This is a genomic window from Arthrobacter sp. K4-10C (genome assembly GCF_059090085.1).
Genome location: NZ_JBNHFI010000006.1, coordinates 1 through 56411, shown reverse-complemented (window position 1 = coordinate 56411; position 56411 = coordinate 1). Strand labels below are relative to the sequence as shown.

The window sequence follows — 56411 nt, the reverse complement described above, 5'->3', positions numbered from 1 at the left end:
AGGGCTTCCCTGGGGATGGCCACGCCGTTGACTGTGGCCGCAACATCGTCCACGGCGGACAACCAAAGGCTGCGGTACCAGGGCAGTTGCACGGACACCGAAATGCCCTCGGGGTGCCTGCGGACGTCGGCGTCCTGGAACAGGGAGTTGTGGGTTGCCATGATTAGTCCTTACTCAAAGGTCTCAACGAATGTCTGGTGGGGTACCGGCGGCTGGGGCTCCAGCGTCTGCCTGGCCGACGGATTGTAGGGGTGGTACTCACTGGGGACGGGCTCGTCCGCGGGTGGCATGAACACCGGCTTGCCGTCGTCGCCGAAGTACATCAGGTCCAGGGCGAAGGCATGCTGGTTCTTTTCGGCGAAGCTGATCCAGTTTTCCTCAAACGGCGCCCGCAGGAGCTCGTAGCAGCGGAACTTCCAGATCTTCCATTCCCCGTCCTGGCGCAGGAAATCCACGGCGTACTTGCACCACACCCAGTGGGCCCAGACCTTCTTGCCCTGCACCTCCCCCGGCGAGTACATGTAGTCCGGGCTGTCCTTCGCCACTTCCGGGTCGGTCAGGCCGGACTCGTTGCCGGTCATGATCCACACGCCCTTGGCTGTGGTGCCGTCGGCTGCCACCTCGATAACCGGCGTGGTGGTGTAGTGCAGGATCAGCTTGCCCTCGGGCCGCGGACGGCCCTGGTGGTAACGGATGACGCTGTCGTAATCCGTGTACTGGCCGGCGTTGGTGTACCTGGCCCGGATGCCGGGAGTACCCGGTTTCACCCACAGCGGGATAATCTGTTCGTCCTCGAATGCGTTGTGCAGGTACATGTAGCGGCTGAACAGGTTCTCGATGTCACCGCGGTCGTTGGCCCGGCGGGCCAGTTTCAGGGCCTCGGCGAGTTCGCCCCGGAGGCGTTCCACCTCGGCCATGAGTTCGGTATCGATGGCAGACACTGGACCTCCCCTAAGCCGGTATGACGGCTTCTTCGATGGCCCGCCGCATAAGAGAGTGCTGCTTCTTGACCAGGTGGATGGGATCGGATTCGCCCAAATCGGCGAAGGCGTGTCCTTCCCACTCGCTGGAGAGGAAGCCCTGGTAGCCCCCCTTGACGAACTGGCGCACAATGCGCGGGATATCCATGGCGGGCTCGTTGCCATTCTCGTCGATGTCGTAGAACTTGGCGTGCACGTGGAACATCTGGGGCATGATGTCCAGCCACTCCTCCGGCGGAACCAGCCCATGCATGTTGAATGCGAGCCGCGTGAATGGACCCAGCCGGGCTGGATCGAAGTTGTTCTCCCTCAGGTAGTCCTCGAACTCCTGGTTACGCTCCTGCATGGGCAGCGGCTTGCGCCAGATGTCCTGCATGACCGCGAAGTGCTCCTCGGGCAGACCCATCTGGGTCAGTGTGCGGAAGAGGGTGGGGGAAAGGCTGTGCATGGTGGAGCTGAAGTCGGCAGTGAAGCCGAGCCGGTCGCTGCCGAGCTCCTCATACATCTCGCGGATCTGCAGGATCTTGGGATCGTTCGGTCCCTGCGGGGCGTGGATTTCGTAGCCGAGCTTCTGGTCGTACTTCTCGGCCAGGGGCAGCAGCCGGCGGAGCAGTTCCTTGCCGGCGGACCGAATGACGATTTTGTTGAAGCCCAGCGTGTTGGCGGTCTTCAGCTGCCGTGCGAAGAAGTCGTACTCCTCATCCGGAGTCATATCCCGGTCCTTGCGGCGGCCCATGTCCAGGTTGGTGCCCACGGCACTGGGGGTCAGGCCGTAGCGGTCCATGCTGTCACGCCACAGGCGGACGAAGTCCTCGTCCACATCGGGGTAGGTGCGCAGCATCTGGGCGATGTTGAACTCGACGCCGGGGCCGAGGCCTTCATCCGCGACGGCCTTGATGAGGGTCTCCGGGGTGTAGAGCCCGGCGGCGAACTCGGAGGTGAGCGAATAGAGGGTGATGCCAAGCTCGATGCCCGAGCCTGCGATGCCTTCTGACATGTCTTTGATTCCTTTTGTTTCAGCCGCGGACGGGCTGGGCGAGGTGGCTGCTGAGGATGCGGCGGGCTTCCGAAGCGTCGGTGATCATGGCGGAACCGGCGTTTGCAGCGGCTGCACGCTGGACGGCCTGCTCCCCGCGGATGATGTCGAACGGGTCCTGCCAGTTGTTCCAGTGCCAGCCTTCGTATTCGCTGGAGATGGCACCGTTGTAGCCGTTCTCCACGAGTTGCCGGACCAGGTCACGCACCGGCACTGAGGGCTCTTCGCCATTCTCATCGATGCCGAAGAACTTGCCGTGCACGTGACGGACCCACGGCATGATTTCCTGCCAGGTGTCCAGAGGTGCAGGACCGAACAGGCCCGTTCCGTTGATGGCGAAGTCGATGCCGAGGTCCGGCCGGCCGTTGCGGGCTGCCAGGCCGATGAAGGCGCCGAAGCGCTCACCGTGGATCTTCTGGGTGTTCGGAGGTCCTTCCGCGTAGAAACCGTTCCACAGGTCAACCACCTGGCGGAGAAGTTCCTCGGAAGCACCGCGGCGCCGGTAGGCCTCAAGCAGCGAGGGGGCAAAGCCTGTGACGGTGGCGCCCCAGTCGGCGGTAAAGCCCAGCAGCGGGGAGTCCAGCTTCTCGTAACGGTCGCGCAGGGCCAGGACGCGTTCGTGGGCGCCGTGCTGGTCCGCATGGACTTCGAGGGCCAGGGTGACGCCGTACTTCTCGGCCACGGGCAGCAGGCTTTCCATGGCGTCGGGTGTCAGCGAGATCTGCACGCGTGCAATCGGGAAGCCGAGCCGGGCTGCCACCTCGATCTGCTTGCGCATGTACTCGACCAGCTCGTCATGGTTCATGAGCCGGTCGCGGCGGATGCCGGTGTCCACGTTGACTGCGAGGGACGTGGGGACCAGATCCACCTCGGCCACCAGGTCGCGGAAGTGCCCCACGAAGGTATCGTCAATACGGTCCGGGAAGCCGCGGAAGCTGGAGAATCCAATGACCTCAAGCCCCGGGCCGAAACCCTCGGCCGCTACCTTGCGGATCAGGCCATCGAGGTCGTACTGGCGGGCGTGGAAGGCACGGGTGAAGCTGTAAAGGGTGACGCCCTGGATCGGCGTGCCGAGGCTGGTCATCGCTGTGCCACCTTCATGGTCTTGGTGTCGTGCTCTTCGATGTGCAACACGCCGTGGTCGGTGATGATGTAGGGGATGTAGAGCTTCAGGTCCACCCGGACCTCGTGCTCTGCCCGGCCGTCCCAGACGGGAAGATCGCCTGAAAGGACGGCCGAGTCCAGCGGGTACCACCACTCGCCGGTCTCGTCCACGAGTTCTTCAAAGGTGAACGTCCGGTTGTTCATAGTCCAACGCAGTGAGTCCTCGGGTGCGGCCACACCGTCCACTGTCAGTGCCGCGCCGGCAATGCACGAACCCGGAAGGGCGCGGTACCAGGGGATGCGGACTTCGACGGCGGTGCGGCCGTCCTGGGTGGTGAGTGTTCCTTGCTCGATAATGCGGTCGGCGATCATCGAGACCTCCTTGTCTGCGGCGTGCCTTGCCTGGGATTGAACGAAAGGGCGGCCTTGCACCACTTCTTCATTATTTACTCATTCTATTGTCTGATTCAGACATAAGTAAAGAGCTAGTGAGTTGGTCGACGATTTTGCGGGCACCGCGCACGGCGAGCGCTACCGCGGTCAGGGTGGGATTGCATGCCGTGGCGGTGGGAATGACGCCATTGCCGGCCACGAAGAGACCTGGAACCTGCCACACCTGGCTGTCGGGGGAACAGACGCTGCCGCCATCGTCCGCCGCACCCATCCGAGTTGTGCCCTGGTAGTGCAGCGATGCTCCGGGGGGCATCACAAAAGGGCGTTCGTCGAGCGGTTCGCCCACGGCCCTCCCCAAGCGAACGATTTCCTTTTTCGCCCGCTCCAGGACCTCGTGATCCCGCTCCGTGAAGCGGTAATGAATGCGCATGGCGGGCATCCCGTACGAGTCACGGGCGTCGTCGTCGAACGCCACCCGGTCTTCCCGCTGAAGGTCCTTGGCGCAGAACAGGCCCAGCCCGACGATGGATCCCGGCACAACCGGGTCATCCTCGGCCAGCGGAACCGGGGAAGCATCCAGCTGCATGATCTGGCCATGGAAGGGCGCTTCGTCCGTGTAGGGAACCCACGCCACCCCGCTTTGCTCACTGAGCGCACCGTCAGCGGCATGTGGCACATGTTCCGCCGAGACGCCGCGCAGCCTGCTCGCGAAGACCACCTGCGCCTGGTCGTTGAGGTAGCGGCCAAGGGCGTCCGGCCGGATGCCGGAGGCCCAGAGCAGCTGCGGGGTGCGCAGCGCGTCTCCACCCACCACAACATAACGGGCGGCCACCAGGTGGGTCGCGCCGCTGCGGCGGTCCTGGACTTCGACGCCGGCGGCAACGCCGTCCTCCACCAGGACACGCGTCACCAGCGACTCATCAAACAATTCGAACTGGGGGTTGCCCCGGGTGACGTCCCCCATCACGACGTCGGAGCCTGACCAGACCAGGCCGCCGTCCTCCCGCCGGTGCACGGCAAGCGGCATGGGCTGGACGCGGAACGCAGGGTCGCGGCCATCGTCCACGGCCGCCGACAGGCGCTTGATGACCAGGTCCGAGAAGGGTGCGGCGTCGAAGGCATGCGTGGTGACCCCCAGCAGGCGGTCGGCCTCGCCAAGAAGCTGCTCCAGGTCCGGCAGGAACGGAATGCGCTCCTTGCCGCCCGGGCGGGGGCACGCCGCAGTCCAGTGCGCGGCCATGCCGCCCACGTTGCTGGACATGGCGGCGACGGGCATCCCGTCTTCCCCCGGAAAGGCATAGCCTTCCGGCAGCAGGTACGTGCCGGCCCGGGCCCTGCGCTCTCCGCTCTTGACGGCTCCGGGAGAGTTCACGGTTGCGGCGCCGGCCCCCGGGCCTTCGGAGGCACGCTGCGCCAGGCCGCGGAGTTCAGGATCCTCGATGTTCCTGACGTGCGCGCCGGGCGGATTGCTCACGGTGGGGCCGACTTCGAACATGGCGATCGTGGCGCCGGGGGCCTCCTCGCTCAGGATCCGAGCGTAGGCCGATGCCGTGGGCCCGCTGCCAACGATGGCAACGTCCACGGAGGCCGGATACCGCTGACCGCTCACCGCCCCGCCACCAGTTCCTGAATGCGCCGGAGGGACTTTGCCGAGTCAATGGTCGGGTAGTACTCCAGCCCGATGGGGCCCGTGTAGCCGCTGCTCCGCAGGTCGGAGAGCCGGGCAGGCCAGTCGATGGAGCCTGAGCCGGGCTCCCCGCGCCCCGGAGCATCGGCAATCTGTACGTACTTGATGAGGTCACCGGCGTTGGCCAGTTCAACCACCACGTCCTCGCCTTCCACAGTGGAGTGGTAAAGGTCGTAGAGGACGCCGAAGTCCGGCGAGTTGACCCCCTTGGCCACGTATACGGCTTCGGCGGTCCGGTCCAGCAGGGCGCCCGGGTGGTCCACCCGGATGTTCACCGGTTCCAGGACGAGCGTGATTCCCGAGCCCGCGATGTGGGCGACCCCCTTGGTGAAGATCTCGATCAGTTCGTCCAGCTGGTCCTGCCGCTTGCGGCCGCCGAAACCGGTGCCGCTGCCCACCACGATCCGCGGGCAGCCCAGCTGCCGGGCCACCTCGACGCCGGCGTCCAGTCCTGTGTAGAACGGCGCGTGGTCCTTGGGCGGGATCATGAACTGCATCCGCGGCTCTGCCAACTGGGCGGTGAGCTGGACTCCGGTTTCCTCAAGGGCTTCCTTGAGGGCAGGAATGTCCTTGCCCGTGGGGCCCCACATTTCGACGGCGTCGAAGCCGGCGGCTGCGGCGGCACGGACCCGGTCGGCGGCGCTGTCGCCGGCTTCGGCGAACAAAAGGTCGATGTTGGGCGCAAGCTGGTACATGCGGGGTCTCCTGAATGTTGAGGGTGGTGAGCTGGAATGGGGGCAGCGGCGGGGCTGACTGCACCGGTTTTTGGGTGTGGGGCATCGCCGCGAGGCGTTTGGTCGCTTTGCGGTTGTTAGGTGCCGTGCAGGTCAGCCTTTCAGGCCGCCGGAGAAGCCCTGGATGAAGCGCTTCTGCGCGAACAGGAACAGGGCCAGGATGGGAACCATGGACACGATCACGATGGCGAAGATCGAGTTCCACTGCGAGACCAGGGAGCCGATGTAGTAGTACATGGCGACCGGCAGCGTCTGGTTGGCGGAGCCGCCCAGGAAGATCAGCGAGGTGAAGAAGTCATTCCACACGATGAGCCCGGCGAAGATGGTGACCGTTCCCGTGGCGGGGGCCATCATGGGCAGCACCACCTTGGAGAAGATCTGGGTCCTGCTGGCACCGTCGATGGTGGCTGCTTCCTCATAATCGGTTCCCAGTCCGCGGAAGAAGTTGGAGTAGAGGAAGATCGACAACGGCAGGAGCATGCCGGTGTACAGGACGATCAGGCCCCAGGCGGATCCTGTCAGCCCGATGGCGCGTGCACCCATGTAGAGCGGCACGGCGCCCAGCTGGCCGGGGAGGATGATGGCGACCAGGAAAAGGTAGTACGCGCCTTTGCTCCAGCGGCGGGTGCTCCGTGAGATGACGTATCCGGTGATGGAGCCGAGCGCGATCAGCCCGATGATGCTGCCCGTGGTGATGATGGCGCTGTTCACGAGCCCCATAACGACGTTGGAGTTGCCGGTAGCCGTCAGGACATCCACGAAGTTGCTGAAATCCGGACTCTTCGGCAGGGCCAGGGGTGACGTTGTGTACATCTCACTGTCCGGCTTCAGGGCCGTGGTCACCAGAAAGTAGAAGGGGGCGAGGAACATCAATGCCAGTGCCCAGAGGCCGACTTCGCGGAGCAGTGTGAGTTTCGTGTATCGGAACATTGTTAGTCCTCGGGGTTCGATCGCGTCAGCCGCTGCTGGATTACGGCGAAGAACAGGATGATGACGGCGAGCACCAGGGCAAGGGCGGCGCCGCCGCCGAAGTTGCCGAGCGCAAAGGCCTGCTTGTAGACCTGGGTGGCAAGCGTTTCGGTTGCCCCCGATGGTCCTCCTCCGGTCAAGGCCATGATGGGGTCGAAGACCCGGAGGCCCTGGACGATCCCGAGGGTGGTGGCAATGGCGACGGCGGGGCGGATGGCCGGGAGCGTGACGTTCCGGAAGCGCTGCCACAGGTTGGCGCCGTCAATCGCGGCGGCCTCTTCGACTTCCACGGGGACGCCGGCCAGACCCGCCATAAAGATGACCATGGCAAAACCGGTGGTACCCCAGACAAGTACCACGAGCACGGTCCAGATGGCCCATTGCGGATCAGCCAGCCAGGGCTTTGCGAGGTCGCCTGCTCCTATCGAGGCGAGGAAGACATTGATGGGGCCCTCGAAGTCGAAAATGTACTTCCAGATGTAGGCCGTGGCCAGGGGGCTGAGCACCACGGGCATGAAGAAGAGTGTGCGGAGGATGTACCGCGTTTTTAGGACCCGGTTCAGGCCAAGGGCGATGACGAGCCCTGCAACGTTGCCGAGGAAAACGGAGCCGAAAGCCAGGAAGAGGGTGTTGGAGAGGGCCCCGAGCTTCGTGGGGTCCTTGAAGATGGCCTCAAAGTTTGCCCAGCCCGTGATCTGGAACGAGCCGATGCCCGTCCAGTTGGTAAAGGCGAAGAACCCGCCGATTCCGGTTGCCACGTAGTGGATCGCGAAGACAAGGGCAATCCCGGGCAGGGCCCACCACCAGTGTCCGAACTCCAGGCCCCGGCCCCGGGGGCGGGCGTTCTGGCCCGCCCCCGGAGTGCGCCTGCCTCGCCGGGGTGCTTCAGCTGCTTCACTTTTGGGTTGCATCGTGGCAGTCATGGTAATCCTTGCTTGTCCCTTTGAGTCGTCGGAACCCGGGTGGTGTGAAACTGTCACTGTCCCCAGGCTGCGTCCATGGCCTGCAGGACCTGGTCAGGTGTCTTCTGGCCGGTGATGAGGCCCTGGACGCCTGTAGCGAGTGCGTCGTACACCGAGGAGTTGGGCCACTGGCTGTTCGGCAGGGGACCGTACTTTCCGTCCTTGATCAGGTTGCCGACGTTCTTGTAGGCACCGGCGTCGAAGTCGTAGCTGTCCAGGCCGGTAACCGGCAGGGCGCCATCGATTTCCGCGAAGGCCTTGGTCTGCTCTGGCTCGGCGGCCCAGTCGAGGAATGCCTTGGCTGCTTCCTTGTTCTTGGATGCGGCGTTGATGGAGAAGGCGTAGTTCGCGCTGGCGTAGACGAAGGCGTCGCCCGAGTTCTCGGCCGGGAGTGCGCGCACATTGAATTCAGCGTCGGCAGCGGCGGACTTCAGCTGCTTCCAGCTGGGGCCGGGAATAAACCCGGCAACCGATGTTCCGCTGGCGAGACCCTTGGTGATGGCATCAAAGCCGGCACCTGCGGCGCCTTTCTGGAAACAGCCTGCCTCGTTCAGCGTGACCACTGCCTCGAGGGATGACTTCCAGCCCTCGGAGTCAGCGAACGTGGTTTCCTTGGCAGCGCGCTTTTCGTTCCACTTCGGGTCCTCGGCATAGACACGCGACGCTGCGAGCGACATCGCCATCAGGCCGGTGTTGGGAGCGGCAGAGCCGGCGAGCGCGATAAGCGACTTGCCTGATGATTCCAGCGTTTTGCACTGTTCCTCAAGCGCGGAGAAGTCTGCGGGGAAGTCGGAAATGCCGGCCGCTTTAGCAGCGGTTTCATTGGCAACCAGGCCAACTACCGTGATTTCGGGAGCCTGTCCGTAGACCTTGCCGTCGGTTCCGAACAGTGCTTCGCTGCCCTCGGGAACCAGTTCCTTGGCGGCGTCATCGAGCGGATCCAGGAAACCTGCCTGGACTAGCGGCAGGATACTGCGCCCGGTGCCCGATCCGGGCGAGGTCACCACGACGTCGGAGGCGTTGCCGGCCTGGAGCTGCGTCCGCAGGGTCTGGTCGTAGGAATCGTTGGGCTGGGGGTTGAACGTGATCTTTACGTTCGGGTTCGCTTCCATGTACTTCTCACCCAAGACCTGGAAGGGGCTTTCGATGGTGTTGGACGTAGCGAACGACAGGGAAAACTCCTGCGAGCCTCCTGAGGAGGAGTTGCTGCCGGTGGGTGCCGAGCAGCCCGTAAGGATGAGGGCGGCGATCGTGGGGACGGCGAGGGCGCCGACCTTCAGGCCCGAATAGCGACTGTGCTGTGACATGTCCAGCCTTTCTGACTTCGTTGTCGAAAAATCCGGGAGCCGTGACCCCGGTCACTCATCAGTATGCAGGAGATGTGTAGAAAAAGCACATAAGTCTTGCCGATGCCAGACATAAGTTTCACGGGGGTCTGCTTAAGCACGCATCAAGGCTTGTGATAGGCACCGTGAAAAGTATCGACGCCGCTGATACACTTGGACAACGAAGTTCACTGTTGAAAGAACGCGGCGCCGTGACGAATCATGTCCTGCTTTCCCGGCTCGACCTCAACCTGCTGATATCGCTCGATGCCCTCATAACCGAGCGGAGCGTGACCAGGGCGGCCGAGCGCCTGCATCTGAGTCAGCCTGCGCTGAGCGCTTCGCTTGCGCGGCTCCGGTCCCACTTCGGGGACCCTATCCTGGCCCGCCGCGGCAACGCCTACGAGCTCACACCTTTCGCCCTCCGGCTGGCAGAACACACCACCACAGCGCTGGAGGCGGCCCGTCGGGTCTTCGAGAGCCAGGCATCGTGGGAGCCCAGCGAGTCCGAGCGGGAGTTCTCCATCTACGGCTCGGACTACGGGTTCACCACCGTTGGGCGTGTGGTTTCCGAGCTTGCGGCTGAACGCGCCCCGGGTGTCCGGTTCCGGTTCATGCTCCACAATCCGATGGTGGTGGAAGATGCCGCCAACCGCCTTCGTTCCGTGGACGGTATGGTGATCCCCCACGGCTTCCTGTCCGGGCTGCCCTACCTGGACCTCTGGCGGGACGGCTGGGTCGCCGTCGTCTCCTCCTCAAACGAGGCGGTGGGCGAAAAAATCACTATGGAGAACATTGCAGAACTGCCGTGGGTGATGACCTATCAGACGCGGTCGGCGTCTACCTCAGCGGAACGCCAGATCATGCAGCTGGGCGTGGAGCCGCGGGTGGACGTTGTGGTGGAAAGCTTCCAGTCGCTGCCGCACTTTGTGGTGGGCACCAACCGGATCGCGCTCATCCAGGCTGCGCTGGTGCCGTTCGCGCTGCGTGTCGGCGGGGTGCGGATCCTGCCGCTCCCCTTCGATGCCACGCCGCTGGTAAATGCCCTGTGGTGGCACCCGGTGCACAACCGCGATTCAGAGCATGAGTGGATGCGGGCACTATTCCAGGAGGCTGCCACCATCATCGCAGCGGCTGCGGACAAGGAGGCCCCGTAACGCCTGGGGCGCTTGAATGCCGGGGTGCCCGGCCGGATGGACCGGCGGGCACCCAAGCATTGGGATGACAGGGTCAGGCTGATGCCAGCGCAGACCTCATGCTCTTGCGGATGAGATCATGCTGCTGGCGCACCAGCAGCAGCGGGTCCACCTCGCCGAGCTCGGCGAAGGCATGGCCCTCCCACTCGCTGGACCAGTAGCCGCGGTACCCGCCCTCCACGAAGACCCGGACCAGTTCCGGATAGTCGATGGCCGGCTCGTTTCCTTGCTCATCGATGTCATAGAACTTTGCGTGGACGTGCATGATCTGGGGCATAATGTCAGCCCACTCTTTCGGGCTGACATGGCCGTGCATGTTGAATGCCAGGTGCGCGAAGGAACCAAGGCGGGCGGGATCGAAGTCCCGCCCCCGGAGGTAGCCGATAAACTCCTCCTGACGAGCCCGCATCGGGGCGTCGGTGGCCCAGACGGCCTGCAGCTTTTGAATTGCTTCGTCGTCGAGCCCGGCGCGGCGGACGGCCCTCAGGAGGGTCGGAGACATGCTGTGCATCGTGGAGGAGAAGTCCGCCACGAAGCCCAGCAGCGGCGAATCAAGCTCCGCGTACACGTCACGGACCTTCATGATCTCGGGCGAGTTGGGGCCCAGCGGTGCGTGGATCTCGTACGCAAGCTTGAGCTCGAGGTTCTCGGCGAGCGGCAGTAGCCGGCGCAGCAGTTCCGGCTTGGCGCTCTGGATGCGGACCAGCGGGAAACCGAGTTTTTTGGCGCCGTGGAATAGCGTCTCGGTGAACTCGTATTCCTCATCCGGGGTCATGTCCCGGTCGCGGCGCCGGCCCATGTCCAGGTTTGCACCAAATGAGCTTGCGGTGAATCCGTGTTGGTCGAAGGCCTCCTGCCAGGACCGGGCGAAGGCATCCGTCACGTTCGGATAGGTGGGAAGAACCTGGGAGGCGACGATCTCAATGCCCGGGCCGATGCCCAGTTCCGCAACGCGGTTCAGCAGGCCGTCGAAGTCGTACCACCCTGCGCGGAATTCGGCGCTGGCGGAGTACAGGGTGAGCCCCAGCGAGAACGGATCGTCCTCCGCCTTTGGCGGAGGCGGCGCTACCCCCGTCACCAGTGCCGGGGCAGCGGCGGCTTCGTCCGTGACGGTCAGTTCCAGCGTTTGGTTGACGAAGTTGGGGACATACATCCCGGGGCCACCGTCCTGGCCCGGGGATATCTGCATGTAGGGCAGGCGCAGTTCACCAATGAGCTGGATGGTGTACTGCTCGCCCAGGGCAACAGGGGTTTCCCGCTTGGCGATAAGCAGGGGGTGCTCCTGGAGGTACCAGAGGGTCTCGCTTTGCGCCGGCAGGTCGGGAAGGGGATAGCGGACGCCGCCCAGCTCAAGGCGGAGTTCCTCTGTGGGAACCTCCGCGCCGTCAATCATGAGCTTCAGACTGGAGACGGAGGAGAGCCACAGGCTCCGGTACCAGGGAAGGGTCAGGGCCAGCGCGAGGCCCTCAGGGTGGGCGCGGAGGCTTGAGTGGTCAAGGAGTCCGTTTGGCATGATCATTCTCTCTGCTGGGAGGATGGGATGGTTCAGGGAAGTTCGGAGCTGATGCGGCGGATCAGGGCGTGCTGGCGCCGCACCTGTTCGATGGCCCGCCAGGGCGTGCGTTCGCCTTCGTACTCGCTGGAGAGGTAGCCGGTGTAGCCGGCGTTTTTGAGGGCCCTGAGCACCGGCAGCCAGGGAATCTGCTGGTCCTCGAGTTGCTCGTTGATGTCGTGGAACTTGGCCTGGATGAACACCACGTACTGGGCAACATCCGCGAAGTCGGCGGGGTCGACGCCGATGCCGTCAAGGAAAGAAGGCCGGGTTTCGCGGGTCTCGCCTTCGCGCAGCGGGATGGGCCGGTCCTGGAAGATTCCGGTATCGATGAGCAGGCCGAAGTTCTTGGTTCCGGTCCGTTCGATGAGGCTGATGTAGTCCTCGACGACGGGGTGCTTGATGGGCGTGGGTGAATGGATCTCGGGGCAGATGATGATCCCCAGCTCGTGGGCCAGGTCAAGGGAGCGCTCCACCGATTCAGTCCAGATGGGGTCCGGCACCAGGTCGCTGGACACCACTCCGATCTTGGGGCGCACAAAGCCGAAGCCCAGCCGGTGGGCCAGCCGCAGGTCGCGCTGCAGTGCCTCTGCACCCTCGGCAGCCGTCATGCTCCGGCCCGGGTGGAGCCGGGTATCGATCCAGGATCCGTAGTTCGTTGGCTCCAGGGAGTACTTCTCGAGCAGGCCGTACCAGTTGTCGATCCAGGCCGCAGAGGGCTCCGGATAACCTGGAACGTGGCCCTCACCGAGGATCTCGACGCCGGTAGCGCCCACATCGGCAATGGACGCCAGCGCGGTTTCCAGGTCCATTACGGTGCCGTAGTCACCCATGTAGCTGTAAAGGGAAACGCCATAGCGGAAGGTGCGGTCCCCGCCCTCCGGCGCAAGGGTTACCGACCGGCTGACACGGTGAATTGTGGGCTGGTGCTCGACGGGGATGTAGGACATGCGCAGCCGTAACTCGATAGTGAGCTCGTGCACACCCTGCGGAAGGCCGCCGTCGTAAGGAACCGTGACCACGGCAGCCTCCTCGAGGGGCCAACGGACGCCATCGCTCTCCCAAAGCTGCTGCAGCGTGAAGGTCCTCCCGCCGAAGGCCCACAGCGGAACGTCCGGCCCGACGTCGACAAGGTTGCCTACCCGGACGGCAATGCCGTCAATGAGGGACGCGGCCATGCCGCGGTAGGACGGCATCCGGACCCGGAACTGGAAGCCGGTCACGTGCCCGCCCTCCGTGACATTACGGAAGCCGGCGGACTGAATGAGGTCTCTTTCGAGAAGCATCATTGCTCACTCTCTTTAGGTACAAAACGATCGTAGCATTGCTTATGTCTATTTAGTACTAAAGTCGGTAGACTTTCGCCCTAACTTCGAACTAGAGAAGAGGCATTGCATGGCCGACGTGTTGAACGCACTCATCCTCTCCGGGCATATGACCCGCGAGCACGACAACGAGTCCCGCAGCTTCCGGGCCCACAACCAGTGGCTTACCACCCTGCTGGAGGACACCGGACGGTTCCGCGTCCGCGTCGTTGAGGACCCGCGCGGGCTCGGGGCGACCGTTATCGACAAATACGACGTCGTCATCATCGTGTTCGAGGGCCGCGACGGGTACCACGAAAAGGCGGTGGGTTTCGGCGCTGAAACCGACGCCGCCCTGCTGAAATTTGTTCACGACGGCGGAAAAGGCATCGTCTGGTTCCACGGCTCGGCCGTGCAAGAGGACGACTGGGGCTACCCCGAGGAATACAACATCATGCGGGGCGCGAAGCTCAGCGTGGCCACCGGGCTGCGTCCCCGCCCGTGGGGCGAGGCCGTGCTGCAGACCGCGGAGCCCCGGCACCCCATCACCGCGGGCATCAGCGAAACTTGGACGGTAACCGGTGACGACATCCTGACCGGCGTGGAACTCTACGACGGAGCGGAGGTACTTCTTTCCGTGTATGACGATCTCGAATCGTACGAAAATGCCCCCGTGTGGCCGATGTCCCATTATCCGGTGGCCATCCCCGCCGAGGGCCTAAGCGGCCTCCCCGGCATCAACACGCCGCAGCCCCTGGCGTGGATCAACAACTACGGCAGCGGCCGCAGCTTCACCATCACCATCGGGCATGACATCGACACCTTCCGGCGAATCGAGTTCATCCGGATGTTCCCCCGCGGGGTCGAGTGGGCGGCCACGGGGAAGGTCACGCTCGAAGGGCCTGACCGCCGTGGTGAACGCCGCTTTCTTCCGTGGCCGTACTACAACCAGGAGGGGTAGCGGCGGATCGGGCCCTAGCTCACGGCATCAGTCCCGAAAGCTCCGTTCATCTCAGCCCGCGTGGGCGGATTCGCTCCAGGGCGGGAGACGGTCACGGCGGCTGCCCGGGCAGCATGTTCGAGGAGCTCCCCCAACCCCTCGGCGGGCAGTTCGCGGAGTTCTTTGCGGTTCTGGGCACCGTCCAGGCCGCGGTCCACGATGCCGGACAGCAGCGCTGCCATAAAGGAATCCCCCGCGCCTACGGTGTCCGCCACGTCCACCTTGGGGGCCGGGCACTCCGCCTCGCCGGCCGCGGTGATGCCCCACGGCCCGGCCGCGCCGCGGGTGACCACCACCATCGCCGGCCTTTCGGTCCTGCCGAGGGTCATCCATCGCCGGGCCGATTCCAGCACGTCCTCGCCCGGGTACAGCCAGGCCAGGTCCTCATCCGAGGCCTTGACCACGTCCGCCAGGGAGACGAACTTCTCCGCGTGCCGGCGGGCGTAGTCCACGTCCGTGATGATGCTGGGCCGGCAGTTGGGGTCGAAGCTGATGGTGGCGGATGGGTGTGCGTATTCGACGGCGGCAAGGACGTCAGTGGCCCCGGGCGCCAGCATCGTGGCGATGGAACCGGTGTGCAGCAGGGTGGTGCCCTGCAGCATGAAGCCCAGCCGGTCCGCGATGCCGGGAAGTTCCCAGGCGAGGTCGAACGTGTGGGTGGCGGCGCCGTCGTCGTCGATCAGGGCGGTGGCCACGCTCGTGGGCAGGTCGTCCGGGCCCATCGGAAGCATCACTGAGCTGGCCCGGAGGTGGGCGGCGACGGAATCGCCGTATGCGTCCCGCCCATAGCGGCCAATGAACTGCACCGGGTGGTCCAGACGGGCCAGGCCCACCGCGACGTTGAGGGGGCTGCCGCCTACGTGGGCTTCCACTCCGGAGGCGCGCTGGACTACGTCGACGAGGCCTTCGCCTATAACAGTGAGCATGGTCATACTCTGCCAGAGAAGCGGCTGTGCCAGCAGTCTGCGTCAGCGCAGCAGCTTCGCAACCAAGTCCCGGCATGTGCGGTAAGCCCCCGCCGCTGGGTCGATCAGCGCGAAGTGGCTGCCGGTGACATTGATTAGCAGTGGAGGCACCGGCCCGGAGCTGCCCGCCTCCACGTACGCGGCCGACATGGCCCGCGGGACATCGTCGTCATCCTCCGCGTGGACAGCGTAGACGGGAACGTCCAGCGGCAGCGCCGCCAGCGGGTCTGCGTACCGGTGCCGGCCGGGAAATTTCGACGACGGCCCGTCCAGCAGGTTGGCCACCGCGCCGTTGCTGAGGTGGAGCCTTTCCGCCCCGGCAAGGTCCAGGACGCCCGACTGGCTCACCACGCCGGTGAGGCGGACGCCGTCGTCGTCGTTTGCCCGGACCTCCCGGTCCTCTTCGGGAAGACCCAGGGAACCCAGCCGGTTCCGTCCCGCCGCCCACACCGCCAGGTGCCCGCCGGCTGAGTGGCCCAGTGCCACCACCTTCCCGAGGTCCAGCGCGTGAGTTGCGGCGAGGCCCCGGAGCCTGTCGATCCCGGACAGGACGTCCTGGAACGTGCCCGGCCAGCCGCCGCCATTGCCGGCCCGCCGGTACTCCAGGTTCCATGCGGCCACACCGTACTCCGCCAGGTCCTGGGCAAGCGGTTCGCCCAATTCCGCGCCGTAGTGCGAGCGCCAGTAGCCGCCGTGGATGACGACCACCACACCCCGATCCCCGGTTCCTGCGGGCAGCTCGGGCAGGAACAGCTCGCCCCACTGGCTGGGGTCCGGGCCGTATCCGTAGCGGTGGCGCGAAATCATGTGCTGAGACTACAGCGAGCGCCCCCCCGCCGAGCCCTTGCCCGGTCATGCCGCGCGTGGTTAGCTGGGGGTCCAGCCGGCACATCCTTGGGGGGAACCATGAGCCAGTTCCGGGCGTCGTCCTTATACGCGCGGACGCTTCTCGCGGGAATCATTTCGGGGGCGGTGGCTGTAATTACCCTGTTGTCCTCGAACTGGTTTATGCAGGCTGTTGGAGTGGGGGCGCTCAACAGCGGAAACCTTGCGGCGATGTTCTCCGCCCAGCTTTACGGATTTGTCACCATGGCATCGCTGCCGTTCTCCGCCGCCCTCATCTCTGCCGCGCTCGTGATGCGGTACCTGGATCAGAGGCTGGCCGGCCTTGGCACCCAGGCCGGGCCCGCCCAGCCCCTTGGACACGAAGGCGCGGCGGAGGCCCGCGGCGAGTGACGACGTCGTGCCCGTTTGGCCGGGCACCTTTGTGGGCACGTTGCTGTCATGAATGCCCCTGAAACGGTCACCACCCACGGCTCAACAGTTGACGAATGGACGCTCGCCCTTGCCGAGTCCACAGGTTCCCCGGGCGGCGGGGCCGGGACCGGAGTCATGCTGGCCATCGCGGCGTCCCTGACATCGATGGTGGCGGGCTACTCCGGAAAGCAGGACGACGACGGCAAGGTCGCCTTGATCAGGGAACGGGCCCTGTCGCTCCGCCAGGAGGCTTTGAAGTTGGCCGACGACGATTCCACTGCGTCCCAGGCCTTCGGTGCCGCGTTCCGGCTTGACCCTGGACCGGACCGGGACGAAGCCATCCGGAGCGCCTCGGTGGACGCCGCAAAAGCATCTGCCGTCCTCGGCGAACGCGCCATTGAAGCCATCGACGACCTCGCCTGGCTGGCGGACAACGGGAACCCGGCGCTGGTTGCCGACGTCGTCGTCGCATTCGGCGCGCTGCGGGCGGCCGTGGCCGGAGCCCGCACCAACGTCAGCTTTGACCTGGGGTCGCTGCGGTCAGCCGGGACCTCGCTGGAGGATGTCCGCAATCAGCACCCTGGCTTGTGGTCCAATGTGGAACGGCTGAGCGCCGCCCTTGACCGGATCGATGGCCTGGCCGCCCGGATTGATGACCGGGCCGCCCCCACCGATAGCGCCTGATGCACGGGTTCCGTTCCCGAACTGCCTGTGCCTGGCCTGCGCATTCCTGCTCCCTGTCCCACCCCAGCCCTAAGCTGGGACCATGCCGAGTAACTGGGAAAGCCTGGACGCGCCGCTGCGTGAGTCCGTGCAGCACAATGTGGAAATCTACGAGCGCGTCCGCCCCGCCTTGAAGCTGGTCACCAAGGATGTCCTGCTGATCATGCGGGACATGCTGAAGGACACCGAGGTAACTCCGCTCTTCGTTACCGGCCGCACCAAAACGGTGGAGTCCTTCAAGGAGAAGATTTCCCGGACGGAGGAACCGCTGGAGCCGGGCGGGCCCCGCGTGCTGAAGTTCCCGGACCCGTTCCGCACACTCAATGACATGGTGGGCATTCGCGTCATCACCAGGCTGCCGGCCGAAAACGCCACTGTGGCCAACCTGATCAAGCGGCAGCGCCAGCTTTTCGACTGCCGGGGCGACCGCGAGAAGGACATCGGCTCCATCGAATCGGGCACGTATGGGTACTCCAGCCGGCACCTGATCCTGCGCACCATCCAGAACGAGGCGGTCAAGGAGTACCAGCAGGTCTTTAACCCGGACCTTGCGCCAAACGGCAGCTACTTCTTCGAGTGCCAGATCCGCACTATCTTTGCGCACGCCTGGAGCGAGATCGAGCACGATATCCGTTTCAAGGCCGAGGACCCCCGGGCCTGGACGCCGCACTTCGACCGCCAGTTCACCGCCACCGCTGCAATGCTGGAGACAGTCGAGACGGCCTTCGCTGACCTGCACGAACGCTATGAGGAGGTCCGCAGCTTCTGGGACATGGAGGGCGAGGGCGCGGCGCCGCTGACCCCCAACCGGATCCGTGATGTCTGGCGCACCCTGCTCCCCCACGTCGACCGCAAGGTTGACGATGACTGGGGATGGGCCGCCGAGCTCCTGGCCGCGCATGGCCTCAACCAGACCATGCAGCTGGCAGGACTGCTCAGCGCCAACCGCATCACAGAGGTCCGCAAGGCCCTGGACCACCGCTACTCCCCCGGCCCCGACCGCCTCCTCGACGACCTCCTGCTCTGGCAGTACGGGACCAAGCACATCGACCTCACGGCGGAAGCGCCCGACGTCGTCCCCCACCCCCGGCGCGACAGCCTCCTGCGGCGGCTAAAACAGATCGAGCGGTACCGGCTGACGAAGAAGTAGCAGTCACTGTGTGCTCCCGTCGTTCAGTAGCCAAGCATCGGGCGCAGCCTTGACCCCGGGCGGGTCATCCTTTTAGTTTAGAAGGTGATCTAAATCGGCCTTGGCATGCTTCGAAAGGGGACCTTTGTGCCTCCCCATTATTTGCGGAGAAGCAATATCAGATGGAGAAGTCATGAAGCAGCCCAAGCCTTGGTGGTCCGCGGCGGCTGGGACGGCCACCAGCCCTATGAGGCAACGGAGCTTTTCATCCCCTATCTCAAGGACAACGGCTACGACGTCCGCGTTGAGGAATCACCAAAGGTTTACGCGGACCCCGGGTACATGGCGGGGGTGGACCTGGTCCTGCAGTGCATGACCATGAGCACCATCGAAAAGGACGAGTTCACCGGGCTGCGCGCAGCCGTTGAGAACGGGACCGGGCTCGCCGGCTGGCACGGCGGCATCGCCGATTCATACCGGAACACGTCCGACTACCTGCACCTGATCGGCGGCCAGTTCGCCTGCCACCCGGGCAAGCACCCTGACGAGTGCATCGGTGAACAGTCCGACAACTACGTGCCCTACACAGTCAACATGCTGCCCGCAGCCGCAGAGCACCCCATCACCCAGGGCATCACGGACTTCGACCTGGTCACCGAACAGTACTGGGTCCTCTCGGACGACTACATTGACGTCCTCGCCACCACCACCCAGAAAGTCCGGGAATGGGATCCGTGGAACCGTGAAGTCACGTCCCCGGCCATCTGGACCCGCCAATGGGGGAAGGGCCGGATCTTCGTCGCCACCCCGGGCCACCGGGTCGAAATCCTCCAGGACACCAACGTCCGCACCATCATCGAAAGGGGCCTGCTGTGGGCAAGCCGTTGAAAGTAGGAATCGTCGGCTGCGGAGCCATCATCGCGCAGTACCTCGCCAGTTTCCGCAGGCTCGAGGACATCGAACTGGTGGCGGTCGCGGACCTCGATCCGGCACGTTCCCAGGCCGTTGCGGAGCAGTACGAAGGCGTCCGTGCCGTGTCCGTTGATGAGCTCCTGGCGGCGGACGACGTCGAACTGGTCCTGAACCTGACCATCCCGGCTGCGCACGCCGAGGTGGCGCTCAAGGCCATCGCCGCAGGCAAAAGCGTCTACGGCGAGAAACCGCTCGCAGCAACAACTGCGGAGGCGCGGGAGGTGCTCGACGCAGCGCGCCAGGCAGGCGTCGTCGTCGGCTGTGCCCCTGACACCGTCCTTGGCACCGGCATCCAAACCGCCCGCAGAGCAATCGATGACGGGCTGATCGGCGCCCCGATTTCCGCCTCCGCCACCATGGTCACGCCCGGCCATGAGCGCTGGCACCCGAATCCGGACTTCTACTACCAGCCCGGAGGCGGCCCGCTCCTCGACATGGGCCCCTACTACGTGACGGCACTGGTAACCCTGCTGGGTCCCGTCGTCTCGGTGGTGGGAGCCGCGAGCCACACCCGCAGCGAGAGGACCATTGGTTCCGGGCCCCGCCAAGGCGAAAAGGTCCCCGTCGACGTCGACTCGCACGTGACCGGTGTCCTGGTCCACGCTTCCGGCGCACTTTCAACCCTCTTCATGAGCTTCGACGCCGTGAAGTCCAAGTCCCCCAACATCGAGATCCATGGTGAACGCGGATCGCTGATTGTGCCTGACCCCAACCACTTCGACGGCGACGTCCAGCTGTTTTCCCTCGGCGCCGGGGACTGGCAGACCCTTCCCGTGTCCGCCGGATACGTTGACTCCGGACGGGGCTTCGGCATCGCCGACCTGGCTTCCACCCCGCCGGACAGCGAACCCCGGGCGGGCGGCACACTGGCCTACCACGTCCTTGAGGTCATGGAATCCGTCCTCGAATCAGCCCACAGCGGCTCCTGGGTCCGCATCAACAGCACCGTCGGGCGCCCGGAAAGCGTCGAACTGACCATCGTGGCCGAGGGTGCGGAGGCGCGCCAGCCCCACGAAGCCGCATCCTAGGGCAGCAGACCTTGGTGGACGCCTTGAGGACCTCCGCCCGGCACCGGCAGGCTGAGCGCCCCTAGGACCCTGTGTGCCGGCCGGTGAGCTTGTCCAGCAGCCGGTCCACCATGCCGACGCCCGGGCCCACAGTCTTATGGAACAGCTCGGAATGTGGTGCGCTGGGGTGCGGCCTGGTGGGCGCCAGCTTCTTCGCTTTCTCCACTTTGTCGCCCATCTCGACGAGTTTCTCCCGGGGGATGTGCTGGCGCAGCTTCGGGAACTGCTCGGACTCCTCGTCCCCTGCGTGGTGCGTCAGCTGTCCCTCGAGCTGACCTACCAGATCCATAAAGACTGGCTCGGAAGGCTCGGCTTTCTCCAGCTGCTTCATCAGCTTGACGATCTCGTCGTGCTCCTTCTTGTCGTGTTCGACTTCCTCTTTACCGTTGGGGATATGGTCCACCATGGCGGGGTAGACATACATTTCCTCTGCCACGGCATGGCGCATTACTTCCGCGATCAGGGTGTCGGCCAGGTCCCGGCGCCGGTTTGCATCGGACGTGCCGTGGATCTGCCCGATCAATGCAACCATCTCCTGGTGATCAGCAGTCAGGATGTCCACGACGTCCACGTCCGTTCCGGCGGAATTGGTATCACTCACGGGCTTGCCCTCCTCCTGGATCGCTTCCTTGCAAGCGACGTAGGGGGTCAAAGTACCATGGCAAAACAGCGTGATCCATAGGTGCAACCTGCCCCTCAGGGACTCCGTATCTCTGGACATCTCCCCCGCCAGGTAGCACGATCTGAGGTGTGACCACCACTCCCCCCAAAGACCCCTACCTTCGGGAACTCACCGAACTTCGACGCGTCAAGGACCGGATGGACAGGGAGTACGCGCAGCCGCTGGACGTCGAATCGCTCGCCAAGGACGTGCACATGTCCGCCGGGCACTTCAGCCGCAGGTTCAAGCTGGCCTACGGGGAATCGCCCTACAGCTACCTCATGACGCGGCGGATCGAACGCGCCATGGCGCTGCTCCGAAAAGGTGACCTCAGCGTCACGGAGGTGTGTTTCGCCGTCGGCTGTTCCTCCCTGGGCACCTTCAGCACCCGCTTCAGCGAGCTGGTGGGGATGGCTCCCAGCGTCTACAAACAGGAGGCGGAACGCTCGACGGCGGGAATCCCGGCGTGCGTGGCAAAACAGGTCACCAGACCGGTCAGGAATCGAGAAGCGCCGCTTCCGGAGCCGCAACTAGCATGACTGCCATGAACATCACCATCTCCTCCAGCTTCCTTCCGCACACCGATCCGGACGCCTCCATGGCGTTCTACCGCGACGCCCTGGGCTTCGAAGTCCGCAACGACGTTGGCCGCGGCACCATGCGCTGGATCACGGTCGGCCCCGCGGGCCAGCCGGACGTCTCCATCGTCCTCTACCCGCCGGCCGCAGACCCTGGCATCACCGACGACGAGCGCCGCACCATCGCCGAAATGATGGCCAAGGGCACCTACGCCACCGTGGTCCTGTCCTCACCGGACGTGGATAAGGCCTTCGCCAAGGTGGAGGCGAGCGGAGCCGACGTCGTCCAGGAACCCATCGACCAGCCCTACGGAATCCGGGACTGCGCCTTCCGCGATCCCGCCGGCAACACCGTCCGGATCAACCAGCAGCCCTAAGCTTGAAACCAGCGACCCCGGGGGAGGCTGCGAGCGCGGCCTCCCTCCGTATCCCCGCCCAACAGATGGAGACCCGATGAGCACGGACACGAGCACAGACGCACAGCCGGCAGGCCTGCACGTTGCTGACAGCCACGACACCATCCGTGTCCAGGGGGCGCGGGAGAACAACCTCAAGGACGTCAGCCTGGAACTGCCGAAGCGCCGGCTGACGGTGTTCACCGGCGTCTCGGGCTCAGGGAAGAGCTCCCTGGTATTCGCCACCATCGCCGCCGAGTCGCAGCGGATGATCAACGAAACGTACAGCGCGTTCGTGCAGGGGTTCATGCCCAGCCTGGCCCGTCCCGAGGTGGACCGGCTGGAGGGACTGACGACGGCGATCATCGTGGACCAGGAGCGGATGGGCGCCAACCCGCGGTCCACCGTGGGCACCGCCACGGACGCCAACGCCATGTTGCGGATCCTGTTCAGCCGGCTGGGCAAACCATACGTCGGCCCGCCCACCGCATTCTCCTTCAACGTCCCCACCCGCAAGGCCAGCGGCGTGATGAGCACGGAGAAGGGCGGCCGGGTCGAGAAAAGCATCGTCCAGCAGGTGACCTACCTGGGCGGCATGTGCCCGCGCTGCGAGGGCATGGGCAACATCAGCGACATCGACCGGACCGCCCTGTACGACGACTCCAAGTCCCTGGGCGAGGGCGCCCTGACCGTGCCGGGCTACTCGATGGACGGCTGGTACGGCCGGCTGTTCGAGGGGATGGGCCTGCCGATGGACAAACCCATCGCGTCCTTCACCAAGAAGCAACTGGACACGATGCTTTACGCGGAGCCCACCAAGATAAAGGTGGAGGGCGTCAACCTCACGTTCGAGGGCATCATTCCCAAAATCCAGAAATCCATGCTGTCCAAGGACGTGGAGGCCATGCAGCCGCACGTCCGCCGCTTCGTGGAACGGGCCGTCACGTTCGACACCTGCCCCGACTGCGAGGGCACCCGGCTGACGCCGGAGGCGCTGTCCTCGAAGATCAAGGGCAAGAACATCGCTGACCTCTGCAGCATGCAGATCAGCGACCTTGCCGAATGGATCCGCGAACTGGACGAGCCCTCGGTCCGGCCGCTGCTGGCCGGGCTCCGGGACCTGCTGGACTCCTTCGCCGGGATCGGCCTGGGCTACCTCTCGCTGGAGCGGCCTGCGGGCACCCTTTCCGGCGGCGAGGCGCAGCGCACCAAGATGATCCGCCATCTGGGTTCCTCCCTGACCGATGTCACCTACGTCTTCGACGAGCCCACCATCGGCCTGCACCCCCACGATATCGAGCGGATGAACAACCTCCTGGTGCAACTGCGCGACAAAGGCAACACGGTCCTGGTGGTGGAGCACAAACCGGAGACCATTGCCATCGCCGATCACGTCGTCGACCTCGGTCCCCTGGCCGGCTCCGGCGGCGGCGAGGTTGTCTACGAGGGCGACGTCGAAGGGCTGCGTTCCAGCGACACCGTCACCGGGCGGCACATCGGCTACCGTGCCCGCATCAAGGAGACGGTCCGCTCCGCGACCGGGGCGCTGGAAGTGCGCGGCGCCTCAACCCACAACCTGCGCAACGTGGACGTCGACGTGCCGCTGGGCGTACTCTGCGTGGTGACCGGCGTGGCCGGCTCCGGCAAGAGCTCCCTCATCCATGGCTCGCTGGCCGAACGCGAGGGGGTCATCACCATCGACCAGGGGGCCATCAAGGGCTCCCGCCGCAGCAACCCCGCCACCTACACCGGGCTCCTCGAACCCGTCCGCAAGGCCTTCGCCAAGGCCAACGGCGTCAAACCCGCCCTTTTCAGCTCCAACTCGGAAGGCGCCTGCCCCACCTGCAACGGTGCCGGCGTGATCTTCACCGAGCTGGGCGTCATGGCCACGGTGGAGTCCACCTGCGAGGACTGCGAGGGCCGCCGGTTCCAGGCCGCGGTGCTGGAGTACACGCTGGGCGGCAGCAACATCGCGGAAGTGCTGGCGATGTCCGTAGAAGAGGCGCGGGCCTATTTCGGCGAAGGCGAGGCCAAGACTCCGGCCGCGCACAAGATCCTGGACCGGCTGGCGGACGTCGGCCTGGGCTACATCACCCTCGGCCAGCCCCTTACCACCCTGTCCGGCGGCGAGCGCCAGCGTCTGAAGCTGGCCACCCAGATGGCCGAGAAGGGGGACGTCTACATCCTGGACGAGCCCACCACGGGCCTGCACCTGGCCGACGTGGAAAACCTGCTGGGCCTGCTGGACCGGCTGGTGGAGTCGGGCAAGTCGGTGATTGTCATCGAGCACCACCAGGCGGTGATGGCGCACGCGGACTGGATTATCGACATCGGTCCGGGGGCAGGGCACGACGGCGGCACAATCGTTTTCGAGGGCACGCCGGCTGACCTGGTGGCGGGGCGCACAACGCTCACCGGGCAGCACCTGGCCACCTACGTGGGGGCGTAGCCCCGTCAGGACGGCCGGGGATCGAACGCGGCAACAGCATACGGTGGAGGCATGGCCGAAAACTACCGGTACGACGTCGAGATCCTGCACCTGCTCGTGTCCCCCGCCCATGCGTACTTTGGCCGGGCCCGCGACGGCGCCGCCGAGGTGCCTGCCTTCGACGCCGAACGGGCTCAGGTGGTGGCGGGCAAAGGCATAGTTGGAGACCGCTTCTATGGCAAGGCCGCACACATGGATGCCGCGGTGACTTTGTTCGCCGTGGAATCGCTGGAGGCAATCGCCGCTGAGCTGGGCGCCGGGCCCTTCGATCCGCTGCTGACACGGCGGAACGTGGTGCTCCGCGGGGCACAGCTGCCTCCCCTGCTGGGTATGGATTTCACCCTGGAGTCGGGCGGATCCGCCGTGACGCTGCACGCCGGCCGGCATGCCCAACCGTGCGCGTGGATGAACGAGGTGCTCGCCCCCGGCGCCCATGCCGCCATGCGCGGGCGCGGAGGCATCCGCTGCCGGGCCCTGTCGGACGGGTTCCTGCACCGCGGCCGGGCGGTTCTGGTCAGCCCGGTACAGCTGGACCCCGATCAGGCCGCGGTGCCGAGCCTGCTCCGGCCGTCCCGGCTGCCGTAGCGCATGTCCAGGGGCTTGCTGCCAGGGGGCCCAACCCCTAATAGAAAATGGGGTAGGTGGCTCCCTCGACCTGTAATTCGCCGCGGAATACGATGGGCCCACCTCGCCGAATACCGGCTGGAGATGAGGCGGCCAATATCGGCTGCAGAAAGGGACTCGTCCCGAAAGCCCGGAAAACGGCAAAGCCCGATCCGCGCATTTGATGCAACCCTGGCAGAGCCAGTGCAGCAGCCCGCTCCTTTGCCTTACCAGGAACCCAATCATGAAAACTTCCAAACTGTTCTGCCTCCCCCTGGCCGCTGCTTTTGCACTGCTAGGGGGTTCCACTGCGCCCGCTTCCGCCCAGCCTGACGATGCTGCGCCTGCAGAACCCTGGCAGCCCCAGGACACCCACGGGGAGTACGTCCCCCTGCCGGAAAGCTACTACAGCGCCATCGAACTTCCACTCTGTGGTTCCACCGTTCGACTGAGCCCCGGTGATGTCCGGGATGTCGAGTACAAGGGCAGGACCACCCGCAGCGGCGGCCTGTATGTGAAGTACCGTGGCGATGCCACCGTCGACGTTCAGCGCCTTTCAGACGGTGCCTTCATAGATGAGCTGGACATTTCGGGGCCCGGTTCCGAGCGGTGGTCAGCAGACAAAAGCATCGTCGACACCATCTTCGAAGGGCCCTCGATAGTCGCCGTAACAACGGATGTGGAAATAGCGTCCATGGCTGCGGCCGGATTGCCTGCCTTCTTCTACTTTGAGAACGGAAAGTTTGCAGACCACCTGCATTTCTCTGATAACCCGGACGCTCCCATTGAATATGCAAAAGTCACGCATAATTCGGTGGAGGATGCCCGGGACGTTTGCAGGATGCTGGATGAAGCCAAAAGATAACCGGCACGACTCGCGCGGAGACAAGGGCCAGCACTGACACACCCGCTTAGTCGGTTGCCGTAGCGGCCGCATTCATAGCTGTTCCCCGAATTTCCCGGGACAGGCGCGTAGCCATTGAATATCCTTGTCACGTGGAGTCCAGTCAAGGGAGGCCGCATGACGGCCGATGTCGGTAAGCCGGGAGCATACCGGAAACGTCGTGGACGGCGGACAGCGGGCAGCGGCCTGGTGGTGCGGCTGATTCTGCCGGTCCTGGTTGTGGGGCTGGCCGGCTGCGTGTCCGCTGACATTACCGACCTCACACCCGACCGGCGCAAGCTGTTGCCGGGAAGCACCATCGGCACCCCGTCACTGCCTGCGGGTACCTCAGACTGGAAGGTCTACGACAGCGAAGTACTGGCTATCAATGATTCAGCCGCAGTGGCTGCCATGCCGGTGATATCCGCTAAAGGTGGAATGCGGGGAACTGCGTACTTCGATCTGGTGACGGTCATCGAGTACCGGCCGGACGGATCGGAAGTGCGACCGGTGGTGCACGATGGCCTGGGCAGCGGCAGCGTCCAGAGCTGGCATTCATGGAGCAGTGCTGGCAGCGGCGAGCCGGCGAACCTTGTGCGGGAGCCCGAGGGGTACCAGGACGATGCAAGCCTGTCTGTCGCGAACGCCGACGATGCCGCCGCCGTGGTGGGCTGGAGCAACGACGAGCACCTGTTCAAGGTGACGCCGGGCAACCAGTACCGGATCCGCGGATTCATGCGGGGACAAGACGTCGTACTTACGGGGGAGGGAACGCAGATCCGCTTCCACCTCGACGTCTACGCGAGGAAATAGGATTTCGGGTCACCACATGGCCTTGTTCAGGGGCGTTACCGTGAGATTTACGAGCCTTGCAGTTCCGCCTTCCGAAAAGACGGACAGGTCGTCTGCTCCTGCCGCAGGAAACACCTGGTCGGTCAGAGTTGCGAGGCCGTTTTGGGCGAAAACTTCGACTGACGCCCTGTCCACATAAAGCCGGAGGCGCAGTTTGCCGTTGATGAGCTGCACGGGGACATCGTCCACCGAAGCAAAAGCCGGATGGAAACCCTCATTTCCGGAGTTGGTCCTGTCGATGAAGAGACGTCCGCTTGCCGTCCTGTAGCCGATACGTGTTGCTTCAGTTCCGTTGCCCAGTACCTTCAGGCCGAAGGAGGACGCGGTTCCGGGGGAGAATTCGGCATCAATTTGAACTACTTCCCCAGAGATCGGCAGATCGCTTGTGCCCGGCTGGATGTCCTGGGCCTGGGTTGTGGCGTAGGCCGCGGCCGTGTTCTTCAGTGTGTCGGCCTGGGCCACCACTTTCTGTATCAGCCGTGGCCCCTGCGGGGTTTGGGTGAGGAGCACTTCCCGGGGGAGGGCCATGGTGCCGCGCCAGGTGGTGGTGGGCGTGGCCTGTCCGTAATCCCAGTTGTTCATCCAGCCCAGCATGATGCGTTTGCCGTCCGGGGCGTTATTAAAGGAGACAGTGGCGTAGTAGTCCCGCCCCCAGTCGAGCCAGTCGTGCTGTTCCTGCCGCGTAATGTCGGATGCGACGAACTCGTCAGCCAGGATGTGCCCCCAGCCGCCGCGGTTGTTGTCCACGATCCTGACGGTGGCCTGGCTGCCCTTGAACTCGCTTACATCCCAGGTCTTCCAGTCCAGGTGTTCGGAATTGGAGCCAGTCTCCGTGCGGACCGTCTGTCCGTTGACCACGAGGTTCACGGTTGTTTCATTGCTCCTGGGTTTAGCCGGCTCTGAGCCCAGCACCATGTTGTCCAAGGTGAGGTGGCCCCACGGCCCCGTGGCGTTGTCTACGATTCGGATCCGGGCAATCTGGCCGAAGTACTGGGACACATCCCAGTTTTTCCAGTTCAGGTCGCCCGAATTCGTCCCGGTGGTGCTGCGCACTGGCACGCCACCTACCAGCAGTTCAACTTGGAGCTGCCCGCCGGCCCGGCCGCCGCCGCCTAATAGGAAGGCGATGTTGGTATTGGTGAGATAAAACTCCGGCGAGATGATGGTTCCGACGTTTTCGTCCGCCTTTGAACCACCTTCGAAGGTGTTGATCCGCTTGCCCATGGCGAACTCGCCGCCTGCAGTCGACGGGTTGCGCGCTGCCTCGAAGTCACCGCTTAGCTGCCATCCGGCGTCGGTAAGCGTTCCGGGATAGTCGAACCCGTCGAACAACAGGTATCCCGGAGGGGCTTGATTGCCCGATTGTTCACCCGGCAATTGTCGGTGGTTTCCACCCCCGGCCAGGAAGTTGATGTAGTCCTTGCCCACCGTGAACGGCGCGGATTCCATCGTGCCTACGGGGGCGTCCCCGCCACGAAACCCGTTCACCAGGCCGGCCCCGATGAACCCGGTGACTTCCTGCTGTCCCGCCAGGGTGCCGGTTGCAGGGGAACTGCCCCAGGGCCCGGATGGGTTGGACGGATCGTTCTGCACGTTCCAGCCGCTGTAGCTGCCGCCGTTGAAGCCGGCGACCAGAGTGCCGGGTGGTGGCACGTCGGCAGGGTCGGTGGTTTCCGAAGTGAATGTTGTGCCGTTGAAGGAACCGACAAAGTACTGTCCGCCGCTTCCCCCAGCCACCGCTCCCGGGTTGATGTTAACCACGAGCACCCATTTGATGTTGGTAGGGTCCCCGTCCACGGCGAGGGGAAACAGGTCCGGGCATTCCCATTGCCCGCCCGTTGCATTGGCCGGCTTGAAGTCATCAAGATAATCCCAGTTCTTCAGGTCATTGCTCTTGTAGAAGAGAACCCGGTGCTCGTTGGCTTCCACGGCGGACATCACCCAATAGGAGCCGGCGGGCCCTTGGTACCAGAACACTTTGGGGTCACGAAAATCACTGGTGTTCCTGTTCAGTACAGGGTTCCCTGTGTATTTGGCCCACGTCTGACCGTCGTCCGTGCTGTAAGCGAGGGACTGGGCCTGCTTACCGGGAAACGTCGGGTGGGCGCCAGTGAAGTTGCTTGTGTAAACGGCAACCAGGGGCGGATTCTGAAGAGTCCCGAAGCCGCTGGTGTTTTGCGTGTCTACAACTACGGAACCGGAGAAGATGTCCTCTACGGGTTGGTTGGACCCGTTGAATGCCTGGGGGATTGCGAGAGGCTTTTCCTGCCAGTGGAGCAGGTCCGTTGACGTGGCATGCCCCCAACTCATATTCCCCCAGGTCGTTCCGTTGGGGTTGTACTGGTAGTACATGTGGTAGACGCCCTTGTGGTAGACGAGCCCGTTGGGGTCGTTCATCCAGTTCTTTTGTGGCGTGTAGTGCAGATACGGCCGGTATTGCTGGGTGGCCGGGTCCGGGTCGGTGGCGTGGGCCGGCACGTTCACGGTCGTGAGCGCCGAAGCAGCCAGCACCGCCGCCATCGCCGTGGCCCACCGCATCCTTGTACGACTGATCATCATTGATTCATGTCCTTCGACTGCATCTGTTGAAGCCGCGGCCGCTCCCTCCGGGCCTGTCGCTTTCCTGCGCGTGGCCCGGAAGGAGCGCGCAACCATGGATTAGGGCGTGGCCCGGAACGAGTAGGAGCTGGTGTAGTGGACAAACTCAGCCGACGTGCCGCTGTCCAGGATCTTGGTTCCGGTTGTGGATCCGTCCAGCACCACGGTGTTCACGGGCACAGAGGCTACCGTGTTGTTGGCTGCGATGTAGTTGTTCGCGCCCGAGGCCACCAGGACGATGGTGGGCTTTTGGCCCTGCGGCTTCACCGAGGCTGACGGTACGTCATAGGAGAAGTGGTTTCCCGTGACCGTGTTTGCGCTGCCCGCAAGGTGAACGAGCCCAAAAAGGTCGTCCAGCCCGTTGTTGTAAGGCTTGAGGGGGTCGAACGGTTCCATTTGCCGGAGGAAGTGGTTCGCACCAAGCAGGTTTTCGGTGCAGTTGCCTTCGAAATTCACCATGCCCGGGTAGAAGGCATGGAACCGGTTGGAGGTGAGGGATGAACGTGTGCAGTTTTTGAGATGCACGCTGCTCCTGCCCCGCGGGAACACGTTGTTGCCACTCACGAGCAGGCCCATGTGCCCTTCGGCGAAGATCGAGAAGCCAGCGTAGCCGGCGCCGATGAGGTTGTCCGTGACCTTCGAGGCCTGCCCGGAGCCCGGGAGTTCAATGCAGCTTCCGCACTCGGCCAGGAAATTTCCGCTCACGCTCAGGGCGTCCGTGTCCCGCACAACGAGTCCGTGTTCCAGGTACACCATCCCCATGCCTTCGATGCGGCACGCATCGTTGGCGGAATCAAAGCGGATGCCCGTTTTTCCGTTCACATAGGAGTTCTGGTTGGAGCCGAACGAGACGCCGTCGAGGCAGAAGTTCTGGAACACGATCGAGCTCAGCCGCGGGTCGCCGGTGCGGAAGACGCGGAACGCATCGGTGTTTCCGTCCGTGTTTTCCACCCGGATCCTGCTGCCGCCGGGGTTGATCTCATGCCAGCTGGACGTGTTGCCCGCGTTGTAGCGGATGCTGCTGGAAGTGAATCCATGCCCTGAGCCGCGGATGGTCAAGAAGCTGATGTCCACATTGACGCGGGTCTTTAGCGAGTAATCGCCCGGTGGGATGTAGACGACGGCGCCTGGTTTGGAGGCCTGGCTGGTCTGCTGGGACTTCACATCGGCGATGATGCTGTTGATGATGAGCCCGATGTCGTTGTAGGGGGTTGCTGCGGGATTTCCAGGGACGGACCAGGTGGTGACGTCATAAACAGTTGTCAAAGCTGATACTCCTCACTTCGTTGGGGGAATGCATAGCTGCTGGCGTTTTGGGTGGATGAAGCAGTGCTAGAGGAGCCCGATGATGTGCCGGTGGCCCGGCAGCTCCGGAAGCTGCTGGCCTGTTTCGGCCTCTTGGCGGGTTGCGATTGGATTGCTGCGGGTGGCCGCAGCCTGGCTGGCCGCACACAGGGTGCCGGCGAACGCAGCCAAGAACGCTGACCCGACGCGCAGCACTGCTCTGCGGGCGGGCTGCTGAGGGTGGACTTGCACGTGAAACTCCTTCGTTTGAGCTCTGTGGGAAGGCCTGACCCGGCGGAACACTTTGATGTTGGACGCTTGCGCAAAAGGTGCCCGGTCTGCCAAAGTTGCCAAAACGGTTTTTCGCCGGTTCGGGATCACGTTAGGGGCTTCTCCCCCAGGTCGTCAATAGGTGGAATGTCGCTGTTGTGACGCTTGACACTTTCCGACGGGCGGTCGTATGGTGAGTGCCAAGTCGTTTTAGCAAAACGATTTTTCACCCCAGATTCAGTCTCGCCATTTCCGTTCGAGAGAAAGTAGTCGACAGCGATGTCCACTCGAAAGACCATCAACAGGTTCGCCACCATTGGCGGCCTCTGCACCGCCGTCGCACTGGCGGCCACCGGGTGCGGCGCGGGGGGCCCGTCCACCACGGGTAGCGCCGGCACCAGCACCGTCAACGTCCTGGTAGAGGCCGGCGGTCATGCCGAGCTCAAGGGCGTTGCCGAGCAGTGCAAGAAGGACGCCGGGATCGACGTGAACTTTGTCGAGTTGCCCTACGACGGCATGTTCAACCGGCTCTCCAGCGAGTTTTCTTCCGGCAACGTTTCCTTCGACGTCGCAGCCTTGGACTCGGTCTGGCTGCCGAGCTTCAAGGACGCTGTCCAGCCCATCGACGAAATTTTCACCGACGAGGCCAAGAAGGACATCTTCCCCGCCCTCGTCAAGGAAGCGAACGTGGACGGGCACTTCATCGGCCTGCCCGCCTGGACAAACGCCGAAATTATCCTCTACCGCAAGGACCTGTTCGAAGACGCCAAGAACAAGGCTGACTTCCAGGCCAAGTACGGCTACGAACTTGCCGCACCCACTACCTGGCAGCAGTACCAGGACATCTCCGAGTTCTTCACCCGGGACGGCATGTACGGCACGGACGTCAAGGGCGGCGTAGAAACGGAATGGCTTGCCCACGTCCTGCAGGCCGGCTCGCCAATGATCCTGGACGAAAACAACAACGTGGTCATCGACAACGCCGCGCACAAGGAGGCCCTGGACTTTTATGTCAGCCTGACCAAGTCCGCTCCCTCCGGTGCCGCGCAGGTGGACTGGGCTGCGGCCCAAAACCTGTTCAACCAGGGCAAGACGGCGATGACCCGGTTCTGGGCCCACGCCTACCGGCAGATCCCCAAGGATTCGCCCGTGGCCGGCAAGGTTGGAGCCGCTCCCATGATCGCCGGCAGCGCCGGAGTGGCCGGTGTTCCCGGCCCGTGGTACCTCACCGTTCCCAAGGCCACCAAGAACACCGACAACGCGAAAAAGTTCGTCAAATGCGCCTATGACCACAACAGCATGGGCATCGAATCCAGCCTCGGCCTCGCCTCCCGCATCTCCGCGTTCGAGAAGTACCAGGACAAGGAAGGCTACGAAAGCTTCGGGCCGCTTATTGAAACGCTCAACGGGAAAGCCACAGCCACCCGCCCCGCGACCGAAAAGTGGCAGCAGATCGTGGACACAGTATTGGTTCCCATGCTGCAGAAGGCCGTGGCCGGCGGAGATTCCGCCACACTCCTCGCCGACGCCAAAAAGCAGATCGAGGACCTCCTAAAGTAAGACCACTGTGGCCGGCACCTGAGTAACCGGTGCCGGCCACGGTTCCCCAACCAGCGGAAGAGAAAACCGTGCGTATTTCCGATCGCCGCTTCGCATTGTTCCTGATGACACCAGCGGCGCTGTTCCTTGCAGTGTTTGTCGCCTTTCCGCTGTTCCGCCTCGTGGCGGACAGCTTCTTCAAGATCTCGCCGATCGCCGGCGGCCCCCGCGACTTCGTGGGCCTGGATAACTACTTCCGGGCCTTCGCCTCCGACGCCTTCATGGGTGCCGGCTGGCGGACCCTGGCTTACACCCTGATCGTGGTCACCCTCGAGTTCGCCCTCGGGCTGGGCATGGCGCTGCTGTTCACCACCCTTGGGCGCAGCTCCCAAATTTGGCGGACCGTGTTCATGTACCCGCTGATGATCGCCCCGATCGTGGCAGGCCTCCTCTGGAAGTTCCTGATGATCGATAACTTCGGGCTCATCGGGACCCTCCTGCACCAGGCCGGCATCCTGTCCAACCCCAACCAGATCGGCTGGCTCTCGGACCCGGACATTGTGCTGTACTCCGTTGCCATTCCTGACATCTGGTTGACCACGTCCTTCATGTGCCTGGTGCTCTTTGCCGGGCTGCAGAACATTCCAGGGGACCTGATCGAAGCAGCGCGCCTTGACGGTGCACGCGCACCAGCGATGCTGTTCCGCATTATCCTGCCCCTGCTGCGGCCGGTCATCGCCGTCGCCCTGGTGGTCCGCGGAATCGACGCGGCCCGGGCGTTTGACACCATCCTTATCCAAACCAACGGCGGACCGCAGTCCGCCTCGGAAACCATGAGCCTGCTGATCTACCGGACCATGATCCGCTTCGGTGATCCAGGGCTGGCAAGTGCCATGGGCACCCTCTACCTGCTGGCCATGCTCGCCGTCGCGTTCGTCGCGGTGTCCACCATCTGGCGGCCAGGAAAGGACAACTGATGCGTGTCGCCGAACGAACAAAGAACGACGGCGGGAAGGCAGCTGCCACGACTGTCCCGCCTGCCGTGCCAACCACCATGGGCAGCAGCGGCCGCAAACGCCGTGGCGTCAACCGGGAGGGCCTGGAAGCGGGCCGCCGGAGCACCAGGACCTTGCTCTGGATCCTCCTGGCAGCTGCCATGGTTCTCTACGGCTTCCCGTTCCTGTACCTGCTCTTCACATCCTTCAAGACTCCGATCGACACCATCGCCGTACCGCCCAGCATCCTGCCCAAGGAATGGACGCTGGAGAACTACACCAACGCACTGGGCCGCAGCGGAGTCCTCGCCTCCTTCATCAACAGCATCCAGACGGCCATCATCAGCACCCTGCTTTCGCTGCTCCTGGCAGTACCGGCTGCCTACGGCATCACCAGGTACAAAACCCTCAGCGGCCGCATCTTCATCATGGCCGCCCTGGTCACCCGCATGGTGCCGCCGGTGGCGATCGGTATTCCGCTGGCTTCAATGATGGCTTCCATGGGCCTGTCAGATACTCCCATCGCTCTTTCCATTGCCCACACCACCATCTCGCTGCCGCTGTCGATCTGGCTGATGTCCAGCTTCTTCGAAGCGGTGCCGAAAGACCTGGAGGAAGCTGCGACGGTGGATGGTTGCAGCAGACTCGGAGCCCTGTGGCGGGTGGTGATCCCGGTGGTCTCCGGCGGCATCGCCGTGACCGCGATCTTCGCCTTCCTGGCCTCCTGGAACGAGTTCCTCTTCGCGCTGCTGATGACAGCGATCCGTTCCCAGACAACGCCCGTGGTGATCGCGAACTTCCAGACCCAGTTCGGCCTGGACTGGGGATCCATGACGGCGCTGGCCGCGGTTTACTCCATCCCGGTCATCCTCCTCACCCTTCTCTTGCAGCGCAAGATCGTCGCAGGCATGACGCTCGGCGCCGTGAAGGGGTAGACCACCAACAACGAGTAGCCTACTGATGACGCCCAGGGGCATCACAAACCATAAGGACGTGGGAGACAGATGAGCAACAAGAACATCGGCATCAAGGACGTGGCCGTCGCCGCCGGCGTCTCCGTGACAACTGTCTCCCACGTCCTCAACGAGGTTTCCTACGCCCGGATCAGCCCCGAAACCAGGGACAAGGTCAGGATCATTGCGGAGCAACTGGGCTATGGCCCCAACCGCCTTGCCCAGGCCCTTCGCACCCAGAGGACCGGCATGCTGGGACTGGTCAGCGAGGACATCGCCACCACGCCCCACGCCGGCCGGATCATCCTCGGCGCTGAGGAGGCCGCCAAAGCCCGAGGGTACAACCTCATGATCATCAACACCTCCGGCTCAGCCAGCCTCGAATCCAGGCGGTCCGACGTCGAGGCCCTCCTGGAACGCCGGGTGGACGGCATCCTCTACGCCACCATGTACCACCGCAACGTGGAGCTGCCGGCCAACCTCGGCAGCGTGCCCTCCGTCCTGGTCGACTCCGTTTCCATCGGCGGAAACATCACCGCCGTGATCCCGGACGAAGAAGGTGGTGCACGGGCCGCGGTGGGCGCGCTCCTCGCAGCTGGCCACACCCGGGTGGGCTTTATCAACAACACCGATGACGTCCCCGCAACCCGTCATCGGCTCCAGGCCTTCCGGGCCACGCTGACCGAAGCAGGGCTCGACGGCGGCGCGGCACCTGTCGAGTCCGAGGTCTCCGAGGTGCAAGGTGGGTATGAAGCGGCCCGCAGGATCCTGGCCCGCGAGGACCGCGCCGATATGCCTACGGCATTGTTCTGCTACAACGACCGGATGGCGATGGGAGCCTACCGCGCAGCCGCCGAGTTGGGACTGGCCATCCCCGCTGATCTTTCAATCGTCGGTTTCGATGACCAGGAACTGATCGCCGCCAACCTTCACCCGGGCCTCACCACCGTTGCCCTGCCTCACTACGAGATGGGTGCCTGGGCCACCGAGCACCTGATTGACGCCGTCGAGGGGAAGACCGACCTTACCCTCATGGCACCTCACCCGACCATTCTGAGCTGCCCCCTGGTGCGCCGCGATTCCATCGCGGCTCCCCGGCGGTAGGCAGCCAGCCCCTTCCACTTCCCAAGAGGAACGCCAGACATGTCCAGTTGCCTTGATGCCGTACGCCCTGAAACAGTCCCGGCCGGAACCTCCAGGTTCCGGCCTGCCATCCACTTCACGGCAAGGGATACCTGGCTGAACGACCCCAATGGCCTCGTATTCCACGACGGCCTGTACCACCTCTTCTACCAAAACAACCCGTACGGCAACGTCTGGGGCAACATGTCCTGGGGCCACGCCACCTCCCGTGATTTGCTGCACTGGACGGAACACCCCGTTGCCATTGCCTGCGACGAGACAGAGGACATCTTCTCGGGGAGTGTCGTCGTCGACCACGGCAACACGTCCGGTTTCGGCACGGGGGACGCGCCTGCCCTCGTAGCCATTTACACCAGTGCCTACAAGGTCGGGTCCCAACACAGCGGCACGCAGGCCCAGTCCCTGGCTTACAGCACAGACGCAGGAATGACGTGGCGAAAATACGACGGGAACCCTGTCCTCACCAGAAACTCCGCGCACTTCCGCGATCCCAAGGTCTTCCGCTATCAAGGGGACCACGGTGCCTGCTGGGTCATGGTCGCCGTCGAAGCGCAGCACCAAAAGGTGGTCTTCTACCGTTCGGAAGACCTCAAATCGTGGGACTTCCTGAGCGACTTCGGCCCGGCCAACGCCGACGCCGGCGAATGGGAGTGCCCCGATCTCTTTCCCCTGGCTGTGGACGGGGACCCGGACAACATCAAATGGGTGCTGATCGTCAACGTTAACCCCGGCGCAGTGGCAGGAGGTTCCGGCGGCCAGTACTTCATCGGGCAGTTCGACGGCGCGCGTTTCCTCCCGGACGCCGGTTCGCTCGTGGCGCCAGCAGGCCTGTCCTCCCTCCCCGACCCCAAGGCGGGTCCTGCAGCCTTGCAGCAATGCCTGTGGCTGGACTGGGGACGGGACTGCTACGCCTCCGTATCCTTTAGCAACGCCCCTGATGACCGGCGCATCATCATCGGCTGGATGAACAACTGGGACTACGCCAATGACCTGCCCACCGCCCCCTGGCGGTCCTCGATGACCCTCGCCCGCGAAGTGCGCCTCACAGCAGTCAACGGCTCGGCCCGTCTGGTCCAGCAACCGGTCCTGGCCGGCCTCTCCGCAGGAAAGGAGCCGCCTGCTGCCATGGACCAAATGAATGCAGACAGCTTTGAGCTGCGAAATTCGGCCCTCCGATTGCCGCATGCGGTACCCGGCCGCGCCCAGATCATCGAGGCGGAGATACTGCCCGGAAGCGCCGAACGTCTCGATTTCCGGCTCTTCGGAAGCAGCGACGGGAGCGAGGGCACCGTTCTCAGCTACAACGCAACCAGCGGCCAACTCATGCTTGACCGCAGGCAATCAGGAAACACCCGCTTTCACGGAAAATTCGCCTCGGTGGAATCAGCACCGGTTGACCTTGAAAACGGTGTGCTCAAACTACTCATCGTCATGGACCACTGCTCGGTCGAAGTATTCGGCCAGGGCGGCAAGGTGGTCCTGACTGATCTCATCTTCCCCGAAACCGAAAACCCGGAGAACTGGCTGTCGGCTGAGGGAGGCTCGGCAACACTCCTGAAGCTCGCGGTCTCAACACTCGCCTAACCCTAGGAAAGGTCCATAATGCCAACAGTCCAGCACACCCGTGATGACTCCGCACCGAACACTGATGTCCTCGTCGTCGGTGAAGCCCTCGTGGACATAGTTGTCTCTCCCCAAGGCACTGTGGAACACCCGGGGGGATCACCTGCAAACGTTGCCTACGGACTCGGACGGCTGGGTGCGGACACCGCATTGTTGACCTCGATCGGTGACGACCACCATGCCGCCGCTATCGAGAAGCACCTTCGCAACGCCGGTGTTAATCTCTGGCCCGGTTCCAAGGGCCGTGGCGGAACCGCTACGGCGACTGCGGTTCTGGCTTCCGATGGGTCGGCACAATATGACTTCGACATCCGGTGGGACCTCCCGCGGACCGCTCCGGCCACCCTTCCCAAAGTCCTGCACACCGGCTCGATAGCTACCTTCCTGGCGCCGGGAGCCGCAGTAGTAAGAGAGCTTCTCAAGCGATCACATAAACGCTGTGTGGTCACCTACGATCCCAACATCCGCCCTGCACTGCTTGGCAGCCAATCTGAGGCAACAACAATCTTCGAGGAACTCGTCCCGTTCACGGAGGTAGTTAAACTCAGCGACGAGGACGCACTGTGGCTCTATCCGCGGCTATCCCTGGAAGACATCCCAAAACGTATCCTTGAACTTGGGGCCGGACTCGTCGCCGTCACCATGGGAGCGAAGGGATCCATGCTCACAACGGGAGGGGCGCGGGTAGTCGTTCCCTCGCTTAAGTCTGCCGTGGTCGACACTATCGGGGCCGGCGACGCGTATATGTCTGCCCTGATCTATGGAATCCTCATGCGCGGAGCAGATGGCCTGGCACCGCCGGCGCTGGAGTCGCTGGGCCGCCTGGCATCCAGGGCAGCGGCCATCACAGTGCGCCGCGCAGGCGCCCACCCTCCAACGTCGGAGGAACTACGGAAGGAACTCCCGGAGCATCAACCGGCGGCCCAATGAACCCGGTGCAGGCGCCCGGGAATGTGCCCCCGGTCTCCAAAATCCATCTGACGTACAACCCAAGGAAAGAACCTATGTCCAGCAACAACTACTACGACGTGACTACGTGGCCCGTCGGCAATCCGTCCAAGGACGTCGGTGAAGTAATCAACAGCATCATCGCCGACATCAAGGACCGGCAGACCGCCGCCGATGTGAACAATGGAGGAAAGCCAGGAGCGGTGATCTACATTCCGCCGGGGGACTACCACCTTCGTACGCAGGTGGTGATCGACGTCAGCTTCCTCCGGATCCAGGGCTCGGGACACGGCTTCACGTCGTCGAGCATCCGGTTCAACCTTCCCGAAGACGAATGGCCCGACTTGCATGAATTGTGGCCCGGCGGGAGCCGCATTCTCGTCGACCTTCCCCCCGCCGGGGACGGGGAGGAATCCAAGGGAGCCGCCTTCTACATTGAGCGAAGCGGGAGCCCGCGGATCAGCTCGGTCGAGTTCTCCAACTTCTGCATCGACGGGTTGCACTTCAACCCGGATGGCTCGGGGATGCATCCGGAGAACACCTACGTCAACGGCAAGACCGGTATCTACGTCGCGAACGCCAATGACTCATTCCGCATAAACGGCATGGGGTTCGTCTACCTTGAGCACGCTCTAACTATCTACAACGCGGACGCGCTGTCCATCCACGACAACTTCATCGCCGAATGCGGAAGCTGCATCGAGCTGCGCGGGTGGGGGCAGGCATCAAAGATCACCGACAACCTGGTCGGAGCAGGCTTCAAGGGTCACTCGATCTACGCCCAGAACCATGGCGGGCTCCTGGTAACTGCGAACAACGTCTTCCCCCGTGGGGCGAGCAGCGTCCATCTCGACGGCGTCACGCGTTCCAGCGTCACCAACAACCGCTTGCATTCGTTTTACCCCGGGATGCTGATTCTCGCAGCGAACAGTTCGGAAAACCTGGTGGCCACGAATCATTTCCTGCGGGACCAGGAGCCCTGGACGCCCTTCCTGGGAGTCGACAACGGACTGGACGACCTCAACGGACTTCTCTGTGTCAGCGGCAGCAACAACTCCGTCGTCGGCAACCACTTCTCCGAGGTCATCGACTCACGAAGCATCCGTCCGGCGGGTGCGACGCCTGTCATCATCCGGCTGAAGGCGGGGGTGGGCAACTTCGTCTCCAACAACCACGTGGTGGCCATGGACGTTCACTCCAAGTCGAGTGACTCCTGCTTCTCGGCCCAGGTGGACGCCCTGTTGACCACTGAGGCTTCGGACGGCCTCGCCGTTACGGCCGTGATGGTCGATTCCGAATCAGCCCGGAATACGATCCTTGATTCCGGAAGCGATGCCCAAGTTATCGCAGATAGGGCCGTTAACGCCTTTAGGGCCACGCCCACGGTCGGTTTCCAGGCGGCGGCGCCGGCCTAGGAGTTGGACAGCACTTTGGCGGGCCCTACTGAGCCTCGTTGTATTAGCCGCGCTTCAAGGGCGGGCGGCATGTCGGCTACTTTCCGTCCTTCGATCTGCCGGATCAAAGCAGCGGCAGCGGCGACGCCCATGTCATAGACGGGCTGGGCAATGACTGTCAGGGGCGGCGTGGTGAGGCGTGTCCATGCGAAGTCGTCGTACATGAGGAATGAGACGTCGTCGGGGATCGAGAGTCCAAGTTCCTGTATGGCCCCCAGCACGCTGAGGGCGATCAGTCCATCTGACGGCACGACGACCGTCGCCGGGTCCGGAAGGACGAGGAGTTCACGCGTGATGTTTCGGATGGAGTCTTCATCGCCGGCATTGAGCCGGACCAAATCGTGGGGAAACGCAAGTCCTTTTTCCTCAAATGCCCGCGACATGCCGTCCAGGCGCTCGGAAATCTGTGAAGAATCCACCTGAGTGGCCGGGCTGAACGGCGAGTCAGACTTCAACGTGGAAATGAAGGCAATCCTGCGGTGGCCAGAGTCCAGCAGGTACCTCGTCGACTCGTAGGAGATACCCGCCATGTTGACAGCGACGGTTTCTGCCGCGACCCCGTTGGCTGCGCGGTCAAGCAGGACCAATGGCCGCCCCGTCTCGCAAATGCGCTGTAAATGTTCTGTGTCGGTAGATGACGCAGGGGCGACTATAAGGCCATCCACCCGCTTGTCCAGCAGAACCTGGACAGCATCGACTTCCGCGGCTTGTTCCTCGTCGGTGTTCACAAGGATGACGTTGTAGCCGCCCTTCTTTGCGGTGTCGGTGATCCCCCTGGTGGCCAGGCCAAAGTGTGGGTTTTCGATATCACCGACCACCACACCTATCGTGTGCGATTTTCCAGTGTTCATGCTGCGGGCGAGTTCATTCGGGCGGTAGGAAAGTTCCTCGGCGGCGGCCAGGACACGCTCCCGGACGTCGTCGCTCACAGCCCCGTAATTGCCGAGCGCGCGTGCGGCCTGCGCCTTGGAGACATTGGCCGCCCTAGCCACATCCGCGACCGTGACGTCACGGCGCCTGGAATTGTTGCTGCTCATTTCTGCCTTTCCATGAGGCCTTGACGGCCGATGTGGCTTGAGTTACATTTTTACCAACCCAAATGTGAGTCCGGTCTCAACCCTAGCTCTTGAGACCGGACTCAGCAAGCAATACCAGTAAAGGCCCAAGGGCCACCCCGCTTCCCACGATTGGAAAAACCTTGAGCACACGATTCAACTTCCGCCCGGCGGCCATGGTCGCGGCCGCCGTCGCGGCTCTCCTGGCACTGTCCGGCTGCGGGGGGTCAACTCCCGCCCAGTCCTCAGCCGATAATCCCTACGGGCTGATCCAGCCCGGCACTGTCCGGGTTGCCAGCCTGGGTGATTCGAAGCCATACACATTCACCGATGCGCAGGGCAACTTCACCGGTTTCGACGTCGAGCTTTTCAAGGACGTAGCGAAGCGGGCCGGAGTGGACAATGTCGTCTTCACCGGCCAGGACTTCTCCGCAATCCTTCCCGCGGTGGCCAACGGCCAGTTCGACGTCGGCGTGGCCGCCATCGGAATCACCGAAAAGCGCAAGGAAACCGTGGACTTCTCCAACGGCTACCTCGCCGGCTACCTGACGGTCCTGACCAGCAAAGACTCCGGCATCAAGGACGCCAATGGCCTGTCCGGCAAGCGGCTGGGCGTGGTCCAGGGAACACTGCAGGAAGCCTACGCGGTAAAGAACTTCAGCACCGCGAACCTGGTCCGCTTCCCGGACAACAACTCCGCAATCGCAGCCGTGAACAGCGGCTCAGCCGACGCCCACTTCCTGGACTACGAAGCGGCCAAGGACTACACGGAGCAGCACGGCCTGGTCAGCGTTGCAGACATCCCCTCCTTCGATGCACCGGCCGGTTTCGCCCTCGCCAAGGACAAGACCGCCTTCAAGGAGGCCCTGAACAAGGCCCTGGCAGAGGCCATGGAAGACGGCACCTGGAAAACGCTCTACCAGAAGTGGTTCCCGGGCTCCCCGATGCCCGAACAGTACCTGCCCAAAGCCGAGCAGACGGCAACACCGGCACCCTCCGCAAACAAGTAAGCGCCTAAGCGAACAGCCGGGAACCAGCCGGCTGCAACCAACCGGGCGGACCGTCGTTCGCGGTCCGCCCGGGATTCATAAGCCAACTACGTCTGAGAGCAACCATGGACTGGTTCAACACCATCATCCGCACCTTTTTCGACTTCAATGCGATGGCCGAAGTCTTCCCGCAACTCCTCGGAGTCGGGCTCCTGAACACCCTGATCATTTCCATCGCGGCAACCATCCTGGGCGTCATCATGGGCATGGTGATCGCCATTATGGGCATCTCCCCCTCCAAATGGCTGCGCGTTCCGGCCCGGATTTACACTGATCTGTTCCGCGGCCTGCCCGCGATCCTGACCATCCTGCTCATCGGCCAGGGGTTCGCCCGGCTAAGCCAGTCGGTCTTCGGCCCCTCGCCGTACCCCCTGGGCATCATCGCGTTGAGCCTGATCGCCAGCGCTTACATCGGCGAGATCTTCCGTGCAGGGATCCAAAGCGTTGACAAGGGCCAAGGCGAGGCCTGCCGCGCCCTGGGCATGAGCTACGCCAAGTCCATGGCCCTGGTGGTAATCCCGCAAGGCATCCGCCGGGTGCTGCCCGCTCTGGTGAACCAGTTCATCGCCATCGTCAAGGACTCCTCCCTTGTCTACTTCCTGGGCTTGCTGGTCAGCGAACGCGAGCTCTTCCGGGTAGGCCAGGACGCTGCAGTCCTCTCGGGCAACCTCTCGCCGCTGGTCATGGCAGGCATCTTCTACCTCGTCATCACAGTGCCTCTGACCCACTTGGTCAATTATTTCGACAACAGGTTCCGCACCGGCCGGCGCCGCCCCGCAGCGCCCACAAGCGGCCTGAAGGAAGTCAAAGAACTCGACGCGTCCTCGCCTCTGATCACCGGGAGCAACACATGAGCCTCGCCAGCAACACCTCACGCAACAACGCAGCCCCAGACATCGAGACCTTTCACGGTTCCAGCCTGGAACTGAAGAACCTCACCATGGCCTACGGGGACATCGAGGTCCTCCGCAACGTCAACCTCACCGTAAAACCGGGAACCACCACCTGCATCATCGGGCCTTCCGGTTCGGGCAAGTCCACCCTCCTCCGTGGAGTCAACCGCCTGCATGAGCCCAAGAGCGGAGACGTGCTCCTGGCGGGCGAAAGCGCGCTGAAAGTCAACCCAGACATCCTGCGAGCCCGCATCGGCATGGTGTTCCAGCACTTCAATCTCTTCCCGGACCACACCGCCCTGGAAAACGTAGCCCTGGCACTGTGGAGTGTGAAGGGCATGCCCAAAGCGGAAGCGCGCGAACGCGCCCGCCGCCGGCTGGCAGAAGTGGGTCTGGCCGAACGCGCAGACCACCGCCCGCGGGACCTTTCGGGCGGACAGCAGCAGCGTGTCGCCATCGCCCGCGCCCTGGCCATGGAACCCGAAGTCATGTTGTTCGACGAAGCCACCAGCGCCCTGGATCCGGAACTGGTCAAAGGCGTCCTGAACCTCATGGCAGGACTCGGACGCCGCGGAATGACCATGCTCGTCGTCACCCATGAAATGGGCTTCGCCCGCAAGGTGGCGGACCAGGTCGTCTTCATGGACGAAGGCGAGGTGGTCGAAGCCGGCACCCCTGCCGACCTCTTCGACAACCCCAAGAGCGAACGCCTCCAACGCTTCCTCTCAGAAGTACTCTGATGCGGGAAGTTGCAGCCTCACCCATACGGACCGCCGTCGTGGGATTCGGCGTCTCCGGCAAAGTCTTCCACGCGCCGCTCATTGCAGCGGACCCTGGCTACTCGCTGGACGCCATTGTCACAGCGGATCCAGCCCGCGCCGCGGAGGCGGCCAGGCTTTACCCCCAGGCACGGGTCGTTCCAACAGCGGAGGACCTGTTCGCCCTCTCCAGCGATCTTGACCTGGTAATCCTCGGAAGCCCGCCGCTCACCCACTTCGACCTGGCCTCGACAGCGATGGCCCAGGGCCTCCATGTGGTGGTGGACAAGCCGTTCGTCACCACATCGGCTGAAGGCGAACGCCTCATCACGCAGGCCGCTGAAGCCGGCGTCCAGCTCACAGTCTTCCAAAACCGCCGGTGGGACGCTGATTTCCTGACGCTCAAAAAGCTGCTGCGGGAAGGCGCGCTGGGCGAGGTCCGCAGCTTCGAGTCCCGCTTCGAATGGTGGCGGCCCGAAGGGTTCGGAAACTGGCGCGACACCGCTTCCCTGACGGAAGGCGGCGGGATCCTCCACGATCTCGGCGCCCACCTGATCGACCAGGCCGTCCAACTGTTCGGTGCGGTCGACGAAAGCTACGGGGAGACGGCGAACCACGGCCCGCATCCGGACGGAGCTGACACGGAGGCCTTCGTGTCACTGCTTCATGAATCAGGTGTCCGATCCAGGCTCTGGATGAACGGAATGGCAGCGCAGGTCGGCCCGCGCTTCCACGTCCTGGGTTCCAAGTCCGGCTACACCAAATGGGGACTGGACCACCAGGAACCTGCCCTCGCAGCGGGTATGTCCCCGCTGGACCCCTCGTACGGTGTGGAGCCCCAGGACGCTTGGGGGGTCCTGGGGCTCGACGGTTCCACGACGAGCGTTCCCGCCGAAACCGGGGCCTACCCCCGGTTCTACTCAGAACTGGCTGCCGCACTTCGCGGCGAGGGCACCGTGCCGGTCAATCCAGCCCAGTCCCTTGAAGTCCTTCGGACCATCGAAAAAATTCACGCCTTCGCCTAACCGGAGCCGAAACCGGGCAGCGCAGCGCAGGCCCTCCCCGCCCTGCGCAAATCACGTACACCCAGAAAGGGAGAACCATGTCCTCCACAATTCCAGCCAAACATGTCGTCGTCATCGGCGGCGGCATCCTTGGCGCATCGACTTCCATGCACCTCGCACGAGGCGGCGCCCAGGTGACACTTGTAACAGCCGGACCGCTCGCGAGCGGGGCCTCGGGCCGCTCGATCGCGTGGCTGAACTCATCGGGTGCCCGCTCCGCGGAATACCACTACCTGCGGATGCTTGCCATCGACCGTTACCGGACCTGGAGCGCGCACCACCCCGAAAGCCGAGGCTACATCCGGTTCGACGGCGCAATGAAGTGGGCCAGCCCCAAGGAAACATTCCGCGAGACCTTCGCCTTCGAGCGTTCAACGGGGTACGACTCTCACTGGATCGACCGTGCCGATGTTGCCCGGATCGCGCCGGACGTGAACGCGGAGGCGGTGGCCGAAGAAGGCGCAATCTACAACCCGGGCGAAGGCTGGGTGAACATGCCCGACTTCATCCCTGCCCTGGTTGCCGAAGCGGTGACCAAGGGCGCACGCGTCGTCGAGCACGCCGGCGATGTGCGCGTTGACGTGCAGGACGGCGCCGCCGCCGGTGTGATCCTCGGCGACGGGACGCGGTTGGCTGCCGACCAAGTGGTTTTGGCCACCGGCGGTGACGTTCCGGCCCAGCTCGCCGCCCTGGGCGTAACGGTTCCAGATGCCACACCCGCAGCCTTCGTGCTGTACACCGATCCGATCGACAGCAAGGTGACAACGGTGCTGAACACCCCACGCGTCGCGGTGCGGCCCACACCCGACGGCCGGCTCGTGCTCGATGCGGACTGGGCAGAACAGTCGGTGGTTGTCGAGGACGACGGCTCGTTCACTGTTCCGGATGAATCGGTGCAGGGTTTGCTCGAGGAGGCATCAAAGGTGCTGGCCGGGAACCCGAAGTTGACCGCGCAACGCGTAGGAGCAGGACTGAAACCCATTCCGGGCGACGGCGAACCGGTAGTGGGTCCGGTGCCTTCAATTTCGGGACTGCACACCGTGTTCACTCACTCCGGCGCAACGCTCGGGCTTATCCTTGGTGAGCTCCTCGCCGAGGAAATCCTCACCGGAACCCCGTCCCCGGTACTGAAGTCCTTCCGCCTCGACCGCTTCGACACCGGCGTGCCCGCGCCGGAGGCAGTGAGCACGGGCGCCTGGGCCCCCGTGCACCAGAACTAGCAGCGCGGGATGTGGTGGACACCGCCACTCCACCACTTCCCCGCCCTGTGTACGTGCGACTCTAGTTCTCTGCTTGGTCCGGAGGAGGGCCCACCGAGTCTCGGATATTGAGCCGTGCTTCCAAGACGTTATGTTTCGGTACGGATGTCTCACCGGCGATCCTGGCAAGGAGAAGCTCCGCTGCCATTGAGCCGATGCGGTGCACAGGCTGGTGAACTGAAGTTATAGCCGGTTGCATGAATGTCATCCAGTCGAGGTCATCGAAGCAGACGACCGAAACTTGGCCAGGGACCTCGATTTTGAGGTCTGCGATGGCTTGCATCAGTCCGTGGGACATGGTTCCGTCGGCGGTGAAGACGGCGGTAGGCCGGTGGCTGGACTCAAACAGCCGGATGGCCTCGTGACGTGCGGCATCTGATGAGTAGGCTCCAGCGCGGCGGATGAGTTGGGTCTCCACGGGGATGCCGGCGTCCCGGTGGGCGTCGAGGTATCCGAGTAGCCGCTGCCAGCTTGGATAGAGCGTTTGCGCGGTCACGGGGGAAAAGGCCGCCTGGGAGACAAAGTCCTCAAGGCTGCCATCTTCGATTTGCTCGAGTTCAGCGATGATTCCTATTCGCCTGTGGCCTGCTTTCAGCAGGTGGGCTACAGCTTCGCGGGCGGAGCCGCGATTGTCCACTGTCACCGAGTCTGCCGCCAGGTGGTGAGCTGCCCGGTCTATTTGGACTACTGGACAGCCTCCGGCTATCAGGCTGCGGAGATGTTCGGATCCCTGAACGTCGCAGGGGGTGATGATGAGCCCATCGACGCGTTTTTCGAGGAGAAGCTGAACGGCTTCCATTTCGCGTTCAAGGTTCTCATCACTGTTGGTGAGGATGACGCCGAAGCCGCGGGACCTTGCCACGTCCCCTATCCCCCGCAGGACGCGGGCGTAAAAGGCGTTGTCGATGTCAGCGGCGACTACGCCAATGGTTTGGCTGCGGCCGGTGACGAGGCTTCGGGCAAGCGTGTTGGGCTTGTAGCCCAGCTTTCGGGCTGCAGCCTGCACCCGGGCTGTGACGTCGTCGCTGGAATAGCCGTAACCGCCAAGGACCCGCCCGGCCGTAGCAGTGCTGACACCGGCTTCAGCTGCGACCTGGGTGATGGTGATCCTGGGCGGTGGCGGCATGGCAGTCTTTCCGTGATCGGGCGGGTTCCGGGCTGCCTGTGCGCAGCCCCGAGCCGGGCCTCAGTAGCTTACCTTCCATGTATCGGCAGTGGCACGGCGCTGAGGGCTTCTCCTTTCCCGAACGCTCCGAGCCTGCTGCATGTGAGTGCGGAGGCTTCCGACGCTTTGGCCAAGGCTTCATGTGGGTTTCTTGCTTGCAGGAGCGCAGTCAAAACGTTGGCGATGTAGGTGTCACCGGCCCCCAGGGTGTCCACCAAAATGGTGCTTGCCGCTGGAGCGCCGTAGGAGTGGTCCCGGTTCACCAGGACGGCGCCGTCTGCTCCACGTGTTACCAGCGCCCAGGTCGCACCCAGGGCGATGGCGTGGCGGGCCAGACCGAGTCCCTCGGGCCCGCTGAGATCTCCTCCGGAGAAGGATGCGAGATAACAGTGCTGCGCCACCGCGTTGAGCAGGGCGGCATCCCTGTTGGTCGAGAAGTCGAAGGACAGGCGGGAAACAGAGGCGAGGTTGGGCGCCACATCCTCAAGGTGGCTGGAGACGCTGAGGTGGACAGCATCAAAACCAGATGCCGGTAAAACGAATCCGCCATCGAATTCAGCATGGGAGACCCCTAGCCCGACTTCCCGGAACACCCGGTCCCCGTTGTTCCGGCCAATCACGCAATAAGCGGTACTCCCGCGCCGGACCTGCAGGAAATCCGTGGACACGCCTTCACAGTTCAGGGCGTTCAAGACCAGAGCTCCGGCAGGATCCGTTCCAACGGTGCCGGCGTAGGCGGTTCTTGCTCCCGCGCGCCGGGCGAAGACCGCAACGTTCAAGGCGTTACCGCCCGCAAAAGCCTGCCCCTCATCCAGGTAGCAGTCAACGACGTTGTCCCTCGCTGTCAGGATCGAAACCATCATGCCTCCAAAGTAGATACGTACGAGCGTAAGAGAACGTTCGCAGAATGTCGACCCACATTTCGAAGTGCAGGTAACCGCCTCGCCGGCATCAAACCCTTGAAAACCGCGCCATGTCAGGAATGCAAGTGCTGACAGCTTCGCGATTCACCCAGCTCTTGACGAGCAGAAATGTGGGCTATAGCGTTGACGTATCTGATAACGCTCTCACATCCAAGCATCAGCACCCGACCCGTACGGCCCCGGGATGGCTATCACTTTCACAGATCGGAAAGCAATGCCCACCTATCGTTCAAAGAGGTTCCGCCTCGGCGTTGCAATGGCCTCAGCTGCTTTGCTCGCCACCATTGCCACTGCATGCGGCGGCAATTCCCCGTCGTCCCCCTCTGGGGAAAACTCCTACGGGCTGATCCAGCCGGGCACTGTCCGGGTTGCCAGCGTCGGGGATCTGAAGCCTTATGCCTTTGCAGATGCGCAGGGTAACTTCACCGGTTTCGACGTCGAGCTTTTCAAGGACGTAGCGAAGCGGGCCGGAGTGGACAATGTCGTCTTCACCGGCCAGGACTTCTCCGCAATCCTTCCCGCAGTGGCCAACGGCCAGTTCGACGTCGGCGTGGCCGCCATCGGAATCACCGAAAAGCGCAAGGAAACCGTGGACTTCTCCAACGGCTACCTCGCCGGCTACCTGACGGTCCTGACCAGCAAAGACTCCGGCATCAAGGACGCCAATGGCCTGTCCGGCAAACGGCTGGGCGTGGTCCAGGGAACACTGCAGGAAGCCTACGCAGTAAAGAACTTCAGCACCGCGAACCTGGTCCGCTTCCCGGACAACAACTCCGCAATCGCAGCCGTGAACAGCGGCTCAGCCGACGCCCACTTCCTGGACTACGAAACCGCACAGGACTACACAGAGCAGCACGGCCTGGTCAGCGTTGCAGACATCCCCTCCTTCGATGCACCGGCCGGTTTCGCCCTCGCCAAGGACAAGACCGCCTTCAAGGAGGCCCTGAACACGGCCCTGGCAGAGGCCATGGAAAACGGCACCTGGAAAACGCTCTACCAGAAGTGGTTCCCGGGCTCCCCGATGCCCGAACAGTACCTGCCCAAAGCCGAGCAGACGGCAACACCGGCACCCTCCGCAAACAAGTAAGCGCCACGCCCGGACAAGAAAGTAGGCACAAACAATGACCGACGGCACCTTCATGGGAATACAGCCTGTCAAAGAAATTCCCGGCAACATCCGCGAACCACAGGAGCACGCCCTGACCCTCTGGCCGGACATCAGGTCATACGTATCCGGCCTGCCGGAGCTAAAGAGGGTTTATCTTGTCGGCGCCGGAGGCTCACTTTCGGGCCTCCACGCCGTGCAGTACTTCCTGGACCGGCGCGCCACAACGCCGGTGACCTCCGTGAACTCTGATGAGTTTTACTACCGTGCCTCACCCGGAGTGGGGCAGGGCGCTCTGGTCATCACCTTCTCTGCTGCAGGCATGACCCCAGAAACCGCAAAGGCAGCCTCCTGGGCGCAGGAGCGGGGGGCCGCCGTCGTGGCAGTGACCCTCAACGCTGAAGGTACCCTGGCACAGGCAGTCAACACGGCCTTAGTAGGCAAGAACGGGGACGGCAACCAGATCCTCCTGCAACTGCTCGCCCTCGCCATTCTGGAACGCGAAGGCGAGAGCGTTTCCGCAGAGCTCTCGGCTCTGGCTGCACTACCAGGCGCCACCGAAACCGCGGTTCGCGCGTTCGAGCCCTACGCCGCCAAAATCGCCGAGAACATGAAGGACGTTCCCGTAACGTACCTCATCGCATCGGGTTCATTGCAGGGCATGGGCACCACTTTCACCAGCTGCTTCCTGCAGGAAATGCAGTGGATGCACGCGGCAACCATCAACGCAAACGAGTTCTTCCAAGGCCCGTTCGAGGTCTTTGACAAAACCACCAAAAGCATCCTGTACCTGGGCGAAGACGAGACTCGTCCAATGGCGGAACGCGCTGACCGTTTCCTTGAGGAGTACAGCGGGGAGACCTTCCGGGTGGACAGCCGTGAACTCGAGCTTCCCGGAATTCCCCAGGAAATGCGGGCGTTCGTAGCCCCGCTGGTCTTCTACACCATTGCGTTCCGGATTGCCGCCCACTATGCAGCGGTACGGGGGTATTCACTGGAAGGACGCCGCTACATGTGGCAGTTCGCGTACTAGCCAACCTGACAGAATGAGGGTCGGAGGCGCACAATCCACGTAGCGAGGGAGCCACAATGACTCGACAGGTCTTCGACAGCCATTTCCACATCATCGATTCCCGCTTCCCGCTCGTGCGAAACAACGGATACCTGCCGCCCGAGTTCACGGCGACGGATTATCTGCAGGCCGTTTCAGATCTGGGAGTCACGGGCGGTGCTGTGGTGTCGGGTTCATTCCAGGCCTTCGACCAGAGCTATCTGACGGACGCGCTGGCAACGCTTGGCCCTAACTTCGTGGGCGTTGCCAATATTGCCGAGAACACAAGTGATGACGAACTTCTTCGTCTCGCTGAAGCGGGAGTCCGTGGCGTTCGGTTCAATCTCTACCGTGGCGGCTCGGCCGAACTGGAAAGTGTTTCGTCACTTGGGCGGCGGGCATGGGATGTTGCAGGGATGCACGTCGAGTTCTATCTCGACGCGGATGACCTGGTCGAGTTGGAACCGGTCATCACAGCACTTCCGAAGGTGAGCATCGATCACTTAGGCATGACTTCGGTGCACCGCGACGTGCTGCTCCGCCTCGTGTCCGGTGGCGTTAGGGTGAAGGCCACGGGGTTCGGCCGGGTCCAGCTCGACGTCGCCTCCACTGTCCGGGAGATTCACCAAGAGAACCCAGAAGCCCTAATGTTCGGAACAGACCTTCCCAGCACGAGAGCCCGGGTGCCATTCCAACCAGCAGACCTGGAACTTGTTGCGGACATTCTTGCCGACGACGCGAGTCTCGCCCTTTACGGCAACGGGGCGCGCTTTTACAGCTTGAATGCATAGCTCGCCGAAGGGCACGAGGACTGCTGAGGACATCCACAAAGCTCCCCCGGATCCCGCCGGATGGCTAAGAGGACCGCCGCCATCCCAGGGGTTACGAACAGCCACGGCAGGATTGCCAAGGTGGTCCCTGCCCCCGAGGCTGGCGCTAAGCCCGGTCCTGCTCCAACAGGCCAGCATCAGGGACAGGAGCAGGCGCGAGGTAATCGAACTGCTTTTGGGAGCAGCACTCCCCGGATGCTGGGCAGCAGGTGTCTGCGGCGGAGGGTGCCCGCGGGGGCGAGGCGCTCCACGATCTTTAGGCCGGCGGCCGCTGGCGTTGGAAACCGCTACGGCGTGGTTGAGTTCGACGACGGGGCTGGGTGCGAGGCGTCCAAGGGCTTCATAGAGCAGCACGATCTTCTTTCAGTCTGTTTCTTCGAACCTGCGGGCGGTCGCGTGGCATAGGGCGATAGCGGCCTGGAGGCAATAGGTTCCGCTTCCAGGGCGGAGCGCATCGGCGCGCGCCAGGGACGCAGGGCCACGGCCGATTTGCGTTCAAATGCCCGCAGGAGCCGTCAAGGGTATACCCTTTACGCTTGGTTGGGATTTCCCGCCCTCAGCGCATTGTGGAACTGGCTCTCCATCTCCTGACGGAAGGATTCGATGTCACCCGACAAAGCATGCTCGGCCAGCCTCTCGTGCTCAACGGCGATTTCGTGGAGGTCGCTATAGGTCGGATGGTCCACCGCGAAGTAGAGGCGCAGCTTGTTCTCCCAACCGTTCCACATGGCTTGCAGGGCCGCGTTCCCCGAGAATTCGTAGAATAGCCTGTGGAAGCGAAGGTGAGCGTCAACGCTGGCCGGGATATCGTTGGTGTCCGTGGCCCGGTAAAGTTCCTCGACGGTCTGCTTCAACCGAAGCCGCTCAGGACCGCGCAACGTCGCGGCTGACAGTTCAGCGGCGTAAGGCTCGACAAGCATTCGAATTGACGCGATCTCGGCGACGTCGCGAGCACTCACCTCCACAACAAACGATCCCTTGAAGGGGATCTTCACCACCAGCCCCTCCTCTTCAAGCCGGGTCAGCGCCTCACGCAGCGGAGACCGGCTGATTCCGAGGTCGGCAGCAATGTGCGTCTCGCGTAGCTGTTCCCCCGGAGGCACCGTCCCGTCCAGGATGGCTGTACGCAGCACGCGGTACACGCCGTCGGGCGTCGTCGTCCGCTGTTCTTGCCATTTGAACTTGCTGTCCATCGGGCCCCCTCTGTCGATTGTCGATTATACCGCGGGCGCGGATGTCCTATTCCTGCCAGGACGAGGAACTGGGGGCAGGATTAGCCTTGAGTCGTGGATGGGTTTGTCCTGCTGCGTTGCCGTGAGGTCCTCGACGGCTTTTTGCATGTGCCGTCTGATGGCCTCGAGGAGACCTTTCCTGTCGCCAGCCTCCAACAGATCCAGGATGTTTTGGTGTTCCTGGACCAATACGTCGATCCGAGGGTAGGAGACTTCCAGGTCGAGGATGCACATCCTTGATTCAGCCGCGAGTGTCTTGTAAATCCTGATGAAACGGGAATTACCCGTGCCGGCAACGAGGGCTGAGTGGAACTGCATGTCCAGCCGTGCCACCGTCTGCCAGTCGGAAGTGGCCACTTGCTGCGCCATTTCGCCCACAATTTTCCGGAGCACTTGGCAGGTGCTTTTGACCTGCTGCCGGCTGCCTTTCAGCAGCCTGCTGGCGGCGGCGGATTCCACGGACTCACGAACCTCGTAGATCTCCCTGAGGTCATGCGTCTTTATTTCCAGGACGAACACCCCGTAGTTGCGGCGGCTGATGAGGATTCCTTCCTGGCATAACCGCTGTAGCGCTTCCCGGAGGGGACCTCTGGACATGTTGAGCTGACGCGCCAGGAGGGATTCGTTGATCTGTTGCCCTGGCCGGATAACCCCTTGGATGATTTCTTCCCGCAGCTGGTCAGCGATCATCTGCGCCGTGGTTCTTCCCTCCAGGACAAACGATCCCTCTGGTGCCGCCATTGACATCCCACCTCATCTCCCGCCTGGCCGTGCTGCATGTTTCTAGATTGGTATTGCCGTGTACTTGTACTCGAGGAATTCCTCGATGCCGATCTTGCCGCCTTCGCGTCCGAGGCCTGATTGCTTGATGCCTCCGAAGGGTGCCGCGGGGTTGGACACGGTGCCGGTGTTGAGTCCGACCATGCCTACTTCCAGTTCTGCTGAGAAACGGAGTGCCTTGCCCATGTTTTCGGTGAATACGTAGCCAACGAGACCCCATTCGGTGTCGTTGGCGATGCGGAGGACGTCGTCTTCGCTGTCAAAGGCGGTAATGGCTGCTACCGGACCGAAGATTTCGGTGCTCATCAGCTCGGCATCCAGGGAGACGTCGGTGAGGACCGTGGGCATGTAGAAGTATCCCGGGCCTTCCGGGCGGGTTCCGCCGGTCAGGACGCGTGCGCCCTTGGATACCGCGTCGGCGACGAGGCTTTCGACCTTGTCCAGGCCCTTCTGTTCGATCAGGGGCCCCACCTCGGTCCCGGCCAGGGCTCCGTTGCCTACCTGCAGTTCGGAGATCTTCTTGGCGAACTTTTCGCTGAATTCACCCACGACTGAGCGGTGGACGAAGAAGCGGTTAGCCGCGGTGCAGGCCTCGCCCATGTTCCGCATTTTGGCTTTCATGGCCCCGTCGACAGCCTTTTCGATGTCCGCGTCGGCCAGGACGATGAACGGGGCATTGCCGCCCAGTTCCATCGAGGAACGCATCACGTTCTCGCCCGCCTGGCGCAGCAGGATCTTGCCCACCCCGGTGGAGCCGGTAAAGCTGATCTTGCGTGCAATGCCGCTGCTGGTCCAGTTCTCCACCACACCAGCGGCGCTGGCGGTGGTGACGACGTTCAGGACGCCGTCGGGAAGGCCTGCTTCCCTGAAGAGCTGCACCAGGGCGAGGGACGTCAGCGGTGTCAGCTCGGCGGGCTTGAAGACCATGGTGCAGCCGGCCGCGACGGCCGGGGCGATCTTGCGCGCGCCCATGGCCAGCGGGAAGTTCCACGGCGTGACCAGCACGCACGGGCCGACCGGCTCCTTGGTGATCATGATCCGCGTGTTGCCGTCCACGGAGGTGGTGTGGTCTCCACCAATGCGGACGGCCTCTTCGGAGAACCAGCGAAGCATATCGGCGCCGTAGGCCACCTCACCCTTTGCCTCGGCGAGGGGCTTGCCCATCTCGGCGGTCATGATGGCCGCGAGCCGGTCGGTGTTGGCAATGACCAGCTCGAAGGCCCGGCGCAGAATGTCAGCCCGTTCCCGAGGTGTGGACTTGCCCCACGCCGCCTGGGCCCGGCCGGCAGCCTGAATCGCCAGAGTGGCATCTTCGGGACCGCCGTCGGCGACGTGGGCGATGATCTCATGGGTGGCCGGGTTCTCCACCGGGAAGGTGGCGCCGCTGGCGGCCTTCTGCCAGGCGCCATCGATGAACAGTTCCGTGTGAAGACCAGAAGGGTCGAATGAGGAGCTCATGTCACGCTTTCAAAAGGTAGGAGAGATATTAGGAGGTGGCGGTTTTCAGGGCCTGGGTGAACCTGATCAGGCCGGTCTGGATCTCGCTGGTCACCTTCAGCGCCGGGATGATGCGCACGACGTTGCCGTGCGGCTGGTGACACCGATTCCAGTGGTGAAATCGAGGTACTTCTTGCCGTCGGTCGCGTGGATCCAGCTGCCGAGCGCGTGGTCAACGACGACAAGGGTGGCCTGCTTGAGGAGGGAACTAAGAGTTGCCATAGCTGTGCACTTTCGTGGATCGGTTAGCTGGTTTTGAACCGTTGGGGCCGCACGAAGTCGAGGCCGTCGAAGGAGCGCTTGCCGAGGGCTTCGTGCGCGGCGACTTCGCCGAAGCCGGTGGCGTTCTTGAAACCGCCCCCGGAGAATCCGGTCGCGCAGTAGATCCGGCCACCCTCCTCCATCCAGCCCACCAGCGGATTCTTGTCCTTGGTGTAAAGGTCCGGGAACGCGTCCGACCGAACGATGTTCGGGTACAGGCCCGGGAAGAACTCCGAGACTGTGTCAACGGTATCGGTGATTTCGGCGGGAGTGAGTTCCCTGGGCAGGTTTCCCGCATCGGGCGTTGCTCGGCCGCGGCCGTCCAGGGTTGCCTTGACGGTTACGCCGTCGACGGCGGGTGCCCCGTACATGGAGCGGTCCTCGTACATCCTGGTGAAGATGGGGAATTTCTCCGGGGAGAACTCCGCTCCGTCGCGTGCGACGAACCAAGTCAGGATGAGCCGCCTGGTTTCCGTTGCTGCCTTCAGGTAGCCGGGCATGAGTCTCTGGGACCAGCCGCCGGAGGAGACGATGACGTTTTCGATGGTCCAGGTCTTGTCGCCGGAGGTGATGAGCACGCCGTCTTTGGTTTCGGTGATGCTGTCGATAGGGGTGTTGGTGTGGATGGTGGCCCCGTTCGCTTCCGCTGCAGCGATGGCTGCGGTGACTGCCCGGTCGGTGCGCAGGGCGCCGGCGTGGGGGTCGTAGACGGCGATGTCGTCGGGGCGGAGGTTGTGCTGCGGGTAGCGTTGGGCCATCTCTTCGCGGGAGAGGATTTCGTGCTCGGCGCCGTTGGTCCTGGTGGTGTCGAGCAGGCCCGAAATGTAGGCCCCGTTTTTGGTGCCGATGGACAGGCCGCCGGTGCGGGTGAGGATGTCCTGGCCGGTTTCGGCTTCGAGTTCGGCCCAGAGGCTGCGTGAACGCTTCCGGATTGGGTAGTAGCCGGGGTCGCCGCGGTAGAGCATGCTGAACAGGCGGGTGTCCCCGCCTACGGCGCTGCGGCCGTGGGCGGGGACCTGCGCTTCGAACCCGACCACGGAATCGGTGAGGCGGGAGGCCTGCCAGAGGGCCATGGATCCGATGCTGCCCAGGCCGATGACTGCGAGTTTTCCGTCCATGGTCTACAGCACCTGGTCCAGGAAGGCCTTGGTGCGGGCTTCCTGGGGGTTGGTCAGGACTTCGCGGGCGTCGCCGCGTTCAACGACGTAGCCGTCGTCCATGAAGATCAGGGAGTCGGCCACTTCGCGGGCGAAGCCCATTTCGTGGGTGACGACGACCATGGTCATGCCTTTCTTGGCGAGGTCTTTCATGACGGCGAGGACTTCACCGACTTTTTCGGGGTCCAGGGCGCTGGTGGGTTCGTCGAAGAGCATGATTTCCGGGTCCATGGCCAGGGACCGGGCGATCGCGACGCGCTGCTGCTGTCCGCCGGAGAGCTGGGCGGGGTAGTAGTCCCCGAACCCGGCCAGGCCGACGCTGGCGAGCAGTTCGTTGGCCCGCTTGGCCGACTGCTTCTTGTCCGCACCCTTGACCAGCACGGGGCCGGACATGACGTTTTCGAGGGCGGTCATGTTCGGGAAGAGGTTGAACGATTGGAAGACCATGCCGACCCGGGTGCGCTGCTGGGCCAGTTTCTTGGGCGGCAGGGCGTGGTAGGCGGTGTCGGTTTCGTAGTAGCCGAAGTCCTCGCCGTTGACCTTCAGCACGCCGGAGTCGACGGTCTCCAGGCCGTTGATGCAGCGCAGGATGGTGGACTTGCCGGAGCCGGAAGGTCCGATGATGCAGCAGATTTCACCGCTGGCGATCTCCAGGTTGATGTCTTTCAGGACCGTTTTGGGGCCGAAGGACTTTCGGATTTTCTGGGCAA

The 56411-nt window shown here is 63.5% G+C and carries 54 protein-coding genes and 1 pseudogene (1 of these 55 running past the window's edge); 28 read left to right on the top strand and 27 right to left on the bottom strand.

Features of this window, described 5'->3' with window-relative positions:
- The 10 genes from AC5RUU_RS09585 to AC5RUU_RS09540 form a co-directional block, all read right to left on the bottom strand.
- Nucleotides 1-161, bottom strand: the 5' end (the start) of a protein-coding gene (locus AC5RUU_RS09585; protein WP_493974974.1) for a C-glycoside deglycosidase beta subunit domain-containing protein. Its footprint begins 238 nt before the window's first position; only the first 161 of its 399 coding nucleotides appear in the window; its start codon is at nucleotides 159-161; its stop codon lies beyond the left edge, outside the window.
- A 9-nt stretch (nucleotides 162-170) separates the two neighbouring features.
- Nucleotides 171-941: a nuclear transport factor 2 family protein gene (locus AC5RUU_RS09580; protein WP_493974973.1), complete on the bottom strand. Its 771-nt coding sequence runs from the start codon at nucleotides 939-941 to the stop codon at nucleotides 171-173.
- 10 nt (nucleotides 942-951) lie between these two features.
- The gene (locus tag AC5RUU_RS09575) at nucleotides 952-1977 is read right to left on the bottom strand and encodes a sugar phosphate isomerase/epimerase family protein (protein ID WP_493974972.1); all 1026 of its coding nucleotides are present in this window, start codon (nucleotides 1975-1977) and stop codon (nucleotides 952-954) included.
- A 19-nt stretch (nucleotides 1978-1996) separates the two neighbouring features.
- The gene (locus AC5RUU_RS09570) at nucleotides 1997-3100 is read right to left on the bottom strand and encodes a sugar phosphate isomerase/epimerase family protein (protein ID WP_493974971.1); all 1104 of its coding nucleotides are present in this window, start codon (nucleotides 3098-3100) and stop codon (nucleotides 1997-1999) included.
- On the bottom strand, nucleotides 3097-3492 hold the full coding sequence (locus AC5RUU_RS09565) for a C-glycoside deglycosidase beta subunit domain-containing protein (RefSeq protein ID WP_493974970.1): 396 nt from the start codon (nucleotides 3490-3492) through the stop codon (nucleotides 3097-3099). Before AC5RUU_RS09565 ends, AC5RUU_RS09570 begins: the two co-directional genes overlap by 4 nt.
- 70 nt (nucleotides 3493-3562) lie before the next feature.
- Entirely contained in the window at nucleotides 3563-5122 is a 1560-nt protein-coding gene (gene carA, locus AC5RUU_RS09560) for a c-glycoside 3-oxidase CarA (protein ID WP_493974969.1), read from the bottom strand.
- On the bottom strand, nucleotides 5119-5895 hold the full coding sequence (locus tag AC5RUU_RS09555) for a TIM barrel protein (RefSeq protein WP_493974968.1): 777 nt from the start codon (nucleotides 5893-5895) through the stop codon (nucleotides 5119-5121). Before AC5RUU_RS09555 ends, carA begins: the two co-directional genes overlap by 4 nt.
- 132 nt (nucleotides 5896-6027) lie before the next feature.
- A complete protein-coding gene (locus AC5RUU_RS09550; RefSeq protein WP_493974967.1) occupies nucleotides 6028-6864 on the bottom strand; it encodes a carbohydrate ABC transporter permease in 837 nt (278 codons plus the stop codon).
- A 2-nt stretch (nucleotides 6865-6866) separates the two neighbouring features.
- Entirely contained in the window at nucleotides 6867-7826 is a 960-nt protein-coding gene (locus AC5RUU_RS09545) for a carbohydrate ABC transporter permease (RefSeq protein WP_493974966.1), read from the bottom strand.
- A gap of 53 nt (nucleotides 7827-7879) precedes the next feature.
- Nucleotides 7880-9172: an ABC transporter substrate-binding protein gene (locus AC5RUU_RS09540; protein ID WP_493974965.1), complete on the bottom strand. Its 1293-nt coding sequence runs from the start codon at nucleotides 9170-9172 to the stop codon at nucleotides 7880-7882.
- 230 nt (nucleotides 9173-9402) lie between these two features.
- On the opposite strand from AC5RUU_RS09540, the gene AC5RUU_RS09535 reads away from it, so the two are divergent.
- Complete coding sequence (locus tag AC5RUU_RS09535; protein WP_493974964.1) at nucleotides 9403-10347, top strand: LysR family transcriptional regulator; 945 nt, start codon at nucleotides 9403-9405, stop codon at nucleotides 10345-10347.
- Nucleotides 10348-10420: 73 nt separating this feature from the next.
- On the opposite strand, the gene AC5RUU_RS09530 is transcribed toward AC5RUU_RS09535, so the two are convergent.
- On the bottom strand, nucleotides 10421-11899 hold the full coding sequence (locus AC5RUU_RS09530; RefSeq protein WP_493974963.1) for a sugar phosphate isomerase/epimerase family protein: 1479 nt from the start codon (nucleotides 11897-11899) through the stop codon (nucleotides 10421-10423).
- Between the two features lie 32 nt (nucleotides 11900-11931).
- On the bottom strand, nucleotides 11932-13224 hold the full coding sequence (locus AC5RUU_RS09525; protein WP_493975208.1) for a C-glycoside deglycosidase beta subunit domain-containing protein: 1293 nt from the start codon (nucleotides 13222-13224) through the stop codon (nucleotides 11932-11934).
- A 109-nt stretch (nucleotides 13225-13333) separates the two neighbouring features.
- Here AC5RUU_RS09525 and AC5RUU_RS09520 point away from each other — a divergent pair, with 109 nt between their 5' ends.
- On the top strand, nucleotides 13334-14203 hold the full coding sequence (locus tag AC5RUU_RS09520) for a ThuA domain-containing protein (RefSeq protein ID WP_493974962.1): 870 nt from the start codon (nucleotides 13334-13336) through the stop codon (nucleotides 14201-14203).
- A gap of 14 nt (nucleotides 14204-14217) precedes the next feature.
- Here the strand turns inward: AC5RUU_RS09520 and AC5RUU_RS09515 are convergent, their stop codons facing one another.
- Nucleotides 14218-15168, bottom strand: a complete 951-nt coding sequence (locus AC5RUU_RS09515) for a carbohydrate kinase family protein (protein WP_493974961.1) — start codon at nucleotides 15166-15168, stop codon at nucleotides 14218-14220.
- Between the two features lie 42 nt (nucleotides 15169-15210).
- Nucleotides 15211-16014: an alpha/beta hydrolase gene (locus tag AC5RUU_RS09510; RefSeq protein ID WP_493974960.1), complete on the bottom strand. Its 804-nt coding sequence runs from the start codon at nucleotides 16012-16014 to the stop codon at nucleotides 15211-15213.
- A gap of 99 nt (nucleotides 16015-16113) precedes the next feature.
- Here AC5RUU_RS09510 and AC5RUU_RS09505 point away from each other — a divergent pair, with 99 nt between their 5' ends.
- The 5 genes from AC5RUU_RS09505 (at nucleotide 16114) to AC5RUU_RS09485 (ending at nucleotide 20316) form a co-directional block, all read left to right on the top strand.
- The gene (locus tag AC5RUU_RS09505) at nucleotides 16114-16443 is read left to right on the top strand and encodes a hypothetical protein (RefSeq protein ID WP_493974959.1); all 330 of its coding nucleotides are present in this window, start codon (nucleotides 16114-16116) and stop codon (nucleotides 16441-16443) included.
- Nucleotides 16444-16491: 48 nt separating this feature from the next.
- A complete protein-coding gene (locus tag AC5RUU_RS09500) occupies nucleotides 16492-17148 on the top strand; it encodes a cyclodeaminase/cyclohydrolase family protein (protein ID WP_493974958.1) in 657 nt (218 codons plus the stop codon).
- 82 nt (nucleotides 17149-17230) lie between these two features.
- Nucleotides 17231-18337: a GTP pyrophosphokinase gene (locus tag AC5RUU_RS09495; RefSeq protein ID WP_493974957.1), complete on the top strand. Its 1107-nt coding sequence runs from the start codon at nucleotides 17231-17233 to the stop codon at nucleotides 18335-18337.
- Nucleotides 18338-18526: 189 nt separating this feature from the next.
- Nucleotides 18527-19204, top strand: a complete 678-nt coding sequence (locus tag AC5RUU_RS09490; protein ID WP_493974956.1) for a ThuA domain-containing protein — start codon at nucleotides 18527-18529, stop codon at nucleotides 19202-19204.
- Nucleotides 19189-20316 carry a Gfo/Idh/MocA family protein gene (locus AC5RUU_RS09485; RefSeq protein WP_493974955.1) on the top strand — a complete coding sequence of 376 codons (1128 nt, stop codon included), beginning with the start codon at nucleotides 19189-19191 and terminating at the stop codon, nucleotides 20314-20316. The genes AC5RUU_RS09490 and AC5RUU_RS09485 overlap by 16 nt, the downstream gene beginning before the upstream one ends.
- Before the next feature lie 61 nt (nucleotides 20317-20377).
- Here the strand turns inward: AC5RUU_RS09485 and AC5RUU_RS09480 are convergent, their stop codons facing one another.
- Nucleotides 20378-20956: a hemerythrin domain-containing protein gene (locus tag AC5RUU_RS09480; RefSeq protein WP_493974954.1), complete on the bottom strand. Its 579-nt coding sequence runs from the start codon at nucleotides 20954-20956 to the stop codon at nucleotides 20378-20380.
- Nucleotides 20957-21105: 149 nt separating this feature from the next.
- Between AC5RUU_RS09480 and AC5RUU_RS09475 the strand changes: the two genes are divergently transcribed.
- From AC5RUU_RS09475 to AC5RUU_RS09450, 6 genes are all read left to right on the top strand, one after another.
- On the top strand, nucleotides 21106-21555 hold the full coding sequence (locus tag AC5RUU_RS09475; protein WP_493974953.1) for a helix-turn-helix transcriptional regulator: 450 nt from the start codon (nucleotides 21106-21108) through the stop codon (nucleotides 21553-21555).
- Nucleotides 21552-21971, top strand: coding sequence for a VOC family protein (locus tag AC5RUU_RS09470; protein WP_493974952.1), 420 nt, complete (start codon nucleotides 21552-21554; stop codon nucleotides 21969-21971). Before AC5RUU_RS09475 ends, AC5RUU_RS09470 begins: the two co-directional genes overlap by 4 nt.
- 76 nt (nucleotides 21972-22047) lie before the next feature.
- Nucleotides 22048-24438 carry an ATP-binding cassette domain-containing protein gene (locus AC5RUU_RS09465; RefSeq protein ID WP_493974951.1) on the top strand — a complete coding sequence of 797 codons (2391 nt, stop codon included), beginning with the start codon at nucleotides 22048-22050 and terminating at the stop codon, nucleotides 24436-24438.
- Between the two features lie 51 nt (nucleotides 24439-24489).
- Complete coding sequence (locus AC5RUU_RS09460) at nucleotides 24490-25062, top strand: MOSC domain-containing protein (RefSeq protein WP_493974950.1); 573 nt, start codon at nucleotides 24490-24492, stop codon at nucleotides 25060-25062.
- Between the two features lie 262 nt (nucleotides 25063-25324).
- Nucleotides 25325-25945: a hypothetical protein gene (locus AC5RUU_RS09455; protein WP_493974949.1), complete on the top strand. Its 621-nt coding sequence runs from the start codon at nucleotides 25325-25327 to the stop codon at nucleotides 25943-25945.
- Between the two features lie 156 nt (nucleotides 25946-26101).
- Nucleotides 26102-26776, top strand: coding sequence for a hypothetical protein (locus AC5RUU_RS09450; protein WP_493974948.1), 675 nt, complete (start codon nucleotides 26102-26104; stop codon nucleotides 26774-26776).
- 9 nt (nucleotides 26777-26785) lie between these two features.
- On the opposite strand, the gene AC5RUU_RS09445 is transcribed toward AC5RUU_RS09450, so the two are convergent.
- From AC5RUU_RS09445 to AC5RUU_RS09435, 3 genes are all read right to left on the bottom strand, one after another.
- Complete coding sequence (locus tag AC5RUU_RS09445; protein WP_493974947.1) at nucleotides 26786-29374, bottom strand: GH32 C-terminal domain-containing protein; 2589 nt, start codon at nucleotides 29372-29374, stop codon at nucleotides 26786-26788.
- A gap of 99 nt (nucleotides 29375-29473) precedes the next feature.
- The gene (locus AC5RUU_RS09440) at nucleotides 29474-30679 is read right to left on the bottom strand and encodes a NosD domain-containing protein (protein WP_493974946.1); all 1206 of its coding nucleotides are present in this window, start codon (nucleotides 30677-30679) and stop codon (nucleotides 29474-29476) included.
- 66 nt (nucleotides 30680-30745) lie between these two features.
- Nucleotides 30746-30949, bottom strand: coding sequence for a hypothetical protein (locus tag AC5RUU_RS09435; protein ID WP_493974945.1), 204 nt, complete (start codon nucleotides 30947-30949; stop codon nucleotides 30746-30748).
- A 297-nt stretch (nucleotides 30950-31246) separates the two neighbouring features.
- On the opposite strand from AC5RUU_RS09435, the gene AC5RUU_RS09430 reads away from it, so the two are divergent.
- The 7 genes from AC5RUU_RS09430 (at nucleotide 31247) to AC5RUU_RS09400 (ending at nucleotide 39583) form a co-directional block, all read left to right on the top strand.
- The gene (locus AC5RUU_RS09430; RefSeq protein WP_493974944.1) at nucleotides 31247-32527 is read left to right on the top strand and encodes an ABC transporter substrate-binding protein; all 1281 of its coding nucleotides are present in this window, start codon (nucleotides 31247-31249) and stop codon (nucleotides 32525-32527) included.
- A 68-nt stretch (nucleotides 32528-32595) separates the two neighbouring features.
- A complete protein-coding gene (locus AC5RUU_RS09425) occupies nucleotides 32596-33483 on the top strand; it encodes a carbohydrate ABC transporter permease (protein ID WP_493974943.1) in 888 nt (295 codons plus the stop codon).
- The gene (locus AC5RUU_RS09420) at nucleotides 33483-34436 is read left to right on the top strand and encodes a carbohydrate ABC transporter permease (protein WP_493974942.1); all 954 of its coding nucleotides are present in this window, start codon (nucleotides 33483-33485) and stop codon (nucleotides 34434-34436) included. Before AC5RUU_RS09425 ends, AC5RUU_RS09420 begins: the two co-directional genes overlap by 1 nt.
- Before the next feature lie 69 nt (nucleotides 34437-34505).
- Nucleotides 34506-35558 (top strand): LacI family DNA-binding transcriptional regulator, encoded by a 1053-nt coding sequence (locus tag AC5RUU_RS09415; RefSeq protein ID WP_493974941.1) that lies wholly within the window; start codon nucleotides 34506-34508, stop codon nucleotides 35556-35558.
- A 39-nt stretch (nucleotides 35559-35597) separates the two neighbouring features.
- On the top strand, nucleotides 35598-37181 hold the full coding sequence (locus AC5RUU_RS09410) for a glycoside hydrolase family 32 protein (RefSeq protein ID WP_493974940.1): 1584 nt from the start codon (nucleotides 35598-35600) through the stop codon (nucleotides 37179-37181).
- A gap of 18 nt (nucleotides 37182-37199) precedes the next feature.
- Nucleotides 37200-38150 (top strand): carbohydrate kinase family protein, encoded by a 951-nt coding sequence (locus tag AC5RUU_RS09405; protein ID WP_493974939.1) that lies wholly within the window; start codon nucleotides 37200-37202, stop codon nucleotides 38148-38150.
- A 74-nt stretch (nucleotides 38151-38224) separates the two neighbouring features.
- Nucleotides 38225-39583 carry a right-handed parallel beta-helix repeat-containing protein gene (locus tag AC5RUU_RS09400; protein WP_493974938.1) on the top strand — a complete coding sequence of 453 codons (1359 nt, stop codon included), beginning with the start codon at nucleotides 38225-38227 and terminating at the stop codon, nucleotides 39581-39583.
- Here the strand turns inward: AC5RUU_RS09400 and AC5RUU_RS09395 are convergent.
- Nucleotides 39580-40659 (bottom strand): LacI family DNA-binding transcriptional regulator, encoded by a 1080-nt coding sequence (locus AC5RUU_RS09395; RefSeq protein WP_493974937.1) that lies wholly within the window; start codon nucleotides 40657-40659, stop codon nucleotides 39580-39582. The two genes, AC5RUU_RS09400 and AC5RUU_RS09395, sit on opposite strands and share 4 nt — an antisense overlap.
- A 194-nt stretch (nucleotides 40660-40853) precedes the next feature.
- Between AC5RUU_RS09395 and AC5RUU_RS09390 the strand changes: the two genes are divergently transcribed.
- The 5 genes from AC5RUU_RS09390 (at nucleotide 40854) to AC5RUU_RS09370 (ending at nucleotide 45661) form a co-directional block, all read left to right on the top strand.
- Nucleotides 40854-41687 carry an ABC transporter substrate-binding protein gene (locus AC5RUU_RS09390; RefSeq protein ID WP_493975207.1) on the top strand — a complete coding sequence of 278 codons (834 nt, stop codon included), beginning with the start codon at nucleotides 40854-40856 and terminating at the stop codon, nucleotides 41685-41687.
- 104 nt (nucleotides 41688-41791) lie between these two features.
- Nucleotides 41792-42580, top strand: coding sequence for an amino acid ABC transporter permease (locus tag AC5RUU_RS09385; protein ID WP_493974936.1), 789 nt, complete (start codon nucleotides 41792-41794; stop codon nucleotides 42578-42580).
- Nucleotides 42577-43359 carry an amino acid ABC transporter ATP-binding protein gene (locus tag AC5RUU_RS09380; protein WP_493974935.1) on the top strand — a complete coding sequence of 261 codons (783 nt, stop codon included), beginning with the start codon at nucleotides 42577-42579 and terminating at the stop codon, nucleotides 43357-43359. Before AC5RUU_RS09385 ends, AC5RUU_RS09380 begins: the two co-directional genes overlap by 4 nt.
- A complete protein-coding gene (locus tag AC5RUU_RS09375) occupies nucleotides 43359-44402 on the top strand; it encodes a Gfo/Idh/MocA family protein (protein WP_493974934.1) in 1044 nt (347 codons plus the stop codon). Before AC5RUU_RS09380 ends, AC5RUU_RS09375 begins: the two co-directional genes overlap by 1 nt.
- A gap of 77 nt (nucleotides 44403-44479) precedes the next feature.
- Complete coding sequence (locus tag AC5RUU_RS09370) at nucleotides 44480-45661, top strand: NAD(P)/FAD-dependent oxidoreductase (protein WP_493974933.1); 1182 nt, start codon at nucleotides 44480-44482, stop codon at nucleotides 45659-45661.
- 61 nt (nucleotides 45662-45722) lie between these two features.
- On the opposite strand, the gene AC5RUU_RS09365 is transcribed toward AC5RUU_RS09370, so the two are convergent.
- A complete protein-coding gene (locus tag AC5RUU_RS09365) occupies nucleotides 45723-46826 on the bottom strand; it encodes a LacI family DNA-binding transcriptional regulator (protein ID WP_493974932.1) in 1104 nt (367 codons plus the stop codon).
- 68 nt (nucleotides 46827-46894) lie between these two features.
- Nucleotides 46895-47728 (bottom strand): PfkB family carbohydrate kinase, encoded by an 834-nt coding sequence (locus AC5RUU_RS09360; RefSeq protein ID WP_493974931.1) that lies wholly within the window; start codon nucleotides 47726-47728, stop codon nucleotides 46895-46897.
- A 316-nt stretch (nucleotides 47729-48044) separates the two neighbouring features.
- On the opposite strand from AC5RUU_RS09360, the gene AC5RUU_RS09355 reads away from it, so the two are divergent.
- From AC5RUU_RS09355 to AC5RUU_RS09345, 3 genes are read left to right on the top strand one after another with little or no spacing between them, the layout of a single operon-like run.
- Nucleotides 48045-48875: an ABC transporter substrate-binding protein gene (locus AC5RUU_RS09355; protein ID WP_493974930.1), complete on the top strand. Its 831-nt coding sequence runs from the start codon at nucleotides 48045-48047 to the stop codon at nucleotides 48873-48875.
- Between the two features lie 34 nt (nucleotides 48876-48909).
- Nucleotides 48910-49926, top strand: coding sequence for an SIS domain-containing protein (locus AC5RUU_RS09350; RefSeq protein ID WP_493974929.1), 1017 nt, complete (start codon nucleotides 48910-48912; stop codon nucleotides 49924-49926).
- 56 nt (nucleotides 49927-49982) lie between these two features.
- Complete coding sequence (locus tag AC5RUU_RS09345) at nucleotides 49983-50735, top strand: amidohydrolase family protein (RefSeq protein ID WP_493974928.1); 753 nt, start codon at nucleotides 49983-49985, stop codon at nucleotides 50733-50735.
- A 569-nt stretch (nucleotides 50736-51304) separates the two neighbouring features.
- Here the strand turns inward: AC5RUU_RS09345 and AC5RUU_RS09340 are convergent.
- The 6 genes and pseudogenes from AC5RUU_RS09340 to AC5RUU_RS09315 form a co-directional block, all read right to left on the bottom strand.
- Nucleotides 51305-51967, bottom strand: coding sequence for a GntR family transcriptional regulator (locus AC5RUU_RS09340; protein WP_493974927.1), 663 nt, complete (start codon nucleotides 51965-51967; stop codon nucleotides 51305-51307).
- Nucleotides 51968-51991: 24 nt separating this feature from the next.
- Nucleotides 51992-52747 carry a GntR family transcriptional regulator gene (locus tag AC5RUU_RS09335; protein WP_493974926.1) on the bottom strand — a complete coding sequence of 252 codons (756 nt, stop codon included), beginning with the start codon at nucleotides 52745-52747 and terminating at the stop codon, nucleotides 51992-51994.
- Nucleotides 52748-52789: 42 nt separating this feature from the next.
- Nucleotides 52790-54244, bottom strand: coding sequence for an NAD-dependent succinate-semialdehyde dehydrogenase (locus AC5RUU_RS09330; protein WP_493974925.1), 1455 nt, complete (start codon nucleotides 54242-54244; stop codon nucleotides 52790-52792).
- Nucleotides 54245-54376: 132 nt separating this feature from the next.
- Nucleotides 54377-54505: pseudogene (locus AC5RUU_RS09325) on the bottom strand (aspartate aminotransferase family protein); the annotation flags it as partial.
- A 23-nt stretch (nucleotides 54506-54528) separates the two neighbouring features.
- Nucleotides 54529-55662 (bottom strand): FAD-dependent oxidoreductase, encoded by a 1134-nt coding sequence (locus tag AC5RUU_RS09320; RefSeq protein WP_493974924.1) that lies wholly within the window; start codon nucleotides 55660-55662, stop codon nucleotides 54529-54531.
- A gap of 3 nt (nucleotides 55663-55665) precedes the next feature.
- On the bottom strand, nucleotides 55666-56411 hold a 746-nt coding region (locus AC5RUU_RS09315), incomplete at its 5' end, for an amino acid ABC transporter ATP-binding protein (RefSeq protein ID WP_493974923.1).

Coding starts and splice junctions, on each gene's coding strand:
- AC5RUU_RS09360 (WP_493974931.1), bottom strand. CDS start 47,728: ATGATGGTTTCGATCCTGACAGCGAGGGACAACGTCGTTGACTGCTAC.
- AC5RUU_RS09565 (WP_493974970.1), bottom strand. CDS start 3,492: ATGATCGCCGACCGCATTATCGAGCAAGGAACACTCACCACCCAGGAC.
- AC5RUU_RS09405 (WP_493974939.1), top strand. CDS start 37,200: ATGCCAACAGTCCAGCACACCCGTGATGACTCCGCACCGAACACTGAT.
- AC5RUU_RS09540 (WP_493974965.1), bottom strand. CDS start 9,172: ATGTCACAGCACAGTCGCTATTCGGGCCTGAAGGTCGGCGCCCTCGCC.
- AC5RUU_RS09570 (WP_493974971.1), bottom strand. CDS start 3,100: ATGACCAGCCTCGGCACGCCGATCCAGGGCGTCACCCTTTACAGCTTC.
- AC5RUU_RS09575 (WP_493974972.1), bottom strand. CDS start 1,977: ATGTCAGAAGGCATCGCAGGCTCGGGCATCGAGCTTGGCATCACCCTC.
- AC5RUU_RS09335 (WP_493974926.1), bottom strand. CDS start 52,747: ATGGCGGCACCAGAGGGATCGTTTGTCCTGGAGGGAAGAACCACGGCG.
- AC5RUU_RS09350 (WP_493974929.1), top strand. CDS start 48,910: ATGACCGACGGCACCTTCATGGGAATACAGCCTGTCAAAGAAATTCCC.
- AC5RUU_RS09495 (WP_493974957.1), top strand. CDS start 17,231: ATGCCGAGTAACTGGGAAAGCCTGGACGCGCCGCTGCGTGAGTCCGTG.
- AC5RUU_RS09345 (WP_493974928.1), top strand. CDS start 49,983: ATGACTCGACAGGTCTTCGACAGCCATTTCCACATCATCGATTCCCGC.
- AC5RUU_RS09380 (WP_493974935.1), top strand. CDS start 42,577: ATGAGCCTCGCCAGCAACACCTCACGCAACAACGCAGCCCCAGACATC.
- AC5RUU_RS09460 (WP_493974950.1), top strand. CDS start 24,490: ATGGCCGAAAACTACCGGTACGACGTCGAGATCCTGCACCTGCTCGTG.
- AC5RUU_RS09385 (WP_493974936.1), top strand. CDS start 41,792: ATGGACTGGTTCAACACCATCATCCGCACCTTTTTCGACTTCAATGCG.
- AC5RUU_RS09400 (WP_493974938.1), top strand. CDS start 38,225: ATGTCCAGCAACAACTACTACGACGTGACTACGTGGCCCGTCGGCAAT.
- AC5RUU_RS09550 (WP_493974967.1), bottom strand. CDS start 6,864: ATGTTCCGATACACGAAACTCACACTGCTCCGCGAAGTCGGCCTCTGG.
- AC5RUU_RS09355 (WP_493974930.1), top strand. CDS start 48,045: ATGGCCTCAGCTGCTTTGCTCGCCACCATTGCCACTGCATGCGGCGGC.
- AC5RUU_RS09320 (WP_493974924.1), bottom strand. CDS start 55,662: ATGGACGGAAAACTCGCAGTCATCGGCCTGGGCAGCATCGGATCCATG.
- AC5RUU_RS09330 (WP_493974925.1), bottom strand. CDS start 54,244: ATGAGCTCCTCATTCGACCCTTCTGGTCTTCACACGGAACTGTTCATC.
- AC5RUU_RS09545 (WP_493974966.1), bottom strand. CDS start 7,826: ATGACTGCCACGATGCAACCCAAAAGTGAAGCAGCTGAAGCACCCCGG.
- AC5RUU_RS09465 (WP_493974951.1), top strand. CDS start 22,048: ATGAGCACGGACACGAGCACAGACGCACAGCCGGCAGGCCTGCACGTT.
- AC5RUU_RS09515 (WP_493974961.1), bottom strand. CDS start 15,168: ATGCTCACTGTTATAGGCGAAGGCCTCGTCGACGTAGTCCAGCGCGCC.
- AC5RUU_RS09390 (WP_493975207.1), top strand. CDS start 40,854: ATGGTCGCGGCCGCCGTCGCGGCTCTCCTGGCACTGTCCGGCTGCGGG.
- AC5RUU_RS09530 (WP_493974963.1), bottom strand. CDS start 11,899: ATGCCAAACGGACTCCTTGACCACTCAAGCCTCCGCGCCCACCCTGAG.
- AC5RUU_RS09375 (WP_493974934.1), top strand. CDS start 43,359: ATGCGGGAAGTTGCAGCCTCACCCATACGGACCGCCGTCGTGGGATTC.
- AC5RUU_RS09445 (WP_493974947.1), bottom strand. CDS start 29,374: ATGATGATCAGTCGTACAAGGATGCGGTGGGCCACGGCGATGGCGGCG.
- AC5RUU_RS09470 (WP_493974952.1), top strand. CDS start 21,552: ATGACTGCCATGAACATCACCATCTCCTCCAGCTTCCTTCCGCACACC.
- AC5RUU_RS09525 (WP_493975208.1), bottom strand. CDS start 13,224: ATGCTTCTCGAAAGAGACCTCATTCAGTCCGCCGGCTTCCGTAATGTC.
- AC5RUU_RS09455 (WP_493974949.1), top strand. CDS start 25,325: ATGAAAACTTCCAAACTGTTCTGCCTCCCCCTGGCCGCTGCTTTTGCA.
- AC5RUU_RS09340 (WP_493974927.1), bottom strand. CDS start 51,967: ATGGACAGCAAGTTCAAATGGCAAGAACAGCGGACGACGACGCCCGAC.
- AC5RUU_RS09520 (WP_493974962.1), top strand. CDS start 13,334: ATGGCCGACGTGTTGAACGCACTCATCCTCTCCGGGCATATGACCCGC.
- AC5RUU_RS09430 (WP_493974944.1), top strand. CDS start 31,247: ATGTCCACTCGAAAGACCATCAACAGGTTCGCCACCATTGGCGGCCTC.
- AC5RUU_RS09370 (WP_493974933.1), top strand. CDS start 44,480: ATGTCCTCCACAATTCCAGCCAAACATGTCGTCGTCATCGGCGGCGGC.
- AC5RUU_RS09365 (WP_493974932.1), bottom strand. CDS start 46,826: ATGCCGCCACCGCCCAGGATCACCATCACCCAGGTCGCAGCTGAAGCC.
- AC5RUU_RS09415 (WP_493974941.1), top strand. CDS start 34,506: ATGAGCAACAAGAACATCGGCATCAAGGACGTGGCCGTCGCCGCCGGC.
- AC5RUU_RS09555 (WP_493974968.1), bottom strand. CDS start 5,895: ATGTACCAGCTTGCGCCCAACATCGACCTTTTGTTCGCCGAAGCCGGC.
- AC5RUU_RS09510 (WP_493974960.1), bottom strand. CDS start 16,014: ATGATTTCGCGCCACCGCTACGGATACGGCCCGGACCCCAGCCAGTGG.
- AC5RUU_RS09395 (WP_493974937.1), bottom strand. CDS start 40,659: ATGAGCAGCAACAATTCCAGGCGCCGTGACGTCACGGTCGCGGATGTG.
- AC5RUU_RS09505 (WP_493974959.1), top strand. CDS start 16,114: ATGAGCCAGTTCCGGGCGTCGTCCTTATACGCGCGGACGCTTCTCGCG.
- AC5RUU_RS09450 (WP_493974948.1), top strand. CDS start 26,102: ATGACGGCCGATGTCGGTAAGCCGGGAGCATACCGGAAACGTCGTGGA.
- AC5RUU_RS09410 (WP_493974940.1), top strand. CDS start 35,598: ATGTCCAGTTGCCTTGATGCCGTACGCCCTGAAACAGTCCCGGCCGGA.
- AC5RUU_RS09420 (WP_493974942.1), top strand. CDS start 33,483: ATGCGTGTCGCCGAACGAACAAAGAACGACGGCGGGAAGGCAGCTGCC.
- AC5RUU_RS09500 (WP_493974958.1), top strand. CDS start 16,492: ATGAATGCCCCTGAAACGGTCACCACCCACGGCTCAACAGTTGACGAA.